The organism is Arthrobacter sp. AK01 (genome assembly GCF_021109375.1).
Classification (GTDB): Bacteria; Actinomycetota; Actinomycetes; order Actinomycetales; family Micrococcaceae; genus Arthrobacter.
In genome coordinates this window covers 57,672-105,340 of record NZ_JAJOHP010000005.1, presented here as the reverse complement: position 1 = coordinate 105,340, position 47,669 = coordinate 57,672, and the positions used below count along the sequence as shown (strand labels likewise).

Here is a 47,669-nt window from a genome sequence, read left to right as displayed (position 1 = left end):
CGTCGGTGAGTCCCGACGTCGCAGCCTGGCAAACGTAGTCGAAGTGCGGCGGCCCCCCCCGCGGGGGCCCCCCCCCGGCCCGCCCCCTCGCGCCCACCCGCCCCCGCCCGTCGTCGTGCTGTGGGTATTAAGCCTTGTGCGCGGGGGACGTCATGGTGGTGACGTCCAGGGCCTTGTCCAGCTCAGCCTCGGTGACTTTGCCTTCGCCCTCACCGACGAAGCCGAGCTTTTCGGTTGCCTGGCGGATGGTCAGGCCTTCCTTGACGGCGATCTTGGCGATCTTGGCCGCGTTTTCGTACCCGATGAACTTGTTCAGCGGGGTGACGATGGACGGGGACGCCTCAGCCAGGAAGCGGGCGCGCTCAACGTTGGCGGTGATGCCGTCGATCATCTTGTCGGCCATGACGCGGCTGGTGTTGGCCAGCAAGCGGATGGACTCAAGAAGGTTGGCGGCCATGACGGGGATTCCGACATTCAGCTCGAAAGCGCCGTTGGTGCCGGACCAGGCGATGGTGGTGTCGTTGCCGATGACCTGTGCGCAGGCCATGATCGAGGCTTCGCAGATGACCGGGTTGACCTTGCCCGGCATGATCGAAGAACCCGGCTGAAGGTCCGGAATGGCGATTTCGCCAAGGCCCGTGTTGGGTCCGGAGCCCATCCAGCGGAGGTCGTTGTTGATCTTCATGAAGGAGATCGCGATGTTGCGCAGCTGGCTGGAGCCTTCGATGAGGCCGTCACGGTTCGCCTGGGCCTCGAAGTGGTCGCGGGCTTCGGTGAGGGGCAAGCCGGTGTCGGCGGCGAGGAGTTCGATAACGCGCTCCGGGAAGCCGGCCGGGGTGTTGATGCCCGTGCCGACGGCGGTGCCGCCCAGCGGAACTTCGGCAACGCGGGGGAGTGCGGCGTTGATGCGCTCGATGCCATAACGGACCTGGGCGGCGTAGCCGCCAAACTCCTGGCCGAGCATGACGGGCGTAGCGTCCATGAGGTGCGTGCGGCCGGACTTGACGACTGCCTTGAACTCAACAGCCTTGCGGTCCAGGGAGGCTGCCAGGTACTCGAGGGCCGGGATCAGGTCGTTGATCAGGGCCGACGTTGCGGCAACGTGCACGGACGTCGGGAAGACGTCGTTGGAGGATTGTGAAGCGTTCACGTGGTCATTGGGGTGGACAACCTTGTCACTCCCGGCAGCCGCGAGGGCGCGCGATGCGAGCTCTGCGATGACCTCGTTGGTGTTCATGTTGGAGGACGTACCCGAACCCGTCTGGAAGACGTCGATCGGGAAGTCGCCGTCGTACTTACCGGCAGCGACCTCATCGGCAGCGGAAGCGATGGCCTTGGCGAGCTCTTCATCGAGCACCCCCAGTTCGGCGTTCGCCAGTGCGGCGGCCTTCTTCACGCGGGCCAGGGCCTCGATGTGGGTGCGCTCAAGCGTCTTGCCGGAGATCGGGAAGTTCTCCACAGCACGCTGCGTCTGGGCGCGGTACAGGGCGTTCACGGGGACGCGAACTTCGCCCATCGTGTCATGTTCAATACGGAACTCAGTGGTGGAAGTCATGGGGCTAGCTTAGGGCGATTGGACGCCCCACAGAAAACCCGGAGGAGAGTGCTACGTGCTCCGGCGCCGGGGCCGGAGCACGGCCTCCTAGAGCTTGCCGATCCCGGAAACGAGGGCCGCACGGCCTTCATCGAGCTTGTACGACAGGCCGATCACAGCCACCCGGCCGTCGTCGATGGCGTCGGAAATCACACGCGAGCTGTCAGCCAGGCGGGCCGCGGTCTGCTTGACGTGCTCCACCACCATGTCGTTGACGTCCTCCTGGCTGTTGCGCTTGGCCGTCAGGACCGACGGCGTGATGCGCTCGACGAGGTCGCGGATGAAGCCGGGAGGCATCTCGCCCGTTTCCACCGCAGCCTTGGTGGCCTTCACGGCACCACAGCTGTCATGGCCCAGGATGACGATCAGGGGAACCCGGAGTTCACTGATGCTGTATTCGAGGGAGCCAAGAACGGCGTCATCAATGACCTGGCCGGCCGTGCGGACCACGAAGGCGTCGCCGAGCCCGAGGTCGAAAATGATCTCTGCAGCAAGCCGGGAATCCGAGCAGCCAAAGATCACGGCAAACGGATTCTGGTTCTCAATGAGGGAAGAGCGTCGCGAAGCATCCTGGTTGGGGTGCAGGGATTCGCCGGAAACAAAACGTTCGTTGCCCTCGCGGAGACGGCGCCACGCCAGGGCTGGAGTCAGGTAAGTAGGCACGAGCCTTACTTTACGACGCGGACGGGGCAGTCCGTGAAACTGTTGCGCCGGGTTAGCCGGATACCGGGGCTTAAGCGGACGGCTGCGCTGAAGGAGTTACCGTGGCCGGAGCGGACGGCAACGGTGCCTGATCCGCGGACTTAACGACGGCGGCCGCCAGCGTTGCGAACTCGTCAAGGCTTGCAGTGCCGCTCAGGATGAGGGTGGTACCGCGGTACTCCAAGACCATGCTGCGCTTTTCCTTGCCGGAGTCGCGCAGCTCCCAGTCCTGGCCGCCGGCGTTTCGCGTGCCGGTGACCGGGAGGTTCTCCGTCTGCTGCAGAACCCACGTGGGGTTGGCCTGGCTCGTCTGGGTGAGGCCAATGAAGGCCTCCTTCGGTGTCAGGAAACCAATCTCCCAGGTGGGGACACCGGATCCTGTGCCGGACTCCCAGCGCGCGTAGTTGGGTTTGAATGTGTCGTCGGTATCAGGAGTGACAGGTGTGAATCCTGCCACACCTGCGGCGTTGCGGGCGATGGCCGCCACATCAACATTGGGCCTGAAGCCCTCGCCCTTGGGGGCCGGGTTCATCAAAACGATGGGGAGGAAAGCCAGGACGCAGACCAGCAGTGCAATGACCATGCCAATGACCGAAGCGTTGGCCCGCTTGGCAGCTTTCGCCGCAATGACGGGTTTATACGGGGCATCGGGGATGGACTGGGCATCGTTTTGGTTAGCCGCTGCAGCGTCCGATTGGTTCCCGGCTGCGGGCTTGTCCTGCGTTTCACTCACCCCTCCATGATCCCTTATCGCGGCAGGGAACACACATCCGGCGACCTCACCGCAGGTATTGCGGGCTGTGGTCATCCAACGACTCCCAAGGGATGCGGCGACTATGATCGTTGGTAGAGGAACCCCGGGTTGCCCCGTGCAACCGTGTCCGGTCCCGTGAATCGTCACTCGAAGAAGAGGTTCAAGTGTCTCCTGCACCAATGACCCAGCAGTATTCCACGATTTCGCCGTCGCTCGCCGTCGGCATCGACGAACCCGACCGCAACCTTGCGCTTGAACTCGTCCGCGTCACCGAGGCCGCTGCCATTGCCGGCGGCCACTGGGTAGGCTTCGGCGACAAAAACAAGGCGGACGGCGCCGCCGTCGACGCCATGCGTTCGTTCCTTCACACAGTCCACTTCAACGGCGTCGTGGTCATCGGTGAAGGCGAAAAAGATGAAGCCCCCATGCTGTTCAACGGTGAGCAGGTTGGTGACGGCACCGGCCCTGAGTGCGATGTCGCCGTCGACCCCATCGACGGAACCCGCCTGACCGCCCTTGGCATCAACAACGCCCTCGCTGTTCTGGCAGTGGCGGAACGTGGATCCATGTTCGACCCCTCGGCGGTCTTCTACATGGAGAAACTGGTTACCGGGCCTGAAGCTGCCGACATGGTTGACCTTCGCCTGCCCGTCAAGCAGAACCTGCACCTCATCGCCAAGGCCAAGGGCGTCAAGGTCAACCAGCTCAATGTCATGATCCTGGACCGCGACCGCCACCGCCCGCTCGTGGAAGAAATCCGCGAAGCCGGTGCACGCACCAAGTTCATCATGGACGGCGACGTGGCCGGCGCCATCGCAGCAGCCCGCTCCGGCACCGGTGTTGACGCCCTCATGGGCATCGGAGGCACCCCGGAAGGCATCGTTGCAGCCTGCGCCATCAAGTCCCTCGGTGGCGTCATCCAGGGCCGCCTGTGGCCGACGTCGGACGAAGAGAAGCAGAAGGCCATCGACGCCGGACACGACCTCGACCGCGTGTTGTCCACCAACGACCTCGTCACCTCCGATAACTGCTACTTCGCAGCTACCGGCATCACCGACGGCGACCTCCTCCACGGCGTGCGCTACCAGAAGGACCGCGTCATGACGCAGTCCATCGTGATGCGCTCCAAGTCGGGGACCGTCCGCTTCGTCGAAGCTGAGCACCACGCTTCCAAGTGGGAGACGTACGCGCGCAAGCCGTAACCCCTACGCAGCCAACAGAAGGACGGCGGGCATCGCTCGGCGGCTATCTCCTCGTACCTCGTCGATTTGATGCCGCTTTCGCGATACTCGCCGTCCTTCTCTGTGCCCGGCCGGGTTCCAGTTGCACGCTGAAAAAGGGTGGGGGAGGGCCGTGCCGGGGGTGTGCCGCCACCACCTACTTTGATATTCCAACCCTTCGGACACGCCGGGATCCCCGGCGTGTCGGTGTGCCACCGGCTCCAAAGTTAGTGCTGGAGGTACGGGTGGATCACGGGAATCGCCTAGCGGAGCCTGTCGCGGAGCTTTCTGGCCAGTTGGTAGGCGCCGTAGCGGAGTTTGTTGACCGGGAGGTCCCATGTGCCGGGGTAGGAGACTTCGCGGCCACCGAAGGACTTCTTGAACGCCGTGAAGCCTGCCCATTTGTGGTCCGGCTGGTCTTCCGGCGCTACGCCCCAGAGGTCCACGTGCTTGAGGCCCTTTTCCTTGGCATCGGCCATGAGCGTTACCAGGAGGGGGATGCCCGCGCTGAGCTTGCGGTGGGTGTCGTCCAGGGCCGCGTGGGCGTAGACGCGGGTGTCAGCGGAGTCGTAGGCGAAGGCTGCGGCGATCGGTTCGCCCTCAAGGTCTGCGATGAACAGCGTTCCCGCGCCCGAGGGCAGCAGGGATGCGGCCACTTGCGTGAGGTATTCATCGCTCTGGGGTTTGAAACCGTTCCGGGCAGCGGTCAGGTGGAGGAAGTGCAGGAGCACGGAAATATCAGCGGGGTCCTGGGAGGCCCGGAACGTCACACCCTTCTTGTGGATGTTCCGGTACAGGTTCCGGTTGGTGGGCTTCATGCCGGCCAGGACGTCCTTGAAGTCGCCGTCCAGGTCCACGATCCAACTCAGCTCGGGCTGCTGGTTGACCGGCGCCGGCCGGAAGCCGCGCGCGCGGAGGAGAGGACCGGCGTCGGATGCTGTGAAACCTGCGGCCGCAGGTTCCATCCGGATGAAGACCGCACGTTCTTTCTTCGCCAGTGACATCAAAGCCGCTGTGGCGGCGTCGAACGCTTCCACGGACTCCGCGACGGGGCCGTAGGGCGCATAAATGACCTTGCCGGCGGGGTTCTTTTCCTCAATGGCGAGGAAGCTCCAGCCCGGGCCGGACTGTTCGTGGACACGGCGTCCCAAGGAACGCTGGACAGCAGCCCATGCCGGGGTTTGCAGGAAAAACTCCATGAATCAGTTCCCCAGCCCTGTGGTCACTGCGAAAGCAATGCTGCTATCGGTTGCGCCCTGGACAGGATGGATATTCACGGGGGCCTCGACGTCGGGGATGAACGCAGCTGCGCCACGCTGAAGCAGGAGGTCGCTCTTGGGGGAATCGAGCATGACCGAACCGGACACCACCACGACGACGGCGGGACCGTTCTGTGCCAGCGGCACAGGCTCGGCGCCCGGGCCAAGCTCAATGCGCTGCAGCTGGAATTCCTTGAAAGGCGGACGGTACAGTTCCTGCCCGAATTCCGTTCCGGTCGCCTCGATGCGCGGCACTCCCAGCGCTTCGAAACGGACCGTCTTCATCAGCTCCGGAACGTCCACGTGCTTGGGCGTGAGGCCGCCGCGAAGCACGTTGTCGGAGGAAGCCATGACTTCCAGGCCAAGGCCGTGGAGGTAGGCGTGGACATTACCGGCAGGCAGGTACACCACTTCACCGGGCTCCAGGGACAGGTGGTTGAGGAGCAGGGAGATGAGGACCCCGGGGTCTCCTGGGAAGGCTTCGTTGATGTCCAGCATTGCCGTCAATGCTTCCCGATGCGGCTCCAGTGGTGCCCCGGCAGAGAAGACGGCGACTACCTCGTTGATCGCGTCGGAAACTTGGCTTCCGCCGTCGATGAGGCGGCTGAAGGCGGCCTTCAGGCCAGCGGGCTCGTCCGGCGCGGAAAGGTCCGAAATGACATGAGTGATAACGGGAGGAACAGAGATGGCAGCCGAATCAAGGATGCGGGCAAGATGCTCAAAAACGGCCTTGGACCCGGCGGAAGGACGGAAGCCACACAGAGCCTTGAACGGAGTCAACGCAAAGATCATCTCCGGCTTGTGGTTGTCGTCGCGGTAATTGCGTTCGGCGGCGCCGGACGGGATTCCCGCTGCGTTTTCCCGGGCAAAGCCCTCCCGTGCCTGCTCGAGGCTGGGGTGCACCTGGAGTGACAGGGGCTGCTCGGCCGCCAGCAGTTTGGCGAGGAAGGGCAACCGTGGTCCGAATTCAGCCAGGCTATCGGAACCGAGGAAGCGCAGGGGATCCGATTCGATGAGCGCATTCAAGGGCTGCGTCACACCGTTGGGGTGAATGGCCGTGGAGGGGGAGTCCGGGTGGGCTCCAATCCACATTTCAGCTTCGGGACCACCCGATGCCGGCCGCCCCAGCAAGTCTGCGATCGCCGTCGTCGAACCCCACGCGTAGGGTCGCAAAACATTCTCAATTTGGTACACGAAAGAAAGTCCTTATCGTTGCGCTGAACGTGGGTGGAACGGACCTGCAAGCTTACAGCGGTGCGCACTGTCCGTTGGTGGCGACGAGGTCACGGATGCCCTGCTCGTCGCCCTGGGCCTTGAGGCCGTTCAACAATTCGATGGTGATCGGCGTGCCGTCCGGTGTGGTGGTTACCGGCGTGAAATCCGCTGACGGCGACGGCAACTGGCTTGCGGGATTGAGCCCGGCAACCGGACCGGCGGCCATGACGGTACCGGCAACGGCGTCGTCATAGGACACGACGGCGTCACTCGCCTTGGGCGTGTTGGACGACGCCAGGACTTCCTGGACCTTGGAGTGGATCAGGTCGAAGTCCGGCACGGTGGAGAACGACGCATCAAAGTCCGGAGGCCCGATGGTCAGGCGCTTGACGGGCTGGTTCTTCGACTTCAGCGCCAGGTCCACGAAACTGCCCAGCTGATTGGAAGAAATATTGGAATCCACCACCTTGGTCCCGGCATTGGCGATGTCCTCGAACTTGGTCAGCAGGGTGGCCGGATCAAGTTGCTTGAGCATGGCCTGCTGCACGCACTGCTGGCGCGCAATGCGGGCGTAGTCGTCCACGAACTCGCGGGAACGGCCATACCAAAGGGCATGGAAGCCATCCAAGTGCTGGTCGCCGGCGGGGATCCAGCCATCGGGCATGCCGTGGATTCCGTTGGCCTCATCCGTGACGGGACCACTGATGGGAACCCACCCGCCGGCCTTGATGCGGATTCCACCCATCGCGTCGATGAGCTTGGCGAACCCGTCCATGTCCACCAGGACGTAAGCCTGGACGGTGATGCCCAAGGTGCCTGACACCGCTTCCAGCGTGGCCTGCGCGCCGGGATCGGCAACGCCGGGGTAGAGGTCTTGATAATTGTTGGTGACCTCGGTGTTGACGGCATTGATGAGGCATTCGTCGCCGCAGTTGTAGCCCTCGGGATAAACCTCGCGCATGGGCGAGCCCTCGCTGAACTGGGCATTCTGGAGGTTGCGTGGGACGGAGATGATGGCACTCTCGCCCGTTTTTGCGTCGACGCTGATAACGGAGAGGCTGTCCGGGCGCCGGCCCGTCCTGTCGTCCCCGGCGTCGCCACCCATCATGAGGAAGTTGTAGCGTCCGTCCACGGGATCGATGGCCGGACCGGCATTGAAGATGCTGCCGATGGCGTTGCGGCTCACGTTCAGGACGTAGGCGATGTAGCCTAACGATCCGCTGGCGAGGATGGTGGAGACTGCCACCACCACGGCAATGATCGGCCGCATCCCCGGTGCCAGGAGCGTCGGCCTGATAATCCGCAAAGTGTTGAGGAACAGGTAAGCCCAGCCCAAAGCCAACGCCACCAGGACCACGATGATGATGAGGGATCCGACGGGGTGGGTGACGATGCTGAGCAGCATGGTGCGGTTGACCAAGGCAATGAAGAGGGTCAGCAGCGCCAATGCCCACACGGTGAGCGTGATGCGCAGCGCCACCCGGCCAAGTTTCCGGTCCCCGGCAACGATCTGGGCGCTGCCGGGGATGAAGAGGGTGAGCAGGACCAGCACGAAGGCGCGTTTGGTCCGTACCGGGGCGCTTGCGCCGGACGGATAGCGGACAGGATCAGTCAGGGCGGAACCGGGCTGATTCGAGGTCTTGTGCATGGTAGTCAACCGCAGCCTTCCTAGCGGGAGCTCCGGGCTGAGGCGTTGGCGGGAGAGAAGACTTCTTCTACTTTGCGCCGAAGGTTTTCACCCTTCTTGGTGGCGACGTCGTTCAGTTCCTGGGCAAACGTGAGCAGGTCCGACCGGAGCTTTGAAGCAAGTTCATCCGTTCCGGAGGCCAGGACGCGCACGGCCAGGAGACCAGCATTACGGGCGCCTGCGATGGACACCGTGGCCACCGGTACACCGGCGGGCATCTGCACGATGGACAGGAGGGAATCCATGCCGTCCAGGGTCTTCAGGGGGACCGGAACGCCAATCACGGGGAGGGGGGTGACTGAGGCAAGCATGCCGGGGAGGTGAGCTGCACCACCGGCGCCGGCGATGATGACCCGGAGACCACGTTCATGGGCTGTCTGGCCGTAACGGATCATTTCCGTGGGCATGCGGTGTGCCGAAACGACGTCCGCTTCGAAGGGGATGCCGAACTCGGCCAAGGCGTCCGCGGCGGCCTCCATGACCGGCCAATCGGAATCCGAACCCATCACGAGCCCAACCAGCGGGGCTGTTGATTCTGACGTCATGCGGTCTCCTCGGAGGTAGTCTGCGCCGGCATGCGGCCGTCACGGATGATGTCTGCAACGGCTGTGGCGCGCTGGCGGACGGAGTCGACGTCGGAAACCGAGCTGCCGACAAGGTTGACGTGGCCGATCTTGCGGCCGGGGCGAACGGACTTGCCGTAGGAGTGGACCTTCGCTGCCGGTTCGTAGGCCAAAGCCATGGGGAAGGCCTTGAAGAGGTCCTGGTTTTCGCCGCCAAGGAAGTTCTTCATGACTACTACCGGGGCCAACGCGTCGGTAGCACCGAGCGGGAGGTCCAGCACAGCCCGAAGGTGCTGTTCGAACTGGCTGGTGATGGAACCGTCCTGGGTCCAGTGACCAGTGTTGTGCGGGCGCATGGCAAGTTCGTTGATGAGGAAGCCTGCTCCGACACCCGGGGTTTCAAACAGCTCTGCAGCCATGACACCCGTGACGCCAAGCTCGTTGGCGATGCGCAGCGCAGCTTCTTCGGCGGCAGCTGCCACCTCAAGGGGAATGTTCTGGGCCGGTGCGATGACTTCGTCGCACACCCCGTCCACCTGGATGGTGTGGACCACGGGCCAGGCACGGGACTCGCCGCTGGGCGTGCGGGCCACCAGGGCGGAGAGCTCGCGGCTGAAGTCCACCTTGGCTTCTGCCAGCAGGGGGCTCATTGCCTGGAACCAGTCGGCAGTTTCCAAGGCTTCGTCCGGGGCGTCAACGATCCTGACTCCCTTGCCGTCATAGCCACCGCGGGGCGTCTTCAAGACGACGGGCCAGCCGATCCTTTCGCCGAAGGCCACGAGCTCTTCAACGGTGTTGACTGCTGACCACTCCGGGTTGGGAAGGCCGAGCCGGTCGATCGCAGCCCTCATGACCAGCTTGTCCTGGGCATTGACCAAGGCATCAGGTCCGGGCTGGACGTTAACGCCGGCATCCAGCAGGGCCTGCAGGTGTTCCGTGGGAACGTGCTCGTGGTCGAAGGTCAGCACGTCCAGGCCCTTGGAAAACTCGAGGAGAGCGTCCAGGTCCTTGTAGTCACCGATCGGGGCTGTGGCCACTGCGGCTACAGCCGAAACGTCCTCACCCTCGGCCAAAACACGGAGTTCGAAGCCCAGGGCGGTAGCGGGCGGGGCCATCATTCGTGCGAGCTGGCCGCCGCCAACAACGCCAATTACTGGAAAAGTCACAATGTTCAGCCTACCGAACCGGTGGCAGGATCACTGATTCTGCCGTCCTCCGGGCCGGTTTTTTGCGGCGTGAAGCGCCAGTATCGGCGTTCTCACAGCCCACCCAAAGGCAGCGCTTGGAAATCGGCGCTAAAATGGGTTTGGCCCATCGGCCCACTTTTCAACGGCCATGGAGGGTCATGATCACCACACTTGCAGATCGCATCCGCGGACTTGCCTCGCTTTTTTGGCGTGAGGTAGCAAAGTTCGGCGCCGTCGGCGGTGTTGCTTTTGTCATTGACTCGGCCGTTTTCATCTGGCTTTTCTCCGGTCCGATGCACGGCAGCGAAGTGTGGGCAAAGGCCATTGCAACGATTGTTGCCAGTGTTTTCTCCTGGGTCGCAAACCGTTTCTGGACCTTCCGCCACCGCAAACAGGCCAACGTCGTCCGTGAAGCCGTGCTTTTTGCCGTCATGAACCTCGTGGGCCTCCTGATTGCATCAGGGTGCGTTTGGTTCGCCAAATACGTCCTGGACCTCAATGACAAGCCTTCGCTGTTCATCGCCGGCAGCGTCGTGGGGCTCATCCTGGGCACTATCTTCCGCTTCTTCGCATACCGGTTCTGGGTGTTCAACGAAGAATTGGATGCCGAGCCGGAGTTCTCACACGACCACGAGATCATCGAGCTTCACCACAAGGCCAAGGCCGGCGCGGAAAGCGGTGCTGCGAACCCGGCCACCGGCGAGTTCCCCTCAATCAAGAACGGCTGACGCGCTCGTTCTCCAGCAGGTGCCCGGTGACTTCCAGGTCCGGGTGGACCAACACTACTGAGCCATCTTCCTTCCAGGCACCCAACGACGCTGCAAGGCAGGGCTCCAAGCCTTCGGCGGCACGTACCAGAAGGCGCACGCCGGGTTCCTGCGCACCGGCAAAACCGTCGATGAGGGCTTCGTGCGTGAGCGCTGATGCGCCCCGCACTGCCGGCAGCTCCGCCCCAGGGTCACTGTGCGCCATGAAGACATCGCCATGGGAGCGGACTTCCGCCGCGTAATCCACGACGCCGGATGGCAGCTCTCCCGGCCAGCGCATCGCCAGTGCCGCGAGCGGTACGGCGACGACAGCGTCGAAGCCTGCCCCGGCGTCGTCGTTGGGCTTGTCTGTGACCAGAAGATCCGCCGAGGTCTCATCGAAGACCACTTCCATCCCGAGCTGCCACGCCGCCAATGCCCAGACAAAGGACTTCCAGTGCGCCGGCAGGTCCAGCCGGATTGCCATTCCGGGTTCGGCGTCCAGTTCGTCCTGCAGGAGATTGCTGGTCTTGGCTACCCAGTTATCCAGGACCCGGCCGGAGAGCTCTACCCGTTCGGAGTCGGGACCGTACCAAGTGAGTCGTGGTGACGTTGAATGTCCGGATCGCAGGGTGGTCATCAGGTTCACTGCCGGGATGCTCATGCGTCAATCTTGCCACGGTGATCCCGCGCCGTCCTTGGGGTCGGCGGGGCGATTGTGAATTGCGCCACATGCGATTTTGTCCAATCGGTGGGGGCTCCGGGCTGACTCTGTTGTTTTCCGCGGAAATTCAATGAAAGTTCACGTAAATCGATGCGGGGCTCCCATTTGCCGCGGGTAGACGCGGCGGCGCCGCCAAAAATGTTGGGCGTGGCGCATCCCACGTTTCTACGGATTCTTGATTATTATCCCGGCGCGGCTTGACTGGTGGGTAGTTACACGCGTGTAATTAGTAATCAAACGCCGCTGCACAGAGGACCGGAACGTCGCCGGGAATCGGAAATACATCCAAGCAGCAGCTGCAAAATCAGGAGGGACGCCATGGGGCAAGCGTTGCGTATCCAGGAAGATGCAGTCGTCGCAGAACATGCGTCGGTGAAATACCGTTCGCGGGAAGTACCGGGGGATTGGTACCTCGACCCAGCGGACCCGGAAGCGGCAGGCCGATACAACCAGAATGTGCAGGACTCTTTGGAGGATCAGGCAACTGCCCTCCTGGCCGCACACGAAGCGCTGATCGGTGACCTGCCCGCTGGGCCGGACGAAGATGTGGACGACCCTCCCATGGAGTTGCGTCGTCCGCTTGAGACGCCGGGGCAGCCCGTGTGGATCGGCCTTCCCGGCCAAGGCGATTTCGATGACGAAGGCGAACTTGGTTGGCAGACTGATGCGCTGTGCGCGCAGACCGATCCGGAAGCCTTCTTCCCCGAAAAGGGTGGATCAACCAGGGATGCCAAAAAGGTCTGCGGAGCGTGCAACGTCCGTTCGCAGTGCTTGGAGTACGCCCTCGCCAATGACGAGCGGTTCGGTATTTGGGGCGGACTCTCTGAGCGGGAACGTCGTCGGCTAAGGAAGCGAGCGGTCTAATTCTCAAGGAAGTTCATGTTACCGCCGTCGTGGTTTCCCACGATGGCGGCAACTATCTCCCCAGGACACTGGCGGCACTGTCGAACCAGACGCGTTCGGCAGATGCCGCCATTGGCATTGATACAGGTTCCACAGACAACTCGCTGGACTTGCTCCGTGAAGCTTTCGGCCAGGACAAGGTCACCACCTTCCAGCAGGCGAAGTCCGGCTTTGGCGCCGCCATCCAGGCAGGGCTGCAGGAGCTGGCTCCGGAGAGCGGCAGGGACAAGGACGGCAACGGAACTGAAACCGGCCCGGTCAAGTGGCTATGGCTTCTTCATGACGACGCTGCGCCGGCACCGGACGCCTTGGCGGAACTTCTCCACGCCGTGGAACGGGCCCCTTCGGTCACCGTTGCCGGATGCAAGCAGCTCGGTTGGGACAACGAGCGGCATCTGGTGGACGTAGGACTCTCCACCAGCCGCTGGGCCGAGCGCCTGACATTGATCGACGCGGACGAAGTCGACCAAGGCCAATACGATGCCCGCACGGACACCTTCGCCGTGAATTCCGCCGGCATGTTGGTCCGCCTCGATGTCTGGGAACAGCTGCAGGGCTTTGACCCTGCCCTGCCCGGTAGCGGCGATGACGTGGATTTCTGCTGGCGCAACTGGCTTGCGGGCAACAGGGTCGTGGTCGTACCGAGCGCCCGCATGTTCCACGTCGAGCACCGCCCGCATGGTTTGGGGACTTCCTCCGCCGCGCGCAAAGCCCAGATCCATATGCGGCTCAAGCACACGCCGTGGTGGAACGTGCCGTTCCAAGCGGTCGGGGCTTTGTTCGGTGCGATGGTTCGCCTGGTGTTGAGCATCCTGGTCAAGGAACCGGGCTATGGCTTCTCCCAGTTCACCGCAACTGTTGCGGCCTTGATGCGGCCTTTGGCCATTGGCAGGGGCCGCCGTATCGCGGCCAGGACACGCCGCGTTCACCGCTCCGTGGTCAGGGGCCTGCAGACGTCCACACGCGAGGTCCGGGCCAACAGGCGGTCATTGCTGGAAGCGATCCGTCCGAGTGAAGAAACTTCCGCTGTCTCGGACCTGCTGGCTCCCGAACCAAGCGGAGATGCCGCGGACGACTTTGCGGCGCTGGCAACAAACGAACGTGGATGGGTGGGTACAGGGGCAGTTGCAGCCGCCTTGCTTGCCCTGGCCGCCGCACTGGTTGGACTGCTCGGACTGGTCCGTTCCGGCACGGTTGCCGGTGGCGGGCTGCTTCCTCTGGCGGCATCGCCAGCTGACATTTGGGGCAACGCCTCCACTTGGTGGATATCCCTTGGAGCAGGACTGCCCGGGCATGGCGATCCGTTCGGCTATGTGTTGTGGCTGCTGTCCCTCGTTGGCGGCGGAGACGGCGATTCGGCCATGGCCTGGTTGTTGATCCTTGCCATGCCACTGTCCGCTGTCGGCGCGTGGTTTGCTGCGGGTGCGTTGACTGCCAAGCGCCGTTTCCGGACGGTGGCGGCCCTGGCTTGGTCCGCCGCGCCGGCACTGCTGATCGCGATCAACGAGGGCCGCGCGGGAGCCCTGGTTGCACACGTCATGATGCCATTGCTGCTGCTTGCCCTGCTGCGCGCCTCAGGATCTGCCATCGGCCAAGGACGTTCGCATGCAGTAACGTCACTCAGCAGGCGGCCGGCTCCGATCCTTGGAAAACCGGGCATCAACGGGACACCGTCCTGGACAGCCGCGGCAGCCGGGGGACTGGTAATGGCCATTGTGACTGCCTCGGCACCGTCCCTGTTGGGCCCGATTGCCGTTGCGGTGATCCTGGCCGCCGTCATCCTGGGACAACGCGGCAAGACCCTGTGGTGGTCGCTTCTTCCCACCGTAGCTTTGTTCCTGCCGTACGGAATCTCCGTATTGGACAGGCCCCGTGCCTTGCTCGCTGATCCCGGCGTGCCGCTCACCTTCGAGGCAGCACCGCTGTGGCAACAACTGCTGGGCCAGCCGCTGGCTTTTGACGTCGACGCAGGACTGACCGGCCTGACGCTCTTTGGTCCCGGAGCCATGCCCTGGGCACTGCTGCTCGCCCTGTTGGTCAGCGCGCCGGTCCTGATACTCGCCGTTGCGGCATTGTTCCTGCCCGGCAAGCGCACCGCCCTGGCCAGGGTCTTCTGGCTGGCAGCGTTGACCATTTTGGCAAGCGGATGGCTGGTGGGCCATGTCGCCACGGGCGTGAACAACAACGTCATTGTGGGACCCTTTACCGGTCCGGCCGTATCGGCGGCGGGCATGTTGCTGCTCGGGGCTGCCGTCATCGGTGCCGATAAGATCTTTGCCGCTCCCCGCCGGATGACTGATTCGCAACGTCGACGACTGCCGCTGCGGCCCATCGCGTCCGGACTGGCCTTGGCTCTCCTCGTCGCCGGGCCCTTGGCCGGCATGGGCGCATGGGCAGTACAGAATGTCCTTCAGCCGTCCCCAGCACCCGGGGCGACAGCGGCACCGGACGCTACCAGTCCGACGTCGTCCCTCGGCTCCCCACGCCAGGTGTGGCCGGTGGACTCAGCTACTTTGCCGGCCACCGCGGTGGACCGTGGCCAGGGACCTGAACGTACCCGGACCCTGGTTATCACCAGCGGTGAGCAGGGTGCCTTCACGTCATCGCTGATGCGCGGCGCGGGCACGACCCTGGACAGTCTGTCCACTATTGCCTCCGCCCGGACCATCATCGGGGCGCCGGGCCGCGAAGAAACAGCCGCCGACGACGCTGCCACCGCATCCCTCCGCCGAGCCGTGGCCACCATTGTGGCCAGCACCGGTGTGGACCCCCGCGCGGACTTGGAACAACTCGGCGCCGGATTCGTAGTCCTCAAGGCCGCGGACAACGCGGCACAGCTGACAGCCAGCAGGATCGACGCCGTCCCCGGCCTCGTTGCCGTCGGCCAGACCGACGCCGGGTGGCTGTGGCGTGTCACGCCGAAGAACCAGCCTGCAGCTACCGCCGCGGATACTGCCCACCGCGTTCGAATCGTGGATTCCAAGGGCGAAACAGTAGGAAACCTGCCGTCCGGGGAAGTGTCCGTGGATGCCGCCGTGCCGGCCGGCGACGAAGGCCGCCAGGTTGTCCTGGCCGAACGGTCCGATCCCGGCTGGACAGCATGGATCGACGGCCGCCAACTTAAGGCCAGCACATCCGGCTGGTCGCAGGCCTTCGAACTTCCGGCCAGTGGTGGTGAGCTGGAAATCCGGTACACGAACCCTTGGGCCTTGTTGTTCGGAATCCTGCAGGCCGTGGTGATCGGATTGACGGTCCTGTTGGCCATTCCAATGCCAGCACGCCGCACCCGAACCGGCATGTCGAGGGATGAAGTCTCCCTCCGTAAGGAGTACAGCAGTGTCTGACGACCAGAAGCCGCCGGTCGACCATAAAGCGTCCCGCAGCTCCCCCAAGGGCTCCCGAAGCTCCAACAAAGGCGTCATTACGGGCGTCCTCTCCGCAGTGGTTATCCTGGCCGCAGGCGGAGGTGCTGTTGCCGCGACCTCGATGGTGCCCCAGCCTTCCGGCGGTACCACTATGGATGTCCGGCAGGCTGATGTCCCTGCAGGGCGGTCCCTGGGTGTTTGCCCCGAGCCTGCAAGGCTGGTCAACGGCACCGTCGTGGGTACGGACGCGGACTTCAGCCCTGTCTCCACCACCGCAACCAGTGCCCTCAACGCTGTGGTGCTGAGCAACCCGGCCGGAACGGTTCCCGGAAGCAAGGTGACGTCGCTGGGAGGCGACGCGGTGGCTGAGATCGCCAAGGCCCCCACCAGCACTCCTACGCCAACGTCCGGTCCGCCGGTGCTGGCAGCAGGTGTTGCCTCTATTTCCCCCGTGAGCTCTCCGACAGTCGTAGGCGCGGATCCCCTGGGTAATGAGCAGGCATCCATGGCCGCCCATCTCAGTTATGCCGCAACAGATGGCGACCTCCGCGGCCTGGCCACGGCCCAATGCCAGCCGCCAGGTAACGATGCGTGGCTCCTGGGCGCCAACACCGCAGTGGGCCGCACGTCCGTCCTGAACCTGAGCAACGCCTCGGAGACTCCTGCGACGGTCAACCTCGACCTCTTCGGGTACGAAGGCCAGATCCAGGCACCAGGCGCGCGTGGCCTCCTGGTAGCTCCCGGAACCACCCGCTCAATAAACCTTGCGGGGCTCGCTCCGAGCGAATCCCAGCTTGCTGTCCACGTCCGCAGCACAGGCGGCCCTGTTTCCGGGACCATCCAGCAGAGCGTGCTGCGAGGACTCGCTCCCGGTGGCGTTGAGTATCTTTCGCCGGGAGACGGCCCCTCAAACCTGCAGGTGATGTCCGGGGTAGATATCCAGGACCCGGCCGCCACCAAGGCATTGGCCGGTAAATCAGGTTTCGCTGACGCTGTACCGGCCCTCCAGATCGCCGTTCCCGGTTCCACCGACGCCGTGGTGCAGGTGAGCCTGTACGGTGCCAATGGTGAACGAAAGCTTCCCGGCGGGGGAGTGGTGACGGTCAAGGGCGGATCAGTTGCCACGCTGAACCTGGAAGGAATTCCGGCCGGAACCTACACCGTCAAGGCAAGCTCGGACGTGGCATTCGTGGCATCGGCCCGCGTCACGCGGGGCGCCAAAGCCGAGGAAGCCACCGATTTCGCGTGGTCTCCCGCCTCGGCCCGCCTGGGAAGCCAGCATCTGGTAGCTGTTCCACGGGACGGCCAGAGGTTCCTGAGTTTTGGTGTGCCCGAGGGCCGCGGCACCATCAGCTACGCTCCAGTGACCGCCAACGGTGCGGTGGGCAAGGCAGTTGACGTCGATATGTCCGGTGGGACCACATCGTTGATAGAGCTCCCTGCAAAGTCCGGAGACTCGCCGATAGCAGGGTATGTGGTGTCAGCTTCCGGCGACCCGATTTATGGGGCCTTGGTCCTGGGCAAACAGGGCCGTGCGGACGTTTCCGTCGTGGCAATCCAGGACGCAGCGGCGGGACTTGAGAAGGTCCCGGTCTCGGTGGGGTACTAGCCCGGGGCGGGCGGGCAGCGAAAGCCGCCTGCCGCCGTCGTGATTGATACAGGGTTATTGATACCGGCGGCGGTACACGGGATCGAGTGTTTCCGGCGGCACGCCCAGCATTTCGGCGGTGTACTCGACCACGACATCATGGACCAGGTCCTGCAGTTCCTCACGGGTGTTGGAGCCTTGCTCCACCACCCGGCGGTAAACGGTGATCATGGGCGCTTCGCCACGGCCGCCGGGCGTATATGAGCCCATGGGGGCAGAGTTTCCAGTGGCGACCAGCTGTTCCAGATGGGGCGGGATTTCATCAACGGCAAAGAGCACGCCGTCGAGCTGTTTGCCCCACATGTCCTGGAGCCGCTCGGCGGAGTCCAGCACCATATCGTCGAACCGCTCTGACCGGGTTCGGAAACCAGGCAGGTTGGCGAGCATCAATTCGCCCCGCAGTCCCCGCCCGTGGCGGTTGCGCCGGCGCTGCCGGAAGCCGCGAACACCTGTACCGGCGTGTTCCCCCGCCTGATCGCCATCGGCGTCAGTCCACCGGATGTTGAACCCGGGAACATGTGGCTGTGACTGCATATATCGACTTTAGTACCGAGGAACCGCCAGCGCGACATCATGGCATGCACCGCGCCGGAGCTGGTGGCACTCATCGGTGTCCGTGGAGGGCGCGGGGGCCCCAATGCGCAGTGCAGGTGCCAATTGGCGCTAATCTGGGATGTTGTGGGTGCTATTCGTCAATGTTCAAGATCAGCCTGCCGCCAGTCCGCGGTGGCCACTTTGACGTACGTGTACGCCGAGTCGACCGCCGTCCTGGGTCCTCTCGCGACGTATGCCGAACCGCACGCCTACGACCTCTGCTCCCAGCACGCCGGAAGCCTGACGGTTCCGCGGGGCTGGGAAGTCCTGCGCCTGGCGATGCCCGCAAACCCGCCCGAGCCCGGCCCTGATGACCTGCTGGCCCTTGCCAACGCCGTCCGCGAGGCAGCCTCGGCAGCACCTGAGTCGCCTGCCCGGCACAACCACGCGCAGATGGAACCGCCCGCCGGCGTCGAAGGAACCCGTCGCGGCCACCTGCGAATCCTCCGCGAACCGTCCTGACGGGCAGTCCTCTTTGCCGGATCCTGGCGTCGGGACGCAATTCGTCGCCGTGCTCCAAACCGGCTGATCCTGCGCGGTAGTCTGGAATCTGCAGATAAGTCCGCCAGCGGCGCCATGCAGGCGCCACCCAGGGAGCATCATTCATGCCAAAGGTCAGTCCTGAACTGTTGTCCATCCTGCGCTGCCCCGTGACGGGTTCAGCGTTGGTCCAGGAGGGCGAGGAGCTGGTCTCCACCTCCGCCGCAGCGGACGGTGAAAAGCTCCGCTACGCGATTGAGGATGGCATCCCGCTGCTCCTGCCTCCGGAGCTGCTTGCCGCGGCCAATGCTGCCACCTCCGGCCAGCACGATTCCAAGGCATAAGCGCACTTTCTTCTTCATCAAAACCGCACGGTACCCCTAAGGATTTCCATGACTTTTGACTTCAAAGTGGCTGACATTACCCTTGCGGAGGCAGGCCGCCACCAGATCCGCCTTGCCGAGCATGAAATGCCGGGCCTCATGTCCCTTCGGGCTGAGTTTGGCGCCTCTCAGCCGCTCAAGGGTGCGAGGATCGCGGGTTCCCTGCACATGACGGTCCAGACTGCCGTCCTCATCGAGACCCTCACCGCACTGGGTGCTGAGGTCCGCTGGGCTTCGTGCAACATCTTCTCCACCCAGGATGAAGCTGCTGCCGCCGTCGTGGTCGGCAAAGGTACGCCGGAAAACCCCCAGGGTGTTCCCGTCTTCGCTTGGAAGGGCGAAACGCTGGAGGAGTACTGGTGGACTGCCGAGCAGATCCTCACGTGGCCGGGCGCTGAGACCAATCCGGAGCTCGGCCCCAACATGATTCTCGACGACGGCGGCGACGCCACGCTGCTGCTGCACAAGGGCGTCGAATTCGAAGCCGCAGGAGCAGTGCCCACCGCGACGGAAGAAGATCCCGAGGAATACGTCCTCATCCTGGACCTCCTCCGCCGGACCCTCGCTGCCGATCCGCAGAAGTGGACGCGCCTGGCTGCCCGCATCGAGGGCGTCACCGAGGAAACCACTACCGGTGTGCACCGCCTCTACCAGCTCGCCGAGCAGGGCAAGCTGCTCTTCCCGGCCATCAACGTCAACGACTCCGTCACCAAGAGCAAGTTCGACAACAAATACGGCATTCGCCACTCCCTGCCGGACGGCATCAACCGTGCCACGGACGTCCTCATGGGCGGCAAAGTGGCCGTCGTGTGCGGTTATGGCGATGTGGGCAAGGGCGCAGCGGAGGCACTGCGCGGCCAGGGCTCGCGCGTCATCGTTACCGAAATCGACCCCATTTGCGCCTTGCAGGCCGCGATGGACGGTTACCAGGTGGCCAAGCTTGAATCGGTGCTCGCACAAGGTGACATCTTCATCACCACCACGGGCAACAAGGACGTCATCATGGCCGAGCACATGCTGGGCATGAAGAACAAAGCGATCGTTGGCAACATCGGGCATTTCGATAACGAGATCGACATTGCCGGGCTCGCAAAGATTCCCGGTGTCAAGAAAGTGGAGATCAAACCACAGGTCCACGAGTGGGTCTTCGAGGCCGGCACGGGCTCGGAGCGGTCCATCATCGTCTTGTCCGAGGGCCGGTTGCTGAACCTGGGCAACGCCACGGGCCACCCGTCCTTCGTGATGAGCAACTCCTTCGCCAACCAGACGATCGCGCAGATCGAACTCTGGACCAAGAAGGACCAGCCCGCGGGCGAACGCGAATACGGCAAGCAGGTTTACGTGCTTCCCAAGATCCTGGACGAGAAGGTCGCACGACTGCACCTGGACGCGCTGGGCGTGGAACTGACCGAACTGAGCAAGGACCAGGCGGACTACTTGGACCTTGACGTTGCCGGACCTTACAAGCCGGAGCACTACCGCTACTAAGCAACGCTGCGTCACCCAAATCGATGGCGAAAGGCCGGACACGCGACCAGCGTGGCCGGCCTTTCGGCTAGAATTGGGTGTTCAGTATTGCTTGCCGGGGGACAGGAAGACGGGAACCATGACGGAAGTCGCCAAACGGAAAACGGGCAAGATCCTTGCCATCGTAGGGATCTGCGCCGCTATTGCCGTGGGCGGAATTGGAGTCGCAACGGTGCCCGGGCTGCTGGCCGGTGGTACCCAGCTTGGTGGGGCCGCGCCGTCGCCGACTCCCACGGTGGAGGCCAAACCCGTGGAGTTGGGCATCACGCCGCTGGACGGAGCGATTGAGTGGAACCCCGTGGTGGGCCCACAGATCAAGGCGGTCAACGGCAAGGTCAAGGACGTGGTGCTGGCACCAGCCGATGGTGGTGTGCCAGTGCAGGGCAAGATCAGTCCTGACGGGACCACGTGGTCCACCGTGGAAGTCCTGAAGTTCAAGACCCAGTACAGCTATTCCTTCACCGTGGTGGATACCGCCGGGAAGGAAACCAAAAAGACCCAGACTTTTACCACGGTTTCCGCGGCCTATGAGGCCGACGCGTCCGTTTACCCCCGCAACGGCACTACAGCGGGTTCCGGGCAGCCCATCGAGATCAACTTCAGTGAGCCTGTGGTGGACAAGGCGGCCATGGAGAAGCGGGTTGCCATCACCGTTTCCTCCGGCCAACCTGTGGCCTGGCATTGGTACTCCGATAAGAAGGTGCGGATCCGCCCTGAAGCTTTCTGGGCTTCGGGTACCACCGTCACCGTCGACATGAAACTCCTGGGCGTCGACTTCGGAAACAAGATGATCGGCAACGCGGATGTGGTTTCCACGTTCACCACCGGCCCCCAGCGCGTGGCTGTGGTGGATGACACCACCAAGACCATGAACGTGTACTCCGACGGACAACTGGTCCACACCGCTCCAGTATCCCTGGGTGGCGAGGACTGGCTTTCTCCCACGGGCTATGCCGTGATCCTGGAGCAGGAGCGCAAATCCAACTTCAACGCCGGCAGTATCGGCCTTAAGCCGGGGGACAAGGGCTACTATGCGCCGATGGTGGTGGATTATGCCAACCGCCTGACGTGGTCCGGCGTCTATGTCCACCAAGCCCTTGAATCCGCTTGGGGGGCCATTGGCCGGGTCAACGTCTCGCATGGATGCGTCGGCCTGCTGCCGGACGATGCCGCATGGTTCTTCAACAACATGAAGACCGGCGACGTTGTCCAGATCCTGAACACCGGGGCTCCTGCGGTGGAACCATTGGAAGGCTTCGGGGACTGGAACATCCCGTGGGCGAGCTACGCCCAGCGGTAGTCCCGAGGCTAAGATTGTTGCAGTGATTATTTCCTGCGCTCTTTGACCCACACTTCACGTGCCGACCATGCGTTGGCCCTCCATTTCGTGCTGCCCTCTGTGGTGATTCCGGGTGTCCCTGCGGGGAACCCGTTTGCGGGTTCCCCGGCTCCTTCCACCGGACCCCTTTTCACCCTTTGGAGCACCCATGACTCTTTCACCAACCCTTCGCCCGGACTGCGGCAGTTGCTTTGCGCTTTGCTGCACCGCTCTGGGATTCGCCCGCTCGGCTGACTTCGCCATCGACAAGCCAGCGGCCACGGCATGCCCGAACATGGCGGACGATTTTTCCTGCTCGATCCATCAACGCCTGGTGTCGCGGGGGTTCCGCGGCTGCACGGTTTTTGATTGCTTCGGCGCTGGCCAGGTGGTTTCACAGCACACCTTCTCGGGCACCAGTTGGACTCAAGACCCCGCGTCAAGGTCCTCGATGTTCGCCGTATTCAAAGTAGTCAGGCAATTTCACGAGATGCTCTGGTACTTGGCCGAAGCCAGTCAACGAACCTTCGATCCGGACCTCGCATCGGCAGCGGATCACTTGTCCGGGCACATAGCAACCATCGCCCAAGGCAACGCCCCCGCGGTGCTGGCCACCGACGTCGAAACCTTGCATGGAGAGGTGCGGACCCTCCTGATGGAGGTCAGCGAAGAACTGCGCGCCTCCTACGGTGCCGAGGACAAGCAGACGTTCGACGGCGGCCCTCACCGGGACGGTGAATCGGCCAGCGCGGACTTGGGCAGCAGAGACCTCATGGGAGCCAACCTTGCCAACCGGCGTCTCTGCGGAGCAGACCTCCGCAGTGCCTACCTGATCGGAGCAAACCTCAGGAACAGCGACCTCACAGCCGTTGACCTTCTGGGAGCAGATCTTCGCGGAGCGCAACTCCACGGCACAGACCTCTCCAAGGCCCTATACCTCACCCAACCGCAAATCAACGCCGCCGAAGGCGATGCCACAACCCTCCTACCCCCACGACTTACCAGACCGGCCCAGTGGTGATTTTGGCTGGCAACAGCCGCACCAGAGCTAGGACTCGTGGCTGAACGGCAGCTTCCTGAGTCGTTCCCCGACAGTCGCATTCCGCTGCTCCGCCTGGCGCAGGCGGGCGAGTTCGCGGTTGCGCCGTTCCCCGAGGACTGCCCCGATGTAGTCCTCGGGGATGGTGCCTGGGGGAGGGGGAGGGGCGACGTATCTTGCGAGTTCGGACGCCAAGGATGCCGCCATGTTCACGCGCGATGCCGGGGCCATGAGGTACGCCTGCTGCACAAACGTTCCTGCCCTGCGCGCGGTGGCGTCGGGGACCCTGCCGATGTCAGCCATGGCTACCCAGGCCTGAAGGTAGTGGGGTGCCACGGGCATGATCCGTGGCTTGGAGGGAACACGCTGACGGAGCGAGTAAGTGCCGGCGACGATGTCGCCCAGGCGCTTGGACTTGTCGTTGAAAAGCGCTACTCCGATGGCCAGGCCACCGAACGTCATGTAGATCTCCAGGAAGCCGAGGAGGCCACGGATGAGGGCGTGGCGGAATCGGATGGACCCGCCGTCGTCGCGAACGATGCGAAGTCCTGTGGCGAGCTTTCCCAGGGACCGTCCTCGGGTGAGGGTCTCCACGGCGACGGGCACGATCACGACAGAGAAAACGATGCTGCTGAGGACCAATGCCTGGATGGCGGCGTCATCGAGGTCCTGGGAGGCGGCGCCGATGAGGATGATGAGCAGTATTGCGAGGATGACCTGGGAGATGACATCAAGGATGAGCCCCAGTGCACGGGCAGCGAAGGAGGCCGGGCGCAACTCCAGGACCACTGCCTCGCCGGTGATGATTGAACTCATGCCCGCCCCCATGCTTCGCAAACGCGGCGGGCCCACGGCGTGCCCGCACCAATGAGTCTAGCTGCGGCACTGACCCGGTGGGTGGCACAGGCGCTAGGGTGGTGCCGTGGACATTGACGCCTTCTCGGCCGTGCAGGGGGACAAGTGGTCCCGGCTTCATTTCCTTGCGCACAAGCGCCGGCTCACGGGAGCCGAAGCGGATGAACTGCTGAGGCTGTACCAAACGGTGTCCGGACATCTGTCCCTGATTCGCTCCGTGGCCCCGGAGAGCGGCTTGTCGGCATCACTGTCTGCTGCACTGGCGCAGGCCCGGACACGGTTCACGGGCGCGCGCTCGAACTTCATGGAGGACCTGGCACGGTTCTTCGTTATTTCCTTGCCCGCGGCGTTCTACCGAATCCGCTGGCTCACCCTTTGGTGCGGGCTTGCCTTCGTGCTGGTAGCGGGCGCCTATGCCCTGTGGATCGGCACGTCACCGGATGCGTTGAGGGCCGTAGCCAGTGACGCAAAAGTGCAGCAGTACGTGGAGGAGGACTTCATTGACTACTACTCGGAGAATCCCGCTGCCTCGTTCGCAGGCGCTGTGTGGACGAACAACGCCTGGATTTCCGCTCAGGCTGTGGCGTTTGGAGTCACCGGGTTCTGGGTGCCGTTCATCCTGTTCATGAACGCACAAAGCCTGGGAGTCGCCGCAGGGCTTTTCCTGGCAACGGGAAAGATGGATATCTTCTTCAGCTACATCCTTCCGCACGGCCTGATGGAACTCACCGCGGTGTTCATTGCCTGCGCGGCCGGGCTCAAGATTTTCTGGGCCATGGTGCGGCCCGGTCCCAGGACGCGGCTCCAGGCTGTGGCCGATGAAGGACGGTCTTTGATGACAGTTGCCCTCGGGTTGGTGCTCGTCCTGCTGATTTCCGGGATAGTGGAGGGCTTCGTGACGCCGAGTGCGTTGCCTGTGTGGGCCAAGATCACCATCGGTGCGTTGGTTTTGGCTGGTTATTGGGTCTACACCTTGGTACTCGGTGGGAGGGCAGCCCGCGCCGGTGTCACCGGTGACCTGGATGCCCACGACGCCGGGTATCGCAGCATCGCCGCGTAGACCTTACAGTTACGTTTCGATCTGGTCGCAGCCGGGGTGGCACCGCGTGTCTGTGTAAAGCCGGGCGGTAGGCTCGAATGCAGACAAGAGAGCCGGCAGCACCCCAATCGCCGGTGGATGCCTACGGAAGTGAAACCCGCTGTGAGCGACAAGAGCCAGAAACCACAAGAACCGGACACGGACGTCCATGAGGACCCCAACGAACCGGCCTTCGACTGGATGAAGCCGAAGGCCTCCGGCACTGCTTCCGGCGCAGCTCCTGCTACTACAGCGACACCGGCGACCACCGCCACGCCGGCCACGACCGCGACGTCGGAAACTGAGACGCCCGCCAGCGGTCAGCCCGAAAGCCGCGCCGACCGTAAGGCTGCAGAAGCGGCCGACGCCGAGCCGGAACCTCCGCTGTTCGCTGACACGCTCGCTGGTGGCGCCACTGACAAGCAGCCGTCGCACTATTCGGAACCCTTGCCGACGTCGGCCCTTCAGGTCCGTCCGCCGGAAGACGAGGTGGCCCGACGCAACGCAGAGCGGGAGCAGGCCGCCAAGGTGAAACCGATCGGCCCACGGGTCTTCCAGGTGCTGTTGGCCGTCTTCTATCCGGTGATCCTCCTGGTGCTCGCCGTCCGGGCGGTCACCAGCCCCCTGTTCCTGTGGGTGGAGTACAACCGCCCTGGTTTTCCCGGAGACGGCTACGGTTTCAGCACTGACGACCGCATGACGTATGGCTCGTACGCCGTGGATTACCTGAGCAATTGGGCCGGTCCGCGTTACCTGGGTGGCTTGGTCAACCAGGATGGCGCCAAGCTGTTCAAGGACAGCGAGGTGGCGCACATGGCCGACGTCAAGCTGGTCATTTTGTCGTCCTTCGGTGCCGGCCTGCTGCTCATCATCCTCAGCATCATCGCCATCCTGTACCTGCGTAAGCGCAGTAACGGCGGGATCCGTCGAGGACTCTTTGCAGGCTCCATCGTCACCCTGGTCATCATCATTGGCCTCGCTGTCCTGGCAGCACTGAGCTGGCAGCAATTCTTCACCGAGTTCCACCGGATCTTCTTCGCCAACGGGACGTGGACGTTCTCGCTGGAGGACACCCTCATCCGGCTCTTCCCGGGACAGTTCTGGATCGACGCGGGCATCGTCATTGGTGCCCTGGTGTTCCTTGTAGCGACGCTGACGTTCATCTTCACGTGGCCCACCAAGCAGCGTCGGGGTGCGGGCACAGCGGTTGACGAAGCCGATGCTTCAGGCGATGACGCTGATGCGGATGATGCGGAAAGCGTCAGCAACGAACCAGCGGACATTAAGCGCTAGCCGCACCGGCTTCTCCGGGGACCACTCCCGCGGGCCAGGAGATCGACAAGGCGCCCGGGATGGTCTGTGCTGGCGATGACGGTCTTGCCGTTTTTCAACTCGATATTGATCTCGGGACCGCCGACGAGGTACCCGACCATGCCGGGCCCCATGTATCGGAGCCCGTACCCGCTGGGGCCGGCCGCCTCGTCGGTGGTCACCGTCGCGATTTCATCCCTCGGTAGAGTTCGTTTGACGATGTCGCAGAAGGCGATCACGACGTTCTGCGGGTCGACCTTGACCGTGACGGTCATGAAGGCGATGAATGAACCAGCTGTGGTGGTGACCAGGGGTGCGAAGAGCACTTCCGGCGTGTTCTTCAGGACGATCAGCACGAACAGCACCGGGCCGAGCGCAATCATCGTGAAACCCACGATTCGCGGTACCAAGGTAGACCGGACACGCGAGTAGTAGAGCGCGGGTAGTGGTATGCGTGATGGATCTGCCATGGGTTCCCCTTTGAACGTTTGGTTCGTGAGGAAAACGCTAGGGGGACAACAGCGGCACCTAGGGGGACATTGCCCAAAATAGGTGGCGATGTGGGCCGAATTAGGTGCTGATTTGGTTGTGCTAGGTGGTGTATCGCGGCGGTCTAGGTGGTGCCGCTACTTTTCGTAGAGCTTCTCCACAACCGACGGGAAATCGCCAACCACGGCGGCCCGCTTCAGTTTGAGCGAAGGCGTCAAATGCCCGGATTCGACGCTGAGCTCAGCCGTAAGGAATGCGAACTTCTTGATCGATTCAGCGGCGGACACGAGCTTGTTGGCCTCGTCCACGGCCGACTGCACGGCGGCGTTTACCCGGTCGTCCCGGGCTGCGTCCTCGAGTGACAAGGCATCCACCTTGTTCTCGGCGCACCAATCGGCAAGGCCCTCGGCGTCCAGGCTCACCAGTGCCCCGATAAACGGCCGGCCATCGCCCACCACCACTGCCTGGCCCACCAGAGGGTGCTCGCGGAGCTTCTCCTCCAAAGGTGCGGGGGCCACGTTCTTGCCACCTGCAGTGACCAGGAGGTCCTTCTTGCGGCCGGTGATGGTCAGGAAGCCGTCGTCGTCCAGTTCGCCGAGGTCGCCGGTACGGAAAAAGCCATCAACAAACGCAGCCTCGTTGGCTGCCTCATTGCGGTGATACCCCTTGAAAACGCCGATGCCCTTGACCAACACCTCGCCGTCGTGTGCCACCCGGATGGTGGTTCCGGGGAGGGGTATGCCAACAGTCCCGATGCGGGACATGCTGGGGGTGTTCACTGTGCACGGCGCAGTGGTCTCCGTCAGTCCATAGCCCTCCAGCACGGGAACACCGGCGCCATGGAAGAAATGGTTGTCACGGAGGCTCAGGGGGCTGGCTCCCGACACCGTGTAGCCGACGTTCCCGCCAAAGATCTCCCTCACCTTGGGATACAGGAGTTTGTTGAACGCACGATGCTTCATTTCCAGCAGCCAACCCGCCCCCTGCCCCTGGCCGCGGGAGGCGCGATCCACCGCCGTCGAATAATCCACAGCGGTTGCCGAAGCTGCGGAGAAGAGCGCCGACTTTCCGCTCATAGCGGCTTTGTGGCCGGCGCCGGCGTAGACCTTCTCGAAGATGCGGGGCACGGCCAGCAGGAAGGTGGGCTTGAAAGTACTGAGGTCTGCCATCAGCCCACTGGCACCAGAACTGTGACCGAGCGTGATCCCCGCGGTGAGGCATACCACCTGGACGGCCCTGGCAAGGACGTGCGCCAGAGGCAGGAACATCAGCGTCCGGGCGCCCTGCTGCATGAGCAGTTCGGGAAGGAACGGGATGACGTTCCTTGCCACGAGGACAAAGTTGCCGTGTGTTATTTCGCAGCCCTTGGGCTTGCCGGTGGTTCCGGAGGTGTAGACGATCGAGGCGATGTCGGCCAGGTTTGCGGCACTGCGCTGGCGCTCCAGCTCTGCGTCCATAATGCCGACTCCGACGGCGGAGACGCTGGTCAGGTTGGGGGCGTCGCCGTCGTGCTCCATCCGCACGATCGCCACGGGATCGTCCCCGAGCGCCGTGGACCGGTTTACCACGGCGTGCACGAGATCGGCTTTGGCGATGTCCTCGACAAAGACGCGCCGGGCACCGGAATCGGCCAGGATCCACTCGATCTGGCTTGCCGACGACGTCTCGTAGATGGGCACAGTCACTCCGCCGGCCATCCAAATGGCGAAATCAACCAGCGTCCATTCGAAGCTTGAACGGGAGAGCACTGCTACGGGGTCGCCGGGGTTGAGGCCACCGGCAATCAGTCCCTTGGCCAGGGCAGTGACATCGGCGAGGAACCTTGCTGCGGAGACATTCAGCCAGCCGTTGGTCGTCTTGTGCGCGTACAGGATGCCGAACGGGTCCTTGGCGCAGCGTTCCAGGAGAAGGTCCGTCACGTTGGTGTTCGGGTCGGCCTCGACCAGAAGGTCTGTGCTGGCTTCCCTCACTGCTTGCCTCCTAGATCCACGATGGCATCCACATTCTCATCCGCCATTCTTCGTAGCTGATCACTTCCGCGGTCAGCACCGGATAGAAGAACGCAGTCGCCAGGACAGCCAAAATCAGCACCAGGCCCACCACGTAGAGCCCGGACCGCCGCCGCCACGGAGGATCGCTGCTCCGGCCCAGGACCAACCCCAGCACGTACGTCAGGCCGAGGACGAGGAACGGCTCAAAGGACACAGCGTAGAAGATGAACATGGTGCGTTCCGGGTACATGAACCACGGAAGGTATCCGGCGGCGACTCCGGCAAGGATGGCACCTGCGCGCCAATCCCGGCGGCCCGCCCACCAGAACAGCAGGATGACCAAGGCAATGGTCCCGCCCCACCACACCACCGGGTTGCCCACCGGCAGGATGGCCGAGGAACAGGTTTCAACGACGCAGCCCGCGGTGCCCTGCTTGGGGGCCTGGTAGAAGAACGACGTAGGCCGGCCCATGACGAGCCAGGTCCAGGGGCTGGACTCATAGGGGTGGTCCGAGCTCAGTCCTTGGTGGAACTTGTAGGCCTCAAGGTGGTAATGCGCAAGGGACCGCACGGAGTTGGGCAGCCAATCCCATCCGGGTGCGGGATTGGTGGCCGCCCACTGCCGGTAGTAGGCGTCCTTCGACAGGAACCAGCCCGTCCAGGTTGCCGCATACGTGACGGCGGCGACCGGAATGATGGTCACGAACGCCAACAACCCGTCCTTGATGATGCCGGCACTGAACCAACTGCGGATGCCGGCAATGCGCCGGGCGCTCAGGTCCCACAGCACAGTCATCAGGCCAAAGGCAGCCACGAAGAACAGCGCGGACCATTTGGTTCCCACTGCCAAACCCATGCAGATCCCGGCAACCAGACGCCACCAGCGCATACCGAGCCAAGGACCTGCCACCAGCTGGGTGGGTGTTGGGCGACCGCCCGGCGAAGCAGCCGCCTGCGCGGCGAGCCGGGAAGCGAGACGACGGCGGCCGTCGTCGCGGTCCAACAGCAGGGCGCCGAACGCGGCGAGGATCCAGAACGCCAGGAAGACGTCCAGCAATGCTGTCCGGGACAGCACCAAATGGTGGCCATCAATGGCGAGCAGGAGCCCGGCAACGGCGCCGAGGGTGTGCGAACGGAACAGCTTCAGGGCAATGAGTGAGACAAGGAACACGGTCAGGGTCCCCGTCAGCGCCGCGCTAAAGCGCCAGCCGAAGGGATTGTCGCCGCCGAACAGCCACATCCCGAAGGTGATCATCCATTTGCCGACCGGCGGGTGGACCACATACTCCGGTGTGTTGAGCAGGACGTTCGGGTTGCCGGCATTGAAGGAGTCGTTGGCATTGGCGGGCCAGCTGCGTTCGTAGCCGCTCACCAGGTAGGAGTAAGCATCCTTGACGTAATACGTCTCATCGAAGACCAGGCTGTGCGGGGCGTCCAGCCGGAAGAAGCGGAGAATCCCGCCCAGGACCGCGGTGATGGTGGGGATCAGCCAGAACCACAAACGCAAGGTGGCCGGGTAATCGCGCCAGCTTTGGATCCCGCCGATCAGGCGCTCTCTCAGGGTTTGGGCCGTGTAGGCCTCGGCTGGCCGGACGATCCAGGGGTGGCGTTCCAGCCCCCGGCCCGGCAGGGGACTGCCCGGGTTGTCGTCCACAGACGTGCTCAGGCGGGACCGCGATGCGTCCCGTCTGGTCCGGGCGCCGGGCTGATCGATGCTGTCCACAACGCCCGTGTCACCGGCTCCGGCGGTTGCGGGGGACGCCACAGGAGTTCCGGAAGTGGTGGCAGGAACGGGCGACTGGTTCACCCGCCCATGCTACCTTTCCATCCTTGCTGCAGCGTTGAGGTGCGGCGTTGAGGACGGCGCGGCATTAGGCTTGGCAGGTGGACGAACAACGCAGCACCCCGGACGAGCCTCCCTTCAGCGATGACGTGTACGAGGCGACTCCTGCCGCCGGCGGCGGCGCAACCCCGGGCATAGGACGGATTGTGCTGGCGGCCACCCCCATCGGAAATGTGGGGGATGCCTCCTCCCGCTTGATCGAACTCCTGGCGACCTCGGACATAGTGGCGGCAGAGGACACCCGCCGTTTGCACCGGCTCGTCACGGCCTTGGGCGTGGAGGTCTCCGGACGCGTCATCAGTTACCACGAACATAATGAAGTGGCGAAGACCGGGGAACTCCTTGACCACGTGCGCGCCGGAAAGACCATCCTCATGGTCAGCGACGCCGGGATGCCCGCGGTTTCGGACCCCGGTTTCCGCTTGGTGGAGGGAGCCGTCGCGGCCGGCCTGACCGTTACAGCGGTGCCCGGACCTTCGGCTGTGCTGACGGCGCTCGCGCTGTCCGGCCTGCCAACGGACCGCTTCTGCTTTGAAGGCTTCCTGCCACGCAAATCAGGGGAGCGGAACTCCCGCCTGATGGATTTGGCCGATGAGCGCCGCACCATGGTCTTCTTCGAGGCCCCACATCGTCTTGAAGTCATGTTGCGTGCCCTGCATGAGCGTTTTGGCGCCGAGCGTCGCGCCGCTGTCTGCCGTGAATTGACCAAAACCTACGAAGAAGTCATCCGTGGCACCTTGCGTGAACTGCTGGAATGGGCAGAGAGCAACGAGGTCCGCGGCGAAATCGCGGTTGTGGTGGGCGGTGCGCCTGAACAGGAACCCGGTAAGCCCGAGGACCATGTAGCCGCGGTGAACGAACTCATCTCCCAAGGCATCCGCTTGAAGGAAGCCGTGGCTGCGGTAGCCGATGACGCCCGCGTCAGTAAGCGGGAGCTGTACTCCGCGGTGCTTGCAGCACGCTGACGCGCGCTGTGCAGCTGCACAAATTGGCGTCCGCATGGCAGTGCGTGAAGGCGTAGACACTCCTTCTCGCGGGGCAGTACCGTGGCAGTAATTCAAGCCACTTCCGGCAACGAACCCCAGTGGTGCAATTCTCCAAAGCACCCAAGACGAAGGAGTCGCCATGACTGTCACGGTTGAACGCGAAAGCGAACTGCTGGCTTCCGTCCCCACCGGCCTGCTGATCAACGGTCAGTGGCGCCCGGCCGGATCCGGAAAGACCTTTGATGTTGAAGACCCGGCCACGGGCAAGGTCCTGCTCAGCATCTCCGACGCCGGTGCTGAAGACGGCGCCGCGGCCCTCGACGCCGCTGCTGCCGCCCAGGCCGATTGGGCCCGCACTGCACCGCGCGAACGCGGCGAAATCCTGCGCCGTGCCTTCGAGCTCGTCACCGAACGTGCCGAAGACTTCGCCCTGCTGATGACCCTGGAAATGGGCAAGCCCCTGGCCGAAGCGCGCGGCGAAGTCACGTACGGCGCCGAGTTCCTGCGCTGGTTCTCCGAAGAAGCGGTCCGCGTATCGGGCCGCTACTCCGCAGCACCTGATGGCAAGAACCGCCTCCTGGTGCAGAAGAAGCCGGTGGGCCCCTGCCTGCTGATCACCCCGTGGAACTTCCCGCTGGCCATGGCCACCCGCAAGGTAGCCCCCGCCGTCGCTGCTGGTTGCACCATGGTGCTCAAGCCCGCGAACCTGACCCCGCTGACCAGCCTGCTCTTCGCGCAGGTCATGCAGGAAGCCGGCCTCCCTGCCGGTGTCCTCAACGTCATCCAGACCTCCACTGCCGGCGCAGTCACTGGTCCGCTGATCAAGGATGACCGTCTCCGCAAGATCTCCTTCACCGGCTCCACCCCGGTAGGCCAGGCCCTGATCCGTGAAGCCGCCGACAAGGTGCTCCGTACCTCCATGGAGCTCGGTGGCAACGCCCCGTTCGTGGTCTTTGAAGACGCCGACCTGGACAAGGCCGTTGAAGGCGCCATCGCCGCGAAGATGCGCAACATGGGCGAGGCCTGCACTGCAGCCAACCGCTTCATTGTGCACGAGTCCATCGCCGATTCCTTCGCGGAGAAGTTCGCCGCGAAGATCGGTGCGCTGACCACGGCCCGCGGTACCGAGGCCGAGTCCAAGGTTGGCCCGCTGATCGACGGCAAGGCCCGCGATGGCGTTCACGCGTTGGTCACCGAAGCCGTAGCAGGAGGTGCCACAGCCGTCACCGGTGGTGCCGCCGTCGACGGTCCCGGCTACTTCTACCAGCCCACCGTGCTGAAGAATGTCGCAGCTGATGCCCGCATCCTGCGGGAAGAAATCTTTGGACCGGTAGCGCCGATCATCACGTTCTCCACGGAAGATGACGCTGTTCGCCTGGCCAACAACACCGAATATGGCCTGGTTGCCTACGTCTTCACCAAGGACCTCAACCGTGGCCTGCGCATCAGCGAGAGGATCGAGACCGGCATGCTCGGCCTCAACGCCGGTGTGATCTCCAACGCTGCTGCCCCGTTCGGTGGCGTCAAGCAGTCGGGCCTGGGCCGTGAAGGCGGTTCCGAAGGCATCGAAGAGTACCTGTACACCCAGTACGTAGGTATCGCGGACCCGTACGCCGACTAGGCGGCGCAGGATCCGGTCCACCGCTCTCGCAACAAGAACGGTTGACAAACGCAAGGGCCCGGCCATGGAACCACAAGTTCCGGCGTCGGGCCCTTTGCTGTGTCATGGGGTCCTGCCGATCAGGAACAGCGGAGCTAGCGGCGCTGCGGCAGCAGGCCCCGGAGCATGCGCCAACCACGCGCGACCGCCCACCCCACAGCCTTTCCGAGCGCTGCCAAGGCCCGGAAGGGCGCGCCGAGGGCGTGCACCCATCGGCGCATCATCGACGGCGGCAGCCAGTCGGCGCGGAAGCGAACCAACCAGCGGGCGTTGTGCCGCATCGACTCACGGACGACGGCGATACGCGTCGCCGCTGGTGGTGTGGCTGCCTGCGCGGCTGTCTGCGCGGCTGTCTGCGCGGCTGCCTGTGCGGCAACGGCACCGCGGCCATAACGCTGCCGTTCGAAGTCCGAGGTGAGCGACGAGACTGCGACGTGCGCGGCGTCGTCCATTCCGCCAGTGTCGCCAAGGGCGGCGCTGGAGCGGAGCCTGGCGGAGAAGTGCCGGGGCGTTTCGCTGGGCGTGGACGGTAAGCCGTAGTCGGTGGCCAGATCCTGGAGTTCCGCCCACGCCAACTCGGGGGCTGGGTCTTTGTATCCGGGCATCACGGCGTCGGCTTCATCCGGAGGTTTCCGGTTCAGGCGGCGGCGGCGCAGCACCGTCCTGCTGAGCCGTGGCGACCACAGGAATCCCAGCAGCACCAGCACGCCCGCCGTGGCCGCCGCGATGGTGGGGAGCGGGTTCACACTGGCTGAGCCTGCGGCCGGAGTGTCCACTCCGGGCAGGGGAACAGGAGCGGGAGTGGCGGGAGCGGGGGTGGTCAGGACCTCTTTTTCGTCCGCGTTGGTGCTGAGGTTGGTGGGGACCGAAGATTCAGTAGCGTATTCGGGAACTACGCCGCGCGAAGGAGTGGGCTCAAACGGAACCCAGCCCAGGCCCTCAAAGTAAAGCTCAGGCCACGCATGGGCGTCGCGGGCGTCAACCTCGTACTCCGGGAAGGACCCCTGACCGACCAAGGCCACGGACTCTCCGGTGAGCCGGCCGGGTGCATAGCCCACGGCAATGCGGCTCGGAATACCTTCAGCCCGGGCCATGACGGCCATCGCCGAGGAGAAATGGACGCAGTAGCCGCTCTTCACCGCCAGGAAGTCGGCCAGGACCGAGAGGCCGTTGCCGTCGTAGCCGTTCTGCACCGGCGCCTGCAGGGAATAGGTGAACTCGCCGGAGCGAAGATACTTCTGGAGGGCCAGCGCCTTGCCGTAGTTGCTGCCGGCGGATGCCGTGACCGAATCGGCCGTTTGGCGGACAATATCCGGCAGGTTGCCCGGGATACGGAGGAAGTCATCCGAAATGCCCTGCGGGACCGCCGAGGCCTGGGACAAGGATTGCGCCGTGACCTTCGGGGCGGCGGAGAACACCACGTACCGCTGCGCACGGGTGGTGGTCTCGGTGCTCATGATGCTCAACGTTGCAGGATCCCAGGTCCAGCGACCGTTGAGGCCGTTCACTGAAGCCGGCGCGAACGGAGCAGGCAGGTAGGGGCTTGTGAACAGGCCTGCGTTGACGGACGTGACGGCGTTGACCACTTCGCCCTGGACGGCGTACCCCGCCTCAATCCTGTCCGCCCCCACGCGCCGCTCAGCGGAGCGGTCGTCGGGGGCCCAGGTTTCGCCGTCGAAATGATCGATGGTCACTGATCTCAGATACAGGGGCGCGCTGGAGCTCGTGGCATAAGTGATACGGCCAGCTCCCGTAGGACTCCGGAGGCTGTTGCCCAACGTGATCATGGGATTGAGCCCGTTGGAGGTACCCCATGGGCTCAGCCGCGAGCCCTGCGGGAAGGTGCCGGTCTCGAAGCCCGGGATTGCCAACGGAACCACCATGGTCAAGGCCAGGGCCAGCCCACCGGTAACCACTGAACGCCTGAACTGGCCAGCGCCCCGGCCGGATCCGGACTGCAGCCGGGCATCAGGGGCGAACCAGTGGCTGCAACCGAGAATGAGGAGGTAGCCCACGGCAGCGCCGATGAAGCCCGCAACGCCCACGCTCTGGGGCTTGATGGTGGCCGGAACCACCATGACGGCAAGCAGGCCAATGCCGCTGGCCGCGGGCATCGCCAGGGGTACAGCCAAGGCATCGATCAAGATCACCAGCAGCCCCAGGCAGGCGCACATGACGAACACTATTCCGGCGTTCGGCGCCACGGGAGCGCTTTCGGACACCACCGTTTCGGCAGCCCGTTTGATAAGGCGCCCGACGGCGGCGAACGTCCCAGCAGTGGGGATGAAGCCCGCAAGGCTTTCCTGGCGGCAAAACGTGAAACTCAGGATCCCCGCGAGGGTGGCAAAGGAACCCAAGGTAGCCAGCAGCGGCCGGGCTCGAAGCGCGCGGAGGACGGCCAAGGTCAGCGCCACGACAACCACGGTGGTGATCAATGGCATGAACCAGGCCCACCCCCTGAAGACACCGTTCAGGGACAAGGCAGCGCCAAGCACGGCCACGACGATGGACCCTGCCATGACCCAGGGATAGGGGCCCGGCCCTGGTGCTCGCGTCCGTCGCGAGCCGGCCGGCTGCTTCTGGCCCGTCCCGCTGTTGGGCTGGGTTGGCGTGGGGGAGCCTAGATGGGAGGTAGCGGTCACCGGGGCACCGCCGCTCCACGACGAACGTCCATGGCTGATCCGGCAGCGTCCACAATTCCACCTTCGTCGAACGCTGACCAGGCTGCACCCAGCTGCGTCTTGGATGTCACCACGGCCACCCGCCAGCCCGCGAGCCGCAGAATCTCCAGCACGTCGTCGTTGTTCCGGGTCGCCTCCGTCACCATCAGGGCGAAAGCGTTGGCTCCGTAGGCCGCCGCAGGAGCCAGGGATCTGGCCTCGGCGGGAGTCAACGTGCCCAGCAGCGCAAGAAGCGGGCCACGCAGTCGGTGGGCAGCGAGCTTGTCCATGAGCCGGTCATCAAAGGGGGCATCGGCAGAATCCGGGGTGGATGACCCTGCCGCGGCCTCCCTGTGTTCGGTGCCGTGATGATCCGCCCGGTGATGCTCACCCCTGGCATGCCTGGGACCGCTGAGCTCTATGGCCGCCAGTCCTTCGGCGATGGCCTGCAGGCCACCGGCCCCCGCGAACTCCTCGGCATCAGGTTCCGGTGCCGAGCGCGAACGGTTGAACGCCGGGCTCCCAAAAGCGTCCAGAACCCGCAACGAGTAGTTTCGTTCTGCCAAATGGGACGTGATGGACATGGCTGCCGTGACAATCCACTCAAAGTTCGGACTCGTCACCAGGTCCGAGTCTTCGTCGTGGCCGCCAAACATGGATCCCGTTCCGCCGGCCAAGGCATTGAAGCGCTGGTCCAGGATGAGGGTGGCTTCCGGAGTCGTTACTGACTCCTCCTGGCGCACCATGAGTTGGCCATGGCGCGCAGTGGCCGCCCAATGGACCCTTCGCATGGGATCGCCGTGCCGGTACTCGCGGGTCATGATGTCGTCGTCGCTGGGGTTGGCGCGGATGCGCGTCGCGGTCACGCCGTCGTTGCCGCGCGCTCCTGCGAGTCCGGTGACGGGAAGGTCGACGGCGGCAGGCGTCACGGTGAGGATGTCGCCGTCGTCGATTGAATGCCGCCGAAGCGACAAGCCGAAGGGGTCACTGAACTCTGCCGTGACCGGACCGATGCGGAACTGCCCGCGCTTGCCCGAGCGGAGGTGGTATTCGTAGCGGCTGGTGCCGCCGGAAGCTGACCGTGCGGGGAAACGGAATGCCGGAGGCTCTCCGAAGCGGGGAGGCAACTGCTCCTCCATGATCACGTGCCCAGTGGAATATGAGGACCTGGCCACGGCCAGTCGCACGGTGGTGGTGCTCGCTGTTTCCACAGTGGAGGGATTGAACTCCCGGTACACCTGGAACTTGGGCTTGAGAACCCGGACGCCGGCGAGGGCGGCCAGCGGCAGGAGGATCAAGAGGATGGCCAGCGTCAGGAGATCCCGGCGGCCCATGACGTAGGCGCACCCAAGGGAGATCGCCCCGGCCGCAAGCAAACCCCAGCCACGGGTGGTAAACAAATGCTTGGGGAGTCGATCAACCAGCGCCATTCCTGCCTCCTAAGCGGTGTGCCTGTCCCTGCGCCAGGCACCAGGCGGCTCCTGGGCTACCGGAACGGATGCCAGGATGCCACGAAGAATGCTCTGGGGCGTATCGCCCGAGCTCGCCGCTTTGCGGTCCAGGATGATCCGGTGGGCGAGTACCGATTCCGCCACGTCCACCACGTCGTCCGGGAGCACGAAGTCGCGGCCGTCCAATGCCGCGGTCGCTTTGGCCGCACGGAGCAGCTGCAGCAATGACCGGGGGCTCGCGCCCAGACGGAGCCTGGCGCTGTCGCGGGTGGCCCGCCCGATTGCCACCGTGTATTCCTTGATCGCCGTGGATACGTGGACCTGCTGGACGGTGGCGATCATGGCAGCGACATCGCTGGCCGTGACAACCGGGGTTACTTTGACCAGGGGAGAGGACGCTTGGTGCGTCTCCAGCATTTCGATCTCGGCTTCCTTGTCCGGGTAACCCATGGAAATCCTCGCCATGAAGCGGTCCCGCTGGGCCTCCGGCAGGGGGTACGTGCCTTCCATCTCGATAGGGTTCTGCGTCGCCACCACCATGAAGGGCAACCCCAGCTGGTATGAATGCCCGTCCACTGTCACTTGGTGCTCTTCCATGCATTCCAGGAGGGCGGACTGCGTCTTGGCCGAGGCTCGGTTGATTTCATCGCCGATCACAATGTTCGCGAACACCGCCCCCGGGCGGAACTCGAACTGCCGTGAGGACTGGTTGTAGATGGAAACGCCAGTGACATCGGAAGGCAGGAGGTCGGGGGTGAACTGGATGCGGGAGACCGTACAGTCCACTGTCCGGGCCAGTGTCTTGGCCAACAATGTCTTTCCGACACCGGGCACATCCTCCAGCAGGAGGTGGCCTTGCGCCAGCAGCACGGTCAGGGCGAGCTTCGCGGCGTCGGCCTTGCCGTCAATGACCTTGTTGATTGAACTGAGGATGCGTTCGCTGGCGTCGTGGAACCGCTCTCCGTCCATGACCTGCGGCCGATGCCCGTTGAGCGCGGCTCCATCGCGTGGCAGCGCACTGTAAGCCTCACCCTGAAGAGGGGTAGGTTCAACGGATACTTGTCGCTTGGACTCCATGGATTGCCCTTCAGCCGTGGCCACTGCATCAGCAATCTGTTGTGCTGTTGCTGACCGTCTGTCCGTTCCAGACTACCCAGTCAATGGCCGCCGCTGACATAGTGCTCAGGAATTTATGTGCCGAGTGGAATTTATCGCCGTTGCCTCAGGAGGACCACGGTCCGATTAAGGTGGGAGCATGTGCAATTCCCTCGCTCCTGCTCCGTACCGCGCGTCCTCCGAGGACACAGATTCCCGCAGGGAGTACCCGCCGGCACCGGAGCCGCTGCCCGTTCCCGTCATGGACAACCACACGCATCTGGACTTCAGGAACGGACTGATCGAGGTTTCCGTCAGGGACGCCATGGACGCGGCCCAGTCCGTGGGCGTGCAAGGAGCAATACAGGTTGGCTGCGACCTGGAGTCATCCCGCTTCACGGTGGAAGCTGTGGACGCGGACCCGCGCCTGCTCGGCGCCGTCGCGATCCACCCCAACGATGCTCCCGTTTATGCCGGGCGCGGTGAACTGGAGTCGGCGCTCGCCGAGATAGAGGAGCTGGCATCCCATCCCCGGATCCGTGCGATCGGCGAGACAGGGCTGGATTTCTTCAGGACGCACGGGGACGGGCTGGTGCACCAGCGGCACTCCTTCCGGCGCCACATCGACATCGCGAAGCGGCTCGGACTGACCCTGCAGATCCACGACCGCGACGCCCACGACGACGTTGTTCAGGTGCTGCAGGAAGAAGGGGCGCCCGACCGGGTGGTGTTCCACTGCTTCTCGGGCGACGAAGAACTGGCCCGGATCTGCAACACGAACGGTTGGTACATGTCCTTTGCCGGCACCATGACGTTCAAGAACGCAGGGAACCTCCGCTCGGCGCTGGCCATCGCCGAGCCCAGCCGGATCCTGGTGGAAACGGATTCGCCGTTCCTGACACCCCACCCGTACCGGGGACGCCCGAACGCGAGCTACATGGTGCCGTACACCGTCCGCTCCATGGCGGAAGTGACAGGAGATGACCTGTCCGAACTGTGCTCGCGCCTGGCGGAAAACACGCTCCAGGCCTACGGTTCGTGGGCCTGAGGCCTCGTCCAGGGAGCCCTCAGGACGTCTGGTGCATGAATACCCGGTATGCAGAAGTCTTGGTTGCTTTATAACAGATCGGTTACTGTGTTAAACAAGTAGCCGGGGTCGGGGAAGGCCTTCGGACAGCTGGGCCGGTTGATTCCGGACTTAATCAGTTGAATGTATATGGCGGCGCAGATGCCGGCAGCAAGAGTGGGACCAGGCTTTGCGCCTGGCCCCTCCGTTTTGCGGCTGGCATTATTTCTGTGCTTTTCCCCGTGCCCGGATGGTCTGAGAGTTATGGGCAATCGTGATCAAGTTCTTCACAACGGATGGCAAGTTCAGCTTCCTCAAAGTAGGCGCACAGTTGCTGGTAGTTGCGGCGCTGGTGGTTGGTGTTGTGGCCTTCGTGGGCAACAACAAGACCGTCACCCTCAACGTCGACGGCAAAGTGAGCTCCATCCAGACCTTTGGCGGCACCGTAGACCAGGTGGTCAAGGCAGCCAAGGTTGAATTGAAGGACGCAGACCGGGTCTCACCCGCTCTGGACGCCACTGTGGACAACGGCACCGTGGTGAACATCAACCTCGCCAAGGCCGTGTCCATTGAACTGGACGGCGCCCGCACGACCGTGAACACGAACGCCCCCGACGTCGCCGCGCTGGTCAGCGAACTCGGAGTGGCCAGTTCCTCGGAAATCTCCCAACCAAAGGAAGCGTCACTGGAAGTCAGCGGCTCCTTCGTTTCCATCTCCACTCCCAAGACCATCAGCGTTGTGGCTGACGGCAAGGACACCAGCACCACCACGACGGCGGCCGATGTCGCCACCGTGCTCAAGGACACCGGCATCACCGTCGGCGCCAACGACCGCATCTCCCAACCTGGCAACGCGCCCATCGTCCAGGACATGGTGATCAAGGTCTCCCGCGTGGACACCAGCAAGACAGCCGAAGCCACTGAGGAAGTGCCCTTCGAAAGCGTGAAGACTGAAACTGCCGAACTGTTCAAGGGCGAGGAAAAGGTCACCCAGGCAGGTGTCGCCGGCTCCTTGGTCAAGACGTTCAAGCTGGTCCTCGTCGACGGACGCGAAGCCTCAAGGGCCCTCGTATCAAGCAACGTCACTACCAAGCCCGTCGCCGAGAAAGTCAGCGTTGGCACCAAGGCACGCCCCGTGGCGACTCCCGCCAAGGCAGCGGCAACCTCCAGCGGCCCCACCGGAGCTCCGAACGAGGCCATGTGGGACAGGATTGCCCAGTGTGAGTCCGGTGGAAACTGGTCCATCAACAGCGGTAACGGCTACTACGGCGGCCTGCAGTTCTCCAGCCCCACGTGGCTTGCCAACGGTGGCGGAGCCTACGCCCCCAACGCCAGCCTGGCCAGCAAGGCACAGCAGATCGACATCGCCAACCGCCTCTACGCCAAGAACGGCCTCCGCGACTGGGGCTGCGCGCACGCAGCCTGACCCCGCACAGGCGATACGATACCTAGGTGACTGAACCGAATTCCGAACCCGCCGCCGTCGCGCCCCTGCTGGGCGCCACAGACATCCGACGGCTTGCCGAGGAAATCGGTGTACGCCCCACGAAGACCTTGGGGCAGAACTTTGTGATCGACGGCAACACCATCCGCAGGATTGTGGCCGCCGCCAACATCGACTCCGACGAAACCGTTCTGGAGGTGGGCCCGGGATTGGGCTCACTGACGCTGGGGCTGCTTGACGCCGCCAAGAACGTCGTGGCTGTGGAGATCGACCCCGTGCTGGCCGGAAAGCTGCCGGAGACCGTGCGGGCTTGGCGGCCCGGGGCGGAGGACAACTTCCACCTGGTGCTGTCCGATGCCATGAAGGTCACCGAACTGCCCGTTCCACCCACGGCGTTGGTGGCCAACCTGCCCTACAACGTCGCCGTTCCCGTGGTCCTGCACCTGTTGCAGCATTTCCCGAGCCTGCAGCACGGCCTGGTCATGGTGCAGGACGAGGTGGCTGACCGCCTGGCCGCAACACCCGGGTCCAAGATCTACGGTGTTCCGTCCGTGAAGGCCGCTTGGTACGGCCACATGCGCAAGGCCGGTGTCATCGGCATGAACGTGTTCTGGCCTGCACCCAAGATCCACTCGGGACTCGTGGCGTTCACCCGCCACGATCCGCCCCAAACGCATGCAACCCGCGAGCAGGTCTTTGCCGTCATCGATGCCGCGTTCGCCCAACGCCGGAAGACCCTCCGCGCCGCCCTCGCCGGGTGGGCCGGAAGCGCGGCCGAGGCTGAGCGGTGCCTGGTTGCGGCAGGTGTGGACCCGACGGCCCGCGGCGAGGTTTTGGACATCTCCGCCTACGTCAAGATCGCCGAAGCCCGCCACCCCGTGGACGCATGAATCCGGGCACCCGCAAACCAAGCAGCCTCCCGTTTGTGGGGGACCGCTTCCATGCCCGGACAGTTCGCGTCAAAGCACCCGGAAAAGTCAACGTCTCACTGAGCGTCGGCCCGCTGCGGCCGGACGGCTACCATTCGGTGGCCAGTGTTTACCTTGCGGTTTCCCTGTATGAGGAAGTGGCCGCTACCAGCACCGAGGCTGAGGGGATTACCGTCAGCATCAGCCCGGAAAGCACGCTTGACCTCGACGGCGTTGACATCCCGCTGGATGAGCGCAACCTTGCCTACAAGGCCGCGGCCATCATGGCGGAAATGTCCGAGAAGCCAACGGGCGTTCACCTTGAAATCACCAAGCGTGTGCCGGTCGCCGGCGGTATGGGCGGTGGCTCCGCCGACGCCGCGGCCACGCTGTTGGCCTGCGACGCATTGTGGAACAGCGGCCTCTCCCGCGAGGAACTCGCGCACCTGGCGGCCGAGTTGGGCGCAGACGTGCCTTTCTCGCTCCTGGGAGGCACCGCCGTCGGGCTTGGCGTTGGCGACAAACTCTCTCCGGCCCTGGCCAAAGCGCAGATGGACTGGGTGCTGGTCTTCGCGGACTATGGCCTCTCGACGCCGGACGTGTTCCGCACCCTTGATGGACTCCGGGACTCCGAAGGCGCCGAGATCGCGGAACCCGTGGACGTGGATCCCACCATTCTCCAGGCGCTCCGCCATGGCGATCCCGAGACCCTCAGCCGGGTGCTCATCAACGATCTCCAGCGCGCGTCCATAGCCCTGGCGCCGCAACTCCGCGACACCATCGGACTGGGCGAAGCGCGCGGTGCGCTGGCCGGCATGGTGTCCGGTTCCGGTCCGACCATCGCCTTGCTTGCACGGGACTCAGTCTCTGCCAGCGTCCTCGCCGAAGAACTAACCCACCGGGGCCACACCGCGGTGGCTGTCCACGGACCTGTGCACGGCGCCCGGATCATCTCCGATACCCTCCTTTAGTACCCCCGCATTCCAGCAGTAGAAAGTAGTACCCATTGGCCCACCTGCTTGGCGGCGAAAACCTCACCGTTTCGTTCGCGACCCGCACTGTCCTCGACGGCGTCACCCTCGGTTTGGAGGATGGCGACCGTATTGGCATGGTGGGCCGCAACGGCGACGGTAAATCGACCCTCATGCGCCTGCTCGCTTTGCGCTCGACGCCGGACTCGGGCCGTGTCACCAAACGCGGTGACGTCAACGTCGGCTACCTGGACCAGGGTGACGTGCTCGACGGCGACCTGACGGTGGGCGCTGCAATCGTCGGTGACCGCGCGGACCACGAATGGGCCGCCAACGCCAAGATCCGCGAAGTGATGGGCGGACTGGTGGGCGACGTCGACTGGCACGCCAACGTCCATGCCCTGTCCGGCGGCCAGAAGCGCCGCGTTGCGCTGGCCAAGCTCCTCATCGAGGACCACGACGTCATCATGCTGGACGAACCCACCAACCACCTCGATGTCGAAGGCGTCGCCTGGCTGGCCCGGCACCTGAAGACCCGCTGGCGCGCCAACCAGGGTGCCTTCCTGGTGGTCACCCACGACCGGTGGTTCCTCGACGAAGTCTGCAACTACACCTGGGAAGTCCACGACGCCATGGTGGACATGTTCGACGGCGGATACGCAGCCTACGTTCTGGCCCGCGCCGAACGTGACCGCACGGCCGCCGTCGTCGAAAATAAACGCCAGCAACTCGTCAAGAAGGAACTTGCCTGGCTGAGGCGCGGCGCCCCCGCCCGAACCGCCAAGCCGAAATTCCGCATCGAAGCAGCCAACGACCTCATCGCCGACGTGCCCGATCCCCGCGACTCCGTGGCACTCAGCAAGATGGCCACTGCCCGCTTGGGCAAGGATGTGCTGGACCTCGAGAACGTGACGCTGGACTTCCTTGACGGAGCCGAGGGACAGAAGCTGTTCGACAACATCACGCTTCGACTCGCACCGGGCGAACGGCTCGGGCTGGTGGGCGTCAATGGCGCCGGCAAATCCACGCTTCTGAAACTGCTGAACGGCGAAATTCAGCCGACCTCGGGCAAGGTCAAGCGCGGTAAGACCGTCGTCACCGCCGTGCTGACCCAGGACGTCAAAGAGCTCGACGACGTCTCAGACCTTCGCGTCATCGAGGTCATCGAACGCGAAAAGCGGTCCTTCAGCGTGGGCGGCAAGGAATTCACTGCCGGCCAGCTGGTTGAACAGCTTGGGTTCACCAAGGAAAAGCAGTGGACGCCGGTCAGCGACCTCTCCGGTGGCGAGCGACGCCGGCTCCAACTCCTGCGCCTGCTGGTAGGAGAGCCCAACGTGCTCATGCTCGACGAACCCACCAACGACCTCGATACCGACACCCTTGCCGCCGTCGAGGACGTCCTGGACGGTTGGCCCGGGACCCTGGTGGTGGTCAGCCACGACCGCTACCTGCTGGAACGCGTCACCGACAACCAAATGGCGTTGCTGGGCGACGGGAAACTCCGCGGCTTGCCGGGCGGAGTGGACCAATACCTCGAGCTGCGCGAGGCCGCACTTGCCTCCGGCGCCGTTGGCGGGGGCTCCGGTGCGCCAACTTCTGCCAGCGGAGCTTCCTCGTCCGCTGCCGCCCCTTCAGGTGCCAGCGAAGCCGAAAAGCGTGAAGCCCGGAAGGACCTCAACAGGGTCGACCGCCAACTCGGCAAGATCGCGCAGCAGGAAGAGAAGCTCCACACCCAAATGGCGGCGAAATCCGAATCCGGCGACTTCGACGCGCTGGGCGAGCTCAACGCCAAGCTTCGGGAGTTGCTTGACGAGAAAGAGGGCCTCGAGCTCGAATGGCTGGAGGCCGCCGAAATCCTCGGCGAGTAGGGGGCGTAGGCCGACGCCCCGACCGCCGAGGCGACAACCCCGTCTCACCTTTTGCGGTGGTGGGCTGGACGCTGTCTCATCTTTTGCGGTGGTGGGCTGGGCGCTCTCTCACGTTCTGTCGGTTTTAGGCAGCTGGTTCGTATCCGATGAGCCAATGCAGGCCGTGGCGGTCCACCACTTGGCCGTCGGATGCACCCCAGGGCTTTGGTGACAGTGGGTCCAGGATCCGACCGCCGTCGGCGAGTTTGTCGAACCAATGGTGAAGAACGTCGGGTTCTGCCGCTCCCAGCAGTGAGAGCATGGCGCCTTCCATGTGGACGGTTTTGTCGCCTGTCGCAGCGTCAGATCCACTCAGTGAGACCACTCCGCTGAGGACGCCATGGGCGATGGCATCGGAGGGGCCATCGGTGCGGATGAAGTCCTCAAAGGTGTACAAGGAAAGCTCCCCGCCGAAGATCTCCGCGTAGAAGCTGAGGGCTTCACGCGCTGTGCCGGGAAAGGTGACGTAGAGCTGGGGTGCTGACATGAGCACATCCTACAAAGCAGACCCTCCGACCTTGCAATGGCGCGTCACCAATCCGGCTTCCCAGGCGAGGAAAGAAGTACCCCGCGTCATGGGGCTCAGGTGAGAGGGGGATGCCCTAAAACCCGCAGGCGGTGAGAGGGGGATGCCCAAAAACCCGCAGGCGGTGAGAGGGGGATGCCCAAAAACCCGCGGGCGGTGAGAGAGCGTCGAGGCGAGGAACGGGCCAGCACGCGGAGGATGGCTGGTGCAGCGCCGGGAGGGAAATCAGCCCTCTGAACGCAGTCCGGGCTCCTTCTGCAGCCCGGTCAGGCCGTTCCAGGCCAGGTTCACCAGGTGCGCGGCGACGGCCCGCTTGTCGGGCGTGCGGCTGTCGAGCCACCACTGGCCGGTCATCGCCACCATGCCGACCAGCATCTGTGCGTACATGGCGCCGTCGGCTGCACTGAAACCCCGGCGTGCGAATTCATCGGAGAGCAGGTGTTCCACCCGGGCTGTTACGTGGGAGAGCAATGTGGAGAAGGCGCCCTCGGGTTGGGAGGGCGGGGCGTCGCGCATGAGGATCCGGAAGCCGTCGGTTCGGTCTTCGATGTAGCCAAGGAGGGCCAATGCTGCGCGTTCAACCAGGACCCGGGGCTTGGCTTCGGTGCTGAGGGCCTCGGTGATGGAGTCCAGCAGAATCCGGAATTCTGTCTCCACGACCCGCCGGTACAAGCCTTCCTTGGAGCCGAAGTGCTCGTAGATGACGGGCTTGGAAACGCCAGCGTTGGCAGCGATTTCCTCGATGGTGGTGCCGTCCAGGCCACGGGCTGCGAAGAGGGCGCGGCCGATGCCGATGAGCTGGGATTTGCGCTGCTGGCCGGTCATCCTGACACGGACTGCGGGGCCGGTGGCACCATGCTCCAGGGGTTCGGCGGTGTCCGCGGGCCGGGGAAGTTCAGTGCGCTTGCTCACGTGACCATCATGCCTTACCGGCCCGCCGCCCCCGGTGGAAACAGGGTCATGGAGGGGTCCCGGAGTGCGCCAGTGAATGGGTGGCGGGCGGTCAAGTCGCGAAGCACGCAATGGTCATGGCAAACTAGATTCTTGTGTGTGCATCCCGGTAGCCCGGGAAACCGTCAGACCCTGCGGTCTGGTGGTGTGAATCATGCACGGTCCGCTCTGGTGTAATGGCAGCACCCCGGCCTTTGGAGCCGTGGAGTATAGGTTCGAATCCTATGGGCGGAACGGTCGGAAAATGCGCTCCTCTCTGTACCTGGAACGGCTCAAACGGTGCCTGGGTCCATTGGGATGGCAGCATTCCGAAGCCGGGTTACCCGGGACATACCGAGCAAGGAGAGCCAGTACGTGAGCCCCGAATCCACCGGTCCCGCAGCGGTCATAGTTTTGGCCGCAGGCGCTGGAACGCGCATGAAGTCCCGGACCCCCAAGATTCTCCACGAAATTGGCGGACGCTCCATGGTGGGCCACGCTCTCCTGGCAGCCCGTTCCATCACTCCACTGAAGCTGGCACTTGTTGTCCGCCACGAGCGTGACCGGGTGGCCGAGCACGTCACCACGCTGGATCCCGCGGCGCTGATTGTTGACCAGGACGATGTTCCCGGCACAGGGCGCGCGGTTGAGGTAGCCCTCAAGGCCCTCGACGCCGAGGCTGAACTTACCGGCACCGTGGTTGTCACGTACGGCGATGTCCCCCTGCTGACCGGCGAATTGCTCGCAGAGCTCGTAACCACCCATGAGGCTGAGGGCAATGCCGTCACCGTCCTCACCGCAGTACTGGATGACGCCACCGGTTATGGCCGGATCCTTCGCGCGGAAGACGGCACCGTCACGGGCATCCGCGAACACAAAGACGCAAGCGAGACTGAGCGCAGCATCCGCGAGGTCAACTCCGGCATCTACGCCTTCGACGCCGCGGTCTTGCGTACGGCCCTCTCGAAGGTCACCACGGACAACGCCCAGGGCGAGATGTACCTGACGGACGTCCTCGGGTTGGCGCGCGACGCCGGCGGCCGGGTTGCCGCCGTCGTCACCGAAGACCGCTGGCAGGTTGAGGGTGCCAACGACCGCATCCAGTTGTCGGCGCTTGGCGCCGAGCACAACCGACGCATCATCGAGTCCTGGATGCGCGCAGGCGTGACCGTGGTGGATCCCACCACCACCTGGATCGACTCCACCGTGACGCTCGACGAAGACGTCCGCTTGCTGCCCAACACCCAACTGCACGGTTCCACTACTGTGGCGAGGGACGCCGTCGTGGGTCCTGACACGACGCTGACGGACGTCAACGTAGGCGAGGGCGCGAAGGTGACCCGGACGCACGGATCGGGTTCCACGATTGGTGCCAAAGCGAGCGTCGGACCGTTCACGTACCTCCGCCCAGGCACGGTGCTGGGGGAGACCGGCAAGATCGGTGCATTCTACGAAACCAAGAACGTGACCATCGGCCGCGGCTCGAAACTGTCCCACCTGGGCTACGCGGGCGACGCCGAAATCGGCGAAGACACCAACATCGGTTGCGGCAACATCACTGCCAACTACGACGGCGAGAAGAAGCACCGC

The 47,669-nt window shown here is 64.1% G+C and carries 39 protein-coding genes and 1 tRNA gene (1 of these 40 only partly in view); 21 read left to right on the top strand and 19 right to left on the bottom strand.

All coding sequences use genetic code 11. From position 1 onward, the window contains the following. Positions 1 to 127 precede the first annotated feature (127 nt). The 3 genes from LN996_RS03210 to LN996_RS03200 all read right to left on the bottom strand — a co-directional run bounded on the left by LN996_RS03210 (position 128) and on the right by LN996_RS03200 (position 3,029). Positions 128 to 1,555: a class II fumarate hydratase gene (locus tag LN996_RS03210; RefSeq protein WP_231338742.1), complete on the bottom strand. Its 1,428-nt coding sequence runs from the start codon at positions 1,553 to 1,555 to the stop codon at positions 128 to 130. A gap of 87 nt (positions 1,556 to 1,642) precedes the next feature. Further along, complete coding sequence (locus tag LN996_RS03205) at positions 1,643 to 2,257, bottom strand: carbonic anhydrase (protein ID WP_011774029.1); 615 nt, start codon at positions 2,255 to 2,257, stop codon at positions 1,643 to 1,645. A 70-nt stretch (positions 2,258 to 2,327) separates the two neighbouring features. Beyond that, the gene (locus LN996_RS03200; protein WP_231338741.1) at positions 2,328 to 3,029 is read right to left on the bottom strand and encodes a DUF4245 domain-containing protein; all 702 of its coding nucleotides are present in this window, start codon (positions 3,027 to 3,029) and stop codon (positions 2,328 to 2,330) included. Between the two features lie 200 nt (positions 3,030 to 3,229). On the opposite strand from LN996_RS03200, the gene glpX reads away from it, so the two are divergent. Then, positions 3,230 to 4,252, top strand: coding sequence for a class II fructose-bisphosphatase (gene glpX / locus LN996_RS03195; RefSeq protein ID WP_011774031.1), 1,023 nt, complete (start codon positions 3,230 to 3,232; stop codon positions 4,250 to 4,252). A 281-nt stretch (positions 4,253 to 4,533) separates the two neighbouring features. On the opposite strand, the gene LN996_RS03190 is transcribed toward glpX, so the two are convergent. From LN996_RS03190 to LN996_RS03170, 5 genes are read right to left on the bottom strand one after another with little or no spacing between them, the layout of a single operon-like run. Beyond that, complete coding sequence (locus LN996_RS03190; protein WP_231338740.1) at positions 4,534 to 5,469, bottom strand: peptidoglycan bridge formation glycyltransferase FemA/FemB family protein; 936 nt, start codon at positions 5,467 to 5,469, stop codon at positions 4,534 to 4,536. A gap of 3 nt (positions 5,470 to 5,472) precedes the next feature. Continuing rightward, positions 5,473 to 6,723 carry a mannose-6-phosphate isomerase, class I gene (gene manA / locus LN996_RS03185; protein WP_231338739.1) on the bottom strand — a complete coding sequence of 417 codons (1,251 nt, stop codon included), beginning with the start codon at positions 6,721 to 6,723 and terminating at the stop codon, positions 5,473 to 5,475. 52 nt (positions 6,724 to 6,775) lie between these two features. Then, complete coding sequence (locus LN996_RS03180) at positions 6,776 to 8,392, bottom strand: LCP family protein (protein ID WP_231338746.1); 1,617 nt, start codon at positions 8,390 to 8,392, stop codon at positions 6,776 to 6,778. 20 nt (positions 8,393 to 8,412) lie between these two features. Next, positions 8,413 to 8,976 carry a 5-(carboxyamino)imidazole ribonucleotide mutase gene (gene purE, locus LN996_RS03175; RefSeq protein WP_231338738.1) on the bottom strand — a complete coding sequence of 188 codons (564 nt, stop codon included), beginning with the start codon at positions 8,974 to 8,976 and terminating at the stop codon, positions 8,413 to 8,415. Next, the gene (locus tag LN996_RS03170) at positions 8,973 to 10,160 is read right to left on the bottom strand and encodes a 5-(carboxyamino)imidazole ribonucleotide synthase (RefSeq protein ID WP_308102691.1); all 1,188 of its coding nucleotides are present in this window, start codon (positions 10,158 to 10,160) and stop codon (positions 8,973 to 8,975) included. The genes purE and LN996_RS03170 overlap by 4 nt, the downstream gene beginning before the upstream one ends. A gap of 179 nt (positions 10,161 to 10,339) precedes the next feature. Here LN996_RS03170 and LN996_RS03165 point away from each other — a divergent pair, with 179 nt between their 5' ends. Further along, the gene (locus LN996_RS03165; RefSeq protein ID WP_231338737.1) at positions 10,340 to 10,909 is read left to right on the top strand and encodes a GtrA family protein; all 570 of its coding nucleotides are present in this window, start codon (positions 10,340 to 10,342) and stop codon (positions 10,907 to 10,909) included. Here LN996_RS03165 and LN996_RS03160 read toward each other — a convergent pair. Beyond that, the gene (locus LN996_RS03160) at positions 10,896 to 11,591 is read right to left on the bottom strand and encodes a TIGR03089 family protein (RefSeq protein WP_231338736.1); all 696 of its coding nucleotides are present in this window, start codon (positions 11,589 to 11,591) and stop codon (positions 10,896 to 10,898) included. The two genes, LN996_RS03165 and LN996_RS03160, sit on opposite strands and share 14 nt — an antisense overlap. A 378-nt stretch (positions 11,592 to 11,969) precedes the next feature. Here LN996_RS03160 and LN996_RS03155 point away from each other — a divergent pair, with 378 nt between their 5' ends. Genes LN996_RS03155 through LN996_RS03145 form a run of 3 tightly spaced genes read left to right on the top strand, consistent with a single transcriptional unit; the run spans position 11,970 to position 17,528 of the window. Then, complete coding sequence (locus LN996_RS03155) at positions 11,970 to 12,515, top strand: WhiB family transcriptional regulator (protein WP_231338735.1); 546 nt, start codon at positions 11,970 to 11,972, stop codon at positions 12,513 to 12,515. A gap of 29 nt (positions 12,516 to 12,544) precedes the next feature. Next, the gene (locus LN996_RS03150) at positions 12,545 to 15,898 is read left to right on the top strand and encodes a glycosyltransferase (RefSeq protein ID WP_231338734.1); all 3,354 of its coding nucleotides are present in this window, start codon (positions 12,545 to 12,547) and stop codon (positions 15,896 to 15,898) included. Continuing rightward, entirely contained in the window at positions 15,891 to 17,528 is a 1,638-nt protein-coding gene (locus LN996_RS03145) for a DUF5719 family protein (protein ID WP_231338733.1), read from the top strand. Before LN996_RS03150 ends, LN996_RS03145 begins: the two co-directional genes overlap by 8 nt. A gap of 54 nt (positions 17,529 to 17,582) precedes the next feature. Here the strand turns inward: LN996_RS03145 and LN996_RS03140 are convergent, their stop codons facing one another. Then, the gene (locus LN996_RS03140; RefSeq protein ID WP_231338732.1) at positions 17,583 to 18,101 is read right to left on the bottom strand and encodes a metallopeptidase family protein; all 519 of its coding nucleotides are present in this window, start codon (positions 18,099 to 18,101) and stop codon (positions 17,583 to 17,585) included. Between the two features lie 144 nt (positions 18,102 to 18,245). On the opposite strand from LN996_RS03140, the gene LN996_RS03135 reads away from it, so the two are divergent. The 5 genes from LN996_RS03135 (at position 18,246) to LN996_RS03115 (ending at position 22,890) form a co-directional block, all read left to right on the top strand. Further along, a complete protein-coding gene (locus LN996_RS03135) occupies positions 18,246 to 18,623 on the top strand; it encodes a DUF3499 domain-containing protein (RefSeq protein WP_231338731.1) in 378 nt (125 codons plus the stop codon). Positions 18,624 to 18,766: 143 nt separating this feature from the next. Further along, positions 18,767 to 18,985, top strand: a complete 219-nt coding sequence (locus LN996_RS03130) for a Trm112 family protein (RefSeq protein WP_159697912.1) — start codon at positions 18,767 to 18,769, stop codon at positions 18,983 to 18,985. Positions 18,986 to 19,033: 48 nt separating this feature from the next. Continuing rightward, entirely contained in the window at positions 19,034 to 20,512 is a 1,479-nt protein-coding gene (ahcY, locus tag LN996_RS03125) for an adenosylhomocysteinase (protein ID WP_231338730.1), read from the top strand. A gap of 118 nt (positions 20,513 to 20,630) precedes the next feature. After that, entirely contained in the window at positions 20,631 to 21,851 is a 1,221-nt protein-coding gene (locus tag LN996_RS03120) for an Ig-like domain-containing protein (protein WP_231338729.1), read from the top strand. 187 nt (positions 21,852 to 22,038) lie between these two features. Beyond that, positions 22,039 to 22,890 carry a pentapeptide repeat-containing protein gene (locus LN996_RS03115; RefSeq protein WP_231338728.1) on the top strand — a complete coding sequence of 284 codons (852 nt, stop codon included), beginning with the start codon at positions 22,039 to 22,041 and terminating at the stop codon, positions 22,888 to 22,890. Between the two features lie 27 nt (positions 22,891 to 22,917). On the opposite strand, the gene LN996_RS03110 is transcribed toward LN996_RS03115, so the two are convergent. Beyond that, positions 22,918 to 23,724 (bottom strand): RDD family protein, encoded by an 807-nt coding sequence (locus LN996_RS03110; protein ID WP_231338727.1) that lies wholly within the window; start codon positions 23,722 to 23,724, stop codon positions 22,918 to 22,920. A 106-nt stretch (positions 23,725 to 23,830) separates the two neighbouring features. Here LN996_RS03110 and LN996_RS03105 point away from each other — a divergent pair, with 106 nt between their 5' ends. After that, positions 23,831 to 24,823 (top strand): stage II sporulation protein M, encoded by a 993-nt coding sequence (locus tag LN996_RS03105; RefSeq protein ID WP_231338726.1) that lies wholly within the window; start codon positions 23,831 to 23,833, stop codon positions 24,821 to 24,823. A gap of 117 nt (positions 24,824 to 24,940) precedes the next feature. Further along, positions 24,941 to 26,134 (top strand): TIGR01906 family membrane protein, encoded by a 1,194-nt coding sequence (locus LN996_RS03100; protein WP_231338725.1) that lies wholly within the window; start codon positions 24,941 to 24,943, stop codon positions 26,132 to 26,134. Here LN996_RS03100 and LN996_RS03095 read toward each other — a convergent pair. From LN996_RS03095 to LN996_RS03085, 3 genes are all read right to left on the bottom strand, one after another. Further along, a complete protein-coding gene (locus tag LN996_RS03095) occupies positions 26,131 to 26,622 on the bottom strand; it encodes a hypothetical protein (RefSeq protein WP_231338724.1) in 492 nt (163 codons plus the stop codon). The genes LN996_RS03100 and LN996_RS03095 overlap by 4 nt on opposite strands. Positions 26,623 to 26,778: 156 nt before the next feature. After that, positions 26,779 to 28,611: a long-chain fatty acid--CoA ligase gene (locus LN996_RS03090; RefSeq protein ID WP_231338723.1), complete on the bottom strand. Its 1,833-nt coding sequence runs from the start codon at positions 28,609 to 28,611 to the stop codon at positions 26,779 to 26,781. 10 nt (positions 28,612 to 28,621) lie between these two features. Then, positions 28,622 to 30,439 carry a dolichyl-phosphate-mannose--protein mannosyltransferase gene (locus LN996_RS03085; RefSeq protein ID WP_231338722.1) on the bottom strand — a complete coding sequence of 606 codons (1,818 nt, stop codon included), beginning with the start codon at positions 30,437 to 30,439 and terminating at the stop codon, positions 28,622 to 28,624. Between the two features lie 125 nt (positions 30,440 to 30,564). Between LN996_RS03085 and rsmI the strand changes: the two genes are divergently transcribed. Continuing rightward, positions 30,565 to 31,440, top strand: coding sequence for a 16S rRNA (cytidine(1402)-2'-O)-methyltransferase (rsmI, locus tag LN996_RS03080; protein ID WP_231338744.1), 876 nt, complete (start codon positions 30,565 to 30,567; stop codon positions 31,438 to 31,440). Positions 31,441 to 31,600: 160 nt separating this feature from the next. Then, a complete protein-coding gene (locus tag LN996_RS03075; RefSeq protein WP_231338721.1) occupies positions 31,601 to 33,082 on the top strand; it encodes an NAD-dependent succinate-semialdehyde dehydrogenase in 1,482 nt (493 codons plus the stop codon). A 134-nt stretch (positions 33,083 to 33,216) separates the two neighbouring features. On the opposite strand, the gene LN996_RS03070 is transcribed toward LN996_RS03075, so the two are convergent. The 3 genes from LN996_RS03070 to LN996_RS03060 are packed head-to-tail and all read right to left on the bottom strand — an operon-like array spanning position 33,217 to position 38,309. Next, positions 33,217 to 35,763, bottom strand: a complete 2,547-nt coding sequence (locus LN996_RS03070; protein WP_374202208.1) for a DUF3488 and DUF4129 domain-containing transglutaminase family protein — start codon at positions 35,761 to 35,763, stop codon at positions 33,217 to 33,219. Continuing rightward, on the bottom strand, positions 35,760 to 37,211 hold the full coding sequence (locus LN996_RS03065) for a DUF58 domain-containing protein (RefSeq protein ID WP_231338719.1): 1,452 nt from the start codon (positions 37,209 to 37,211) through the stop codon (positions 35,760 to 35,762). Before LN996_RS03065 ends, LN996_RS03070 begins: the two co-directional genes overlap by 4 nt. A 9-nt stretch (positions 37,212 to 37,220) precedes the next feature. Beyond that, on the bottom strand, positions 37,221 to 38,309 hold the full coding sequence (locus LN996_RS03060; RefSeq protein WP_231338718.1) for a MoxR family ATPase: 1,089 nt from the start codon (positions 38,307 to 38,309) through the stop codon (positions 37,221 to 37,223). A 178-nt stretch (positions 38,310 to 38,487) separates the two neighbouring features. On the opposite strand from LN996_RS03060, the gene LN996_RS03055 reads away from it, so the two are divergent. From LN996_RS03055 to LN996_RS03035, 5 genes are all read left to right on the top strand, one after another. Further along, entirely contained in the window at positions 38,488 to 39,375 is an 888-nt protein-coding gene (locus tag LN996_RS03055) for a TatD family hydrolase (RefSeq protein WP_231338717.1), read from the top strand. A gap of 292 nt (positions 39,376 to 39,667) precedes the next feature. Further along, positions 39,668 to 40,819 (top strand): resuscitation-promoting factor, encoded by a 1,152-nt coding sequence (locus LN996_RS03050; RefSeq protein WP_231338716.1) that lies wholly within the window; start codon positions 39,668 to 39,670, stop codon positions 40,817 to 40,819. Positions 40,820 to 40,845: 26 nt separating this feature from the next. After that, positions 40,846 to 41,727 carry a 16S rRNA (adenine(1518)-N(6)/adenine(1519)-N(6))-dimethyltransferase RsmA gene (gene rsmA / locus LN996_RS03045; RefSeq protein ID WP_231338715.1) on the top strand — a complete coding sequence of 294 codons (882 nt, stop codon included), beginning with the start codon at positions 40,846 to 40,848 and terminating at the stop codon, positions 41,725 to 41,727. Further along, positions 41,724 to 42,716 carry a 4-(cytidine 5'-diphospho)-2-C-methyl-D-erythritol kinase gene (locus LN996_RS03040; protein WP_231338714.1) on the top strand — a complete coding sequence of 331 codons (993 nt, stop codon included), beginning with the start codon at positions 41,724 to 41,726 and terminating at the stop codon, positions 42,714 to 42,716. Before rsmA ends, LN996_RS03040 begins: the two co-directional genes overlap by 4 nt. Positions 42,717 to 42,751: 35 nt before the next feature. Further along, positions 42,752 to 44,584, top strand: a complete 1,833-nt coding sequence (locus LN996_RS03035; protein ID WP_231338713.1) for an ABC-F family ATP-binding cassette domain-containing protein — start codon at positions 42,752 to 42,754, stop codon at positions 44,582 to 44,584. A gap of 124 nt (positions 44,585 to 44,708) precedes the next feature. Here the strand turns inward: LN996_RS03035 and LN996_RS03030 are convergent, their stop codons facing one another. Next, complete coding sequence (locus LN996_RS03030) at positions 44,709 to 45,110, bottom strand: VOC family protein (protein ID WP_231338712.1); 402 nt, start codon at positions 45,108 to 45,110, stop codon at positions 44,709 to 44,711. Positions 45,111 to 45,374: 264 nt separating this feature from the next. Next, the gene (locus tag LN996_RS03025; protein WP_231338743.1) at positions 45,375 to 45,974 is read right to left on the bottom strand and encodes a TetR/AcrR family transcriptional regulator; all 600 of its coding nucleotides are present in this window, start codon (positions 45,972 to 45,974) and stop codon (positions 45,375 to 45,377) included. A gap of 288 nt (positions 45,975 to 46,262) precedes the next feature. Between LN996_RS03025 and LN996_RS03020 the strand changes: the two genes are divergently transcribed. Together LN996_RS03020 and glmU are read left to right on the top strand one after the other, a co-directional pair. Beyond that, positions 46,263 to 46,334: transfer RNA gene (locus LN996_RS03020), tRNA-Gln, on the top strand. Between the two features lie 120 nt (positions 46,335 to 46,454). After that, a protein-coding gene (gene glmU, locus LN996_RS03015) for a bifunctional UDP-N-acetylglucosamine diphosphorylase/glucosamine-1-phosphate N-acetyltransferase GlmU (protein ID WP_231338711.1) crosses the window boundary here: on the top strand, positions 46,455 to 47,669 show its 5' portion. The gene runs 279 nt beyond the window's last position; 1,215 of the gene's 1,494 nt are visible here — the first part of the coding sequence; the start codon lies at positions 46,455 to 46,457; its stop codon lies beyond the right edge, outside the window.

Bases quoted from the DNA above. Each gene is read 5' to 3' on its own strand.
- LN996_RS03025 (WP_231338743.1), bottom strand. From the start codon at position 45,974: ATGACCGGCCAGCAGCGCAAATCCCAGCTCATCGGCATCGGCCGCGCC.
- LN996_RS03075 (WP_231338721.1), top strand. From the start codon at position 31,601: ATGACTGTCACGGTTGAACGCGAAAGCGAACTGCTGGCTTCCGTCCCC.
- LN996_RS03040 (WP_231338714.1), top strand. From the start codon at position 41,724: ATGAATCCGGGCACCCGCAAACCAAGCAGCCTCCCGTTTGTGGGGGAC.
- LN996_RS03190 (WP_231338740.1), bottom strand. From the start codon at position 5,469: ATGGAGTTTTTCCTGCAAACCCCGGCATGGGCTGCTGTCCAGCGTTCC.
- LN996_RS03110 (WP_231338727.1), bottom strand. From the start codon at position 23,724: ATGAGTTCAATCATCACCGGCGAGGCAGTGGTCCTGGAGTTGCGCCCG.
- LN996_RS03160 (WP_231338736.1), bottom strand. From the start codon at position 11,591: ATGAGCATCCCGGCAGTGAACCTGATGACCACCCTGCGATCCGGACAT.
- LN996_RS03210 (WP_231338742.1), bottom strand. From the start codon at position 1,555: ATGACTTCCACCACTGAGTTCCGTATTGAACATGACACGATGGGCGAA.
- LN996_RS03165 (WP_231338737.1), top strand. From the start codon at position 10,340: ATGATCACCACACTTGCAGATCGCATCCGCGGACTTGCCTCGCTTTTT.
- LN996_RS03030 (WP_231338712.1), bottom strand. From the start codon at position 45,110: ATGTCAGCACCCCAGCTCTACGTCACCTTTCCCGGCACAGCGCGTGAA.
- ahcY (WP_231338730.1), top strand. From the start codon at position 19,034: ATGACTTTTGACTTCAAAGTGGCTGACATTACCCTTGCGGAGGCAGGC.
- LN996_RS03115 (WP_231338728.1), top strand. From the start codon at position 22,039: ATGACTCTTTCACCAACCCTTCGCCCGGACTGCGGCAGTTGCTTTGCG.
- LN996_RS03155 (WP_231338735.1), top strand. From the start codon at position 11,970: ATGGGGCAAGCGTTGCGTATCCAGGAAGATGCAGTCGTCGCAGAACAT.
- LN996_RS03100 (WP_231338725.1), top strand. From the start codon at position 24,941: ATGCCTACGGAAGTGAAACCCGCTGTGAGCGACAAGAGCCAGAAACCA.
- LN996_RS03180 (WP_231338746.1), bottom strand. From the start codon at position 8,392: ATGCACAAGACCTCGAATCAGCCCGGTTCCGCCCTGACTGATCCTGTC.
- LN996_RS03130 (WP_159697912.1), top strand. From the start codon at position 18,767: ATGCCAAAGGTCAGTCCTGAACTGTTGTCCATCCTGCGCTGCCCCGTG.
- LN996_RS03095 (WP_231338724.1), bottom strand. From the start codon at position 26,622: ATGGCAGATCCATCACGCATACCACTACCCGCGCTCTACTACTCGCGT.
- LN996_RS03140 (WP_231338732.1), bottom strand. From the start codon at position 18,101: ATGCAGTCACAGCCACATGTTCCCGGGTTCAACATCCGGTGGACTGAC.
- purE (WP_231338738.1), bottom strand. From the start codon at position 8,976: ATGACGTCAGAATCAACAGCCCCGCTGGTTGGGCTCGTGATGGGTTCG.
- LN996_RS03055 (WP_231338717.1), top strand. From the start codon at position 38,488: ATGTGCAATTCCCTCGCTCCTGCTCCGTACCGCGCGTCCTCCGAGGAC.
- LN996_RS03060 (WP_231338718.1), bottom strand. From the start codon at position 38,309: ATGGAGTCCAAGCGACAAGTATCCGTTGAACCTACCCCTCTTCAGGGT.
- LN996_RS03120 (WP_231338729.1), top strand. From the start codon at position 20,631: ATGACGGAAGTCGCCAAACGGAAAACGGGCAAGATCCTTGCCATCGTA.
- glpX (WP_011774031.1), top strand. From the start codon at position 3,230: ATGACCCAGCAGTATTCCACGATTTCGCCGTCGCTCGCCGTCGGCATC.
- LN996_RS03065 (WP_231338719.1), bottom strand. From the start codon at position 37,211: ATGGCGCTGGTTGATCGACTCCCCAAGCATTTGTTTACCACCCGTGGC.